Below are 56,947 nucleotides of genomic sequence, written 5' to 3'. Positions count from 1 at the left end.
ACGGCCGGCGCGGGATGCATCGATAGAAACATGCTCGTTCATGATGCTCTCCTCAATCAGCGAAGCGAACGCGGCCGGCGGCGCGGCGGGCCTGCAGCAAGCCGATCACCTTGGCGCGGACAGACGCGGCAAAACGATCCCAGCCGGTCGGGTTGTGGATGATGTCGGCGCGATAGAAGGACGGACAGAGAACAGCCGCCTCCGACACTTCGCCGCAATTTCCGCAACCGACGCAATTGTTGTCGATCGCCGCCACCGGATCGTCCTTCAGTGGATCGTCGGTATGCTTGACCGACAGCGACGGACAGCCGGACAGACGAATGCAGGCGTGATCGCCGGTGCACACATCTTCGTCGACGCCAAAGCGCTCCTTGACCATGCGCTTGCCCTCTTTCACCGCCTTGGCGAACAGAGGCTTGATGCGGCGCTGCTTGTTGAGCATGCATTCCGACGAGGCGACGATGATCTTCGGCCCCTCTTCCTTGGTGGTCAGCGCCTCCTTCAGCGTGTCGCGCATCTTCGTGACGTCATAGGTGTGATCGATCTGGCGCACCCAGGTCGCGCCGACGCCCTTGACGGCGTCGACGATGGAATTCTTGGTCTTGCGGCGCGGATTGTCAGCGCGCGACGACAGAACATCCTGGCCGCCGGTGGCCGCCGAATAGAAATTGTCGACGACGAGAATGACGCCATCCTGCTTGTTGAACACCGCATTGCCGACCGAAGTCGCCAGGCCATTGTGCCAGAAGCCGCCATCGCCCATCACCGAGATCACGCGCTTGTCCGCCTTGACGTTGAAGGCGGAGGCGGCAGCCGGCGACAGCCCGTAGCCCATCGTGGTCGCGCCGATATTGAACGGCGGCAGAATGGAGAAGAGGTGACAGCCGATATCACCGGAGACGTGATGCTGGCCGAGATCTTGCTCCACCAGTTTCATCGCTGCGAAAATCGGTCGCTCGGGACAGCCGATGCAGAAGCCTGGAGGGCGCGGCGGCACCACTTCCGCCAACGCCTTGACGCGCGGATCGGCCAACACCGGGCCGGGATCGGGGATCGGCGGCTGATTGCCGAGCAGATTGCGCTGGTACATTTCGATGAAGGTCTTGAGACCCTTGACCAGCACTGGCGCGGTATATTCCCCGCCCATCGGCAGCACATCTTTTCCGGCGATACGGGTCTGGATATCGCGGCGGCGCAACAGCGTGTTGAGCGACTGCTCGATATATTCGGGCGCGCCCTCCTCCACCATCAGCACGGCCTTCTTGCCGACGCAGAAATCGACGATCTCTTCGTCAACCATCGGATAAGAGACGTTCATCACGTAAAGCGGCACCGAGGATTCGCCATAGACATCGGCAAGCCCGAGCTGCTGCAGCGCCCTGAGCACGCCGTTATAGAGCCCGCCCTGCAGGATGATGCCAATCTCGCCGTGATCAGGACCGAAATATTCGTTGAGCTTCCGCTCGCGGATGAAATTCACCGCCGCCGGCCAGCGCCGCTCCAGCTTTTCCTTCTCATGCACGAAGGATGCCGGCGGCAGCACGATGCGGCTGACATCACGCATCGGTTGCTCCAGCGCCTGGCGCAGCGTATAATCCGGGCGCTTGTTGTCCTTGGCGACAAACTGGCCATGCACGTGACAGCTGCGAATGCCGACCTGGAGCATCACGGGCGTATTGGACGCCTCGGACAGTTCAAAACCCTGTTCGACCATTGCGACGATAGAGGGCAGATTGGGGCGCGGCGTCAGCAGCCAGAGCTGCGACTTCATTGCAAAAGCATGACTGCGCTCCTGCATGATCGAGGAGCCTTCGCCATAGTCTTCGCCGATGATGATCATCGCCCCGCCGGTCACGCCGCCCGAGGACAGGTTGGACAGCGCGTCGGAGGCGACATTGGTGCCGGCGGTGGATTTCCATGTGACGGCGCCGCGCACCGGATACATCACCGAAGCCGACAGCATCGCCGCCGCCGCCGCTTCCGACGCCGAGGTTTCGAAATGGACGCCGAGATCATCCATCACGTCCTTGGCGTCCGCGAGCACATCCATCAGATGCGAGATCGGCGAGCCCTGATAGCCGCCGACATAGGAGACGCCGGACTGTAACAGCGCCTTGGTGATAGCGAGGATGCCCTCGCCGCGAAAGATGTCGCCTTCGCCCAGCTTGAGGTCTTCGACCTCGCGGGCAAACGATCGTTCAGCCATTGTCAGTTCCCCTAGCCTCGTTTCGAGGTCATCGATTAGATATATGCAAAATCATGTTTCTGATTGCAGGTGATTGTCAAGCGGGAAAAATCATCGATGCCAAGAGCCAATATCGCGGCGTCAGAGCACCCCGACGCTGCTTCGTTGCTCATATGCAAATGAATATAAATGACTTTTTCTTCCCAAGCGCAGCGAAAAAAGTCGACCTCAAAAAATCCGCTTGCCAAGCGTCGGAAATTAATTTTAAGATTAAAACATTCCGAGCAAATAATGCCTGCCGTCGGGTGGTTGGATCCGGCGGAACACTGGGGAACAACGGAGCCAATCATGACTGAACTGACACGTCGCCAGACTTTGGGTCTGGGCGCAGCCGCATTCCTGTCCAGCGTTCTGGCCGGCAAATTGCCCGTCCAGGCAGCCGAAGCCGGCACGCTGACCATCGCCTTCAACGTCAACCTGCCGTCCTTCGATCCGACGGTCGGCCCTTCCGCCGTCAATCCGACGATCCAGGCGATCTATCGCTCTGTGTTCGACCAATATGTCGGACAGGCGCCGGACCTGAAATTCCAGCCGGGTCTGCTGACCGCCTGGGGCTGGAACGACGACAAGACCAAACTCTGGATGGACGTCCGCGAAGGCGTCACCTGGCATGACGGCTCGCCGTTCACCGCCGAGGACATCGTCTGGTCCCTCGAACGCGCCGCCAATGAAAAGACCGGCAACCCGATCCAGTTCATCTGGTCCACCGCCGGCAACTACAAGATCGACGGCAACAAGATCACCGCAGATGTGCTGCGCTTCGAGCCGACCTTCTTCATGTGGATGGCCTTCCTGACCGGCTATGTGCTGCCGAAGGCCTATTATGAAAAGGTGGGCGCGGAAGGTTTCGAGAAGAAGCCTGTCGGCACTGGCCCCTATATGGTTGACGCCTATGAAGGCAACGCCTTCCTGCGTCTCAAGGCCAACCCGACCTATTGGGGCGGCAAGCCGGCTTTCGAGACGGTGATCTTCAAGTTCACGCCCGATAGCACCAGCCGCGTCGCCGAAATCGAATCCGGCTCTTCCGACATCACGCTGGAAATCCCCTATGAGGAGTTCGATCGTCTCAAGGCCAAGGAAGGGCTGGCCGGCGTCGCCACGCCGGTCTCCGACATCGGCATGATCTTCCTCAACAATATCGAGGTGATGAACGACAAGAACGTTCGTCTCGCCGCCCATCACGCCATCGACAAGGCGGCGATCGTCAAGCGGTTGTTGCGCGGCTATGGCGTGCCGATCGACACGTTGGAAGCGCCGGAATATTCGGCCTATGATCCGTCGATCAAAGTGCCGTATGACGTCGAACTCGCCAAGAAACTGCTGGCGGATTCAGGCTATTCGACCGACAAGCCGGTCAAGTTCAAGATCCAGAGCACCCGCGGGCTGAAGCCCAAGGATTATGAGATGGTGCAGGCCATCGTCGGCATGTGGCGCAAGGTCGGCATCGAAGCGGAAATCGAAGTCTACGAAATCGCCAAGCATTACGAGCTACGCGCCGCTGACCAGCTCGCCCCCGCCGCCTTCTACAATTGGGGCAATGCGATCGGCGACCCGACCACCTCGACGGGCTTTGCGATGTTCGGCCCCTCGCCGCATTCGGTCTGGAACACCGACGATCTCGACAGCATGATCGTGCCACTCTGGGGCGAAAAAGACGAAGCCAAGCGTATTGCAGGCTGGAAGGCGGTCGATAAATATATCGCCGAACAGGGCTATGTGATCCCACTGCTGCAATATGCCCAGCCCATCGTCTACAAGTCCACGCTGAAGGTCACGCCGAATGTCTCGGGCGCGCTCCAGCCGGTTCTGGTGTCAAAGGCCTGATTGAAGAGGTCCGGGCGGTTAATCCGCCCGGACCTTTTACCCGCTCTTTGGCTCTCGCGCGCGCCGCATGCCGGCCGCGCGCTGCGCCGTCGCGCCTGAGGCTCAAATTTTCATGCCGCTGCTTGTCCTGTCGGTTTTCAACCGCGTCCTCCTCGCCGCCGTCACTCTTCTGGGCGTCGCCGTGGTGGTGTTCGTTCTTCTTCGTGTCGTTCCCGGCGACCCCATCGCCATGATGATTTCTCCCGGCGCAACCCCGGAACAGATCGCGCAACTGCGCGTCAATTACGGCCTCGACGGCTCCATCTTCAGCCAGTTTATCATCTGGTTGAAGGCGACGCTGTCAGGCGATTTCGGAACGTCGATCTCGCTCCGCCGCAATGTGTTGGAATTGCTCGGCGAACGCCTGCCGGCCACGCTTGAGTTGGCCGCCGCCGCCCTCGTCTTCGCGGTCGTCGTCGGCGGCGCCGTGGCGATAGCAGGCGCGCTGGTCCGCCGCACGCTTCTGGAGCCAGTCGTGGACACCGTCAACGGCACAGTGCTGGCCGTGCCGGACTTCATCTGGGCGCTGGCGCTGATCCTGATCTTCGGCGTCTTCTATCCGGTTTTCCCGCTGTCGGGCCGCATGGATCCGAGCGTGGAGACCAATTTCGCCACGCATTTCTATCTGCTCGAAAGCCTGCTGACGCTTAACTTTTCGGCTTTGATCGACATCTCCGCCCATATGATCATGCCGGTTCTGGCTCTCGGCCTGCCCTTGGCTGCGATCATAGCCCGTGTGCTGAAGGAAGCGCTGCTGGAAGCCATGGTGCAGGACTATATCCTGCTCGCCCGCCTCAAGGGAAAATCCACGCTGCGGCTGATCCTGCAGGAGGCGCTGCGCAATGCCGTCGGCCCGACGATCGCCCTGACAGGCGTGCAATTTACTTTTCTCATCGGCGGCACCGTCATCGTCGAGCGCATCTTCGCCTATCCCGGCATCGGCAATATGGCCATTGATGCGGTGATCAATCGCGACCTGCCGCTGATCCAGGGCCTGGTCCTGACCTTCGGCGCGCTGTTCATTCTCATCAATCTCGGCGTCGACCTCTTGGTGGCGGCCTTCAATCCGAGGCTCGCTCATGGCTAAGTCGCTCCGCGCTCTCTTGATGGAGCCGAAGGTCATCTTCGGCGGCGGCTTCATTCTACTTCTGATCGTGCTGGCGCTGTTTGCCCCGTGGATCGCGCCGACGGATCCGCTGGAACAGGATCTGATGCTCGGGACCCTGCCGCCTGCCGGCATGGACGGCGCTGAGCCCGGCTATTGGCTCGGCACCGACGATCTCGGCCGCGATGTGTTGTCCCGCGTCATCCATGGCGCGCGCATCGCTTTGCTTGTCGCCTTTGTCGCCGCCGGTCTTGCCGCCCTTCTCGGCTCGCTGCTCGGACTTCTCGCCGGATGGTATCGCGGTTGGGTCGATCTGGTGATTTCCCGGCTTGTCGATATCTGGATGGCGTTTCCGCCGGTGCTCCTGTCGATCCTGCTGGTCGCCGTGCTGGGATCTGGCGTGCATTCGGTGATCGCAGCCATCGTCATCATCGACTGGACGCGCTTCTGTCGCGTCGTCCGCGCCGAGACGCTGGCGCAGGCGCAACTGGATTATGTCACGGCGGCCCGCACGATTGGCTTCTCGAAGCTGCATATCCTTCTCAAGGAGATCCTGCCGAATGTCGCGCCTGTCATCATCGCGCTGATCAGCCTGGAAATGGGCATTGCGGTGATCGTCGAGGCGATCCTGTCCTTCGTCGGCCTGTCGGTGTCTTCAGATACGCCGACCTGGGGCGCGATGATCGCGCAGGGACGCACCATCATCTATCAGGGCTGGTGGGTGCTGCTCGCCCCGCTCGTCATGCTGTTTCTCACCGTGCTTGCCTTCAATCAACTCGGCGACGGCCTGCGCCGCGCCCTTGACCCGATGATGCGCCGATGACCGATCCGCTTCTCTCCATTACCGGTCTTTCGGCCATCTCCGAGCGCGAAAACGGCGCGCCCATTCTCCGCGACGCCTCGCTCACTCTCGCGCGCGGCGAAGTCCGTGGACTCGTGGGCGAAAGCGGCGCCGGCAAATCCACCATCGCCAAGGCGTTGCTCGGCATTCTGCCCCGCACGGTGCGCATCACCGGCGGCGCGATCCGCTTCGAAGGCCGCGATCTCCTGACGCTGCCGGCGCACGAACTCCGCAAGATCATGGGCAGCGAAATCTCGCTGATCCCGCAGGATCCGCAAACGGCGCTCAATCCGGGCCGGCGCATCGAAGCCCAATTGACCGATGGGCTCAGGATGCGGCGCGGGCTGTCGAGCCGGGAGGCGCATGACCGCGCGGCGACACTTCTGGAGGAAGTGCATATCCGCGACCCCGAGCGGGTGCTTCGCAGCTATCCGCATGAACTCTCCGGCGGCATGCGCCAGCGCGTGCTGATCGCCGACGCCTTTGCGCTCGAACCCAAGCTGGTGATCGCGGATGAGCCGACCACGGCGCTGGATGTGACCGTGCAGAAGCAGATCCTGCGGCTGATCCGATCCATGCAGCAGGCTCATGGCACCGGCGTGATCTTCGTCACCCATGACCTGGGCGTGGTCGCCCAGATCTGCGACAGCGTCACGCTTCTTTACGCCGGAAAAGTCATCGAGCAAGGATCGACCGCCGATGTGCTCTCGGCGCCCCGCCACATCTACACCCAGGCGCTGATTGCCGCTGGGCCCCGCTACGACCGGCCCAATGCGGGGCTGGAGCCGGTACCACAAAGCGTGTTCGAACAACTCCGCGCCGAGATCGGATTAAGCCGATGACCGAAAACCTGCTTGTCGCCCGAGGCATTGAAGTCACTTATGGCGCCGGTCGCGGCCTGTTGCGCAACCCGGGTCATCGCGTGCTGCACGGCGTCGACATCGCCGTGGGACGCGGCGAGACCATCGGCATTGTGGGCGAATCCGGCTCCGGCAAGACCACGTTGGGCCGGGCTTTGCTGCGGCTGGTCGATGTCTCCGCGGGCGAGATCCGTTTCGACGGCGCCGACATCACCCATCTGCCCGACCAGCAGATGCGGCCGTTGCGCCGACGCATGCAGATGATCTTCCAGGATCCGATGGCCTCCCTCAACCCGCGCCATTCTATCCGGCGCATTCTTGTTGAACCGTTGTTGCTGCATGGACTGGCGAGCGATGGCAAACAGGCGGAAAAACTCGTTCTGGAGATTCTTGATCGGGTCACATTGCCCAGGATCGTGTTGGAGCGCAGCCCGCATGAACTGTCCGGCGGCCAGCGCCAGCGCATCGGCATCGCCCGCGCCGCGCTGTTACGGCCCGATTTCGTGCTTGCGGATGAAATCGTCTCCGGCCTCGACGTCTCCACCCAAGCGCAGGTTCTGAATCTGCTCAAGGATCTGTCCCGCGATCTCGGGCTCGCCATGGCCTTCATCAGCCATGACCTGTCGGTGATCCGCGCGATCTGCGACCGGGTCTATGTGATGCGTTTCGGAAAAGTGGTCGAGGAAGGACCCTGTGAGCAGGTCTTCTCTGCACCGCGCACGGCCTATACCCGCGCCCTTCTCGACGCCATTCCGCTTCCGGAAATCGATCCCGACTGGCTCCAGCGCGAAAGCCTGGTCGAAGACGCCTGACCTCCCGGCCGCGCTTTGCGGCCGTCGCATACATCCTTTCCAGCTCACGCCACGCCGGAAACGCGGGTTCCGGCGAAGGGCGACGCCATGCCCGCGATCAGAGGGGAATGAACATGAAGATCAGCATTATCAGCGCAGCTTTACTGTCCTTGCTCGGAGCGACGGCGGCTCAGGCCGACATGATCCCGGGCATGCGCGGCCATGACCATACCGGCGTGACAGTCCCCAATCTCGAACAGGCCGTGGGCTTCTTCTCTGACGTCATCGGCTGTAAGAAGGCCATGTCCTTCGGACCGATCGGCGATGACAAGGGCAAGTTCATGGAGGACGCGCTGGGCGTTGATCCCAAGACCGTCATCAAGCAGATCACCCTGATGCGCTGCGGTTTCGGCTCGAATATCGAACTGTTCGAATACGCCGCGCCCGACCAAAAGGAAATCAAGCAGAAGAACAGCGATATCGGCGCCTTCCACATCGCCTTCTATGTCGATGACGTCGCCGCCGCAAAGGCCTATCTCGACTCCAAGGGGGTTGCGACGCGACTCGGCCCGATCCCGATCTCGGAAGGCCCGGCCGCCGGCCAGACCATCCTCTATTTCCAGGCGCCCTGGGGCCTGCAATTCGAGGCGATCAGCTACCCCAATGGCATGGCTTATGAGAAGACCGCAGAAACCAAGCTCTGGGATCCGAAGAAGCCCGCCGAATAAGAAAAATCAAAGGCGCCGTCTGACCGTGTCGGACGGCGCTTCCCCGAAACGCTGGCGATAGGCGGCAGCGGCGCGTCCGAGATGGCCGAAACCAGCCGCGAAAGCGGCCTCCGCCACCGAACAGGTTTTGTCGCGCGAAAGCAGCGCGGCGCGAAACAGATCGAGCCGCAGGGACAGCAGTCCTTCCGAAAGCGTCACGCCCCGCGCCTTTCGATAGGCGTCCTGGAGAGACCGCAAGGGCGCCCCCGCTGCCTGCGCGATATCAGTCATCGCGATCGCACGTCCTGCATTGGCGGCCATGAAATCCTGGGCGCGCCGCACCGCTATCGGATCAGCCTGCAGCGCCGGGCGGGCAAACACACAGGATACGCTGCTCGGCTGGCTCAAGAGGAGCAACGTGGTGAGGCCGTCGCGCATCAACACCCTGTAAGCATCAGGCATCCCCGCCCCAGCCTCCGCCGCCGCAAGCATCATCTCCGCATGCCGACCGAGCGCCTGTCCGGAAGGACATTCGAGATTGATCCCGGTGTCGAATTGCACGGAACGGCGGGCCTCATGTGTCAGGCACTCGAATTGCGCTTCCAAAGCCTCGCGATCGATCAGCACGATCAGCTTTTCACAGCCGCCGCTCCAGGTCATCCGCGTCGAAAGAGTTGGCGAGAGGATTGAAGCGCGACGTCCAGCCTCCGCCTCGACCGCCAAAGTGCCGCAGCGCACACGCGCCTGCCCGCTGAGCGGAAGCTGGACGAGGTAGAAGCGCTCCAGTTCGCCGGGATCAATCTCCACCTCGGCGCCATAGGAGACGAAGTTGACGGAGTAGCCTGTTTGAACAGCCGAATGATGGCGAGCGTGGAAACCCTCACCGCTGCGGCTGAGCGGGCTCAGGAAATGCGGGCAAAAGATACGGCCCACGGCGTCTCGCGCCTCATCGGCCGAGCGCGTGTCGACGGCGACATATCGGGACAGCGGCGTGTCTGAAGGCGACATGGGCTTTCTCCGGCGCGATCAGCCGGCAGGGCGATAAAATTCAAGTCGCTTGCCGGATCCGGACAATGGTCTGCGCAATCCGGATTGTCGTCAAGACCTGACGGGAGCCATCATCACAATAGTTTAAATTTAAAATTCATCGACGCCGGGAGAGGCGCATGGCGCCGGCCGGGAGGAGGCTTGAAGTCATGGATAAGGACGAATTTCGAAGAGCGATGCGGCAGGTGGCGGGCGCAGTGACGGTGGTGACCGCCTGCACCCCCGATGGAGAATGGCGCGGCGTCACCGCCACAGCCGTCTGCTCGCTGACGGCTGACCCGCCCTCAGTTGTCGCCTGCATCAACCGGGAAACCTGGGTCGGGCAGGTCGCCCCGCTGAGCGGCGCTTTCTGCGTCAACATTCTTTCGCGCGCGCAGCAGAGCGTGGCCGAAACATTCGCCGGGCGCACCGAACTTTCCGCCGGCGACCGTTTCTCGGTCGGCGCCTGGCGGGCGGTTGAGACCGGCGCGCCGGCGCTGGAAGGCGCCATCGCCGCATTCGATTGCGAGCTTGAGCAGGCGGTGGAATTCGCAACCCATGTCATCCTGATCGGCCGTGTCCGTCGCACGCTCATCGAAGACACGAGCGCCGCGCCGCTCGTCTACGTCGCTGGCCAGTTCACCACGACACTGGCGGCTGCGTGACGCCTTTCTGACCATTAATTTCCAGCATCCGCATCAAGAAAAGGGGAACATCATGCGTGGATTGGCAGGACGAACAGCAATTTTGTCGGGCGGGGCGACCTTGATCGGCCGCGCCGTGGCGGCGACCTTGATCGGCTACGGCGCCAAAGTCGTGATCGCCGATATCGATGAAGACGGCGGCAAGGCGGCCGTCGCGGAGCTTGGCGCGCAGGCATATTTCATTCGAACGGACGTCACCAGCGATGCCGATATCGCGGCCCTCGTCACCGGGACGGTGGAACAGACCGGACGCCTCGACTTTCTCGTCAACGTCGCCTGCACCTATCTCGACAATGGCGCAGAGACGAACCGCGCTGATTGGCTGAAGGCGCTCGATATCAACATCGTCGGCTCGGTGATGCTGATGCAGGCGGCGCATCCGCATCTCAAGGCCAACAAGGGCGCGATCGTCAATTTCGGCTCGATTTCCGCCCGTGTCGCACAGACCGGCCGCTGGGTCTATCCGGTGTCGAAAGCCGCCATCCTGCAATTGACGCGCAATCAGGCCATGGATCTGGCGCCCGACGGCATCCGCGTCAACGCTGTCTCTCCCGGCTGGACCTGGAGCAACATCATGGTGCAACTGACCGGCAATGACCGCGCCAAGACCGATGCGGTCGCCGCGCCCTTCCATCTTCTCGGTCGCACAGGCGACGGCGCCGAAGTGGGCGAAGCCGTGGCCTTCCTGCTCTCCGACAATGCCAGCTTCATCACCGGCACCGATATTCGCGTCGACGGCGGCTACACCGCCATGGGTCCTGAGCAGAATGTGCCGGCGATCCCCAAACTCATGGAATGAACGCGCCTGATCATCAATCAAAAAAGAGGGAACTAGACTATGAGCGCATCACGCAAGATCACCATCGTCGGCGGCGGCCAATCCGGCTTGCAGCTCGGCTGCGCCCTGCTGGGCCACGGCTATGAAGTCGATATCATTCAGAACCGCAGCGCCGACGAAATCCGTAACGGCAAAATCCTGTCGAGCCAATGCATGTTCGACGCCGCCTTGCAGAACGAGCGCGACATCGGGCTGAATTTTTGGGACGGGGAGTGCCCGACCGTCGACTCCATCAACTTCTGCGTTCCCGCCCCTGACGGCTCCGGCAAGGCTCTGGATTGGAACGGCAAACTCGACAAGCCTGCGCAAAGCGTCGACCAGCGGGTGAAAATTCCGCGCTGGATGGAGGAGTTTTCGCGACGCGGCGGCAATCTCAGCATTCATGACGCTGGCATCGACGATCTCGAAGCCTATGCCAAAAACTCGGATCTCGTCATCGTCGCCGCCGGCAAGGGCGATATTGCCCGCCTGTTTGAACGCGACCCGGAAAAATCGCCGTTCGACAAGCCGCAGCGGGCGCTGGCGCTGACCTATGTGCATGGCATGCAACCCCGGCCGGATCATTCCGCCGTCAACTTCAACCTTATACCGACCGTCGGCGAGTATTTCGTGTTCCCGGCGCTGACGGCAAGCGGCCCTTGCGAGATCATGGTGTTCGAGGGCATTCCCGGCGGCCCCATGGATTGCTGGAAAGATGTGACATCGCCGGAAGCGCATCTGGCGCGATCGGAATGGGTGCTCGAGACATTTCTGCCCTGGGAGGCTGAGCGCTGCCGGGACATCAGCCTCACTGACGCCAATGGCGTATTGTCCGGCGCTTTTGCACCCACAGTGCGCAAGCCGATTGGTCGCCTGCCATCAGGCGCGCTGGTGCTGGGGATGGCCGATGCGGTCTGCCTCAACGATCCCATCACCGGCCAGGGCTCGAACAACGCGTCGAAGGCGGCGAAAGCCTATCTCGACGCCATTCTCGCGCAGGAAGACCGGCCCTTCGACGCCGCCTTCATGCAAGGCGCTTTCGACAACTATTGGGCCTATGCGCAGTTCGTCGTCGGCTGGACCAATGCGCTGCTGCAGCCGCCTCCGCCGCATGTTCTCAACATCATGGGCTCGGCGCAGGCGTTCCCGGCCCTGGCCAAGCGCATCGCCAACGGCTTCAACGATCCGCGCGATTTCTTCCCCTGGTTCGCGGTTCCGGAAGAGGCAGACGCCTATCTGCAAAAACTCGCTGCCTGACCTGGGTCCATAATCCGAGCCTCAGCCGCCCGCGTAAGTTCCCGAGCGGCTTTCGACCGTTTTACGCCACGATATTTTAATGTTAAAATATCTGCGCAAGGGCGATGTCGCCGCATTGACAGACGCAGTCCGTCAATTTACTTTAATCTTAAAATATCAGAGCAACTTGCTCTCGATGGAGAAGAGGGAACCGATATGCGGATCGTATGTATTGGCGGCGGCCCCGCCGGGCTCTATTTCAGCCTGCTGATGAAGAAATTCGACCCGTCGCATTCCATAACCGTGGTCGAGCGCAACCGCCCCTACGACACATTCGGCTGGGGCGTGGTGTTTTCCGACGCCACCATGCAGGCCATGAAGGTCTGGGATCCGGAAAGCGCCGCCGAAATCCAGGACGCCTTCAATCACTGGGACGACATCGAAGTTCTGTTCAAGGGCACGCGCCAACGCACCACCGGCCACGGCTTTGTCGGCATCGGCCGCAAGAAGCTGCTGAACATCCTGCAGCGCCGCTGCGAAGCGCTCGGCGTCGAACTGAAGTTCGAAACCGACGTCGACAGCGATCTCGACTTCCCAGACGCCGACCTGATCATCGCCTCCGACGGCTTCAATTCCAGAGTCCGCAATCATTATCCCGACGTTTTCCAGCCGGATCTCGTCACGCGGCCGAACCGCTATATCTGGCTCGGCACCAACAAACTCTACGACGCCTTCACCTTCGATTTCCGCAAGACGGACCATGGCTGGTTCCAGGCGCATATTTACAAGTTCGACGACCAGACCTCGACCTTCATCGTCGAGACGACCGAAGAAGCCTATGAGAAACATGGGCTGGGCGCGCTCGACCAGCAGGGCTCGATCGATTTCTGCCAAGACCTGTTCTCCGAGGTGCTGGAAGGCGCCGAACTGATGACCAATGCCCGGCATCTGCGCGGTTCGGCCTGGCTGAACTTCAATCGCCTGATCTGCGGCAAGTGGAGCCATTTCAACGGCAATTCGCATGTCGTGCTGATGGGCGACGCCGCCCATACGGCTCATTTCGCCATCGGTTCGGGCACCAAGCTCGCTATCGACGACGCGATCGAGCTGACCAATCAGTTCAACAAGGCCGGTCACGGCAAGGCGAAGATCCCGGATGTGCTGTCCGCCTATGAGGAGATCCGCCGCGTCGATGTCGCCCGCATCCAGAATGCGGCGCGCAACGCCATGGAATGGTTCGAGGTCGTGGGGCGGCGCTATGCCGACACGCTGGAGCCGGAACAGTTCATGTATTCGATGCTGACCCGTTCGCAGCGCATCAGCCATGAAAATCTGCGCCTTCGCGATAAAAACTGGCTGGAAGGCTATGAGCGCTGGTTCGCCCGCAAGGCCGGCCTCGACGCAACAGCGAACGACCGCTGCCTGCCGCCGATGTTCACGCCCTTCACGGTCCGGAACGTGACGCTGCCGAACCGCGTGGTGATGTCGCCGATGGCGATGTATTCGGCCAAGGACGGCCTGATCAACGATTTCCATCTCGTTCATCTCGGCTCGCGCGCCATGGGCGGCGCCGGCCTCGTCTTCGGCGAAATGACCTGCGTCTCGCCGGATGGCAGGATCACGCCCGGCTGCCTCGGTCTCTGGAACGAGGAGCAGGCGGACGGCTGGAAGCGGCTGGTGGAGTTCGTGCATTTCAACTCGCCTGCCAAAGTAGGCATCCAGATCGGCCATGCCGGCCGCAAGGGAGCGACCAAGCTCGCCTGGGACGGCATCGACCAGCCGCTCGAAGAGGGTTCATGGCCGCTGCTGTCGGCCTCCGCCCTTCCCTATCTCAAGCATAGCCAGACGCCGAAGGCGATGGATCGCGCCGATCTCGACCGGGTGCTGCAGGACCATGTTCGCGCCGCACAACTGGCCGCGACCACCGGCGCCGACTGGCTCGAACTCCATTGCGCGCATGGCTATCTCTTGTCGAGCTTCCTGTCGCCGCTCACCAACCGCCGCACCGACGAATATGGCGGCGATCACGCGGCCCGCGCCCGTTATCCGCTGGACGTGTTCCGCGCCATCCGCGCAGTCTGGCCGCAGGACAAGCCGATTTCGGTGCGCCTGTCCTGCCATGACTGGTTCGACGGCGGCAACACGCCCGAGGACGCCGCGATCTTCGCCGCAATGTTCAAGGAAGCCGGCGCCGACATGATCGACTGCTCGTCGGGTCAGGTCTGGAAGGAAGAAAAGCCCGTTTACGGCCGCCTGTTCCAGACGCCCTTCTCCGACAAGATCCGCAACGAAGTTGGCATCCCCACCATCGCCGTGGGCGCCATTTCGGAAGCCGATCACGCCAATTCGATCATCGCGGCCGGTCGCGCCGATCTCTGCGCTGTCGCCCGTCCGCATCTCGCCGATCCGGCCTGGGCCTTGCACGAGGCCGCTAAGATCGGGCTGCAATCAGTGGCCTGGCCCAAGCAGTATTACTCCAGCAAGGCGCAATATGAGACCAATCTCGTCCGCGCCCAGCAGGCCGGCGGCGGAGCAAAGTAAGCGATGCCGTCTCCGCTTCAAGGACGTCACGCTCTCGTCACCGGCGCCGGCAGCGGCATCGGCGCCGCCATCGCGCGCAGTCTCGTGCAGGCCGGCGCGAGGGTAACGCTGGCAGGCCGTCGCCGGGAGCCGCTGGAAGCGTTGGCGCGCGAACTGCCTGAGGGCGGTTGCCTCGTCCTGTCCGGCTTCGATGTGACCGATACGGCGGCGATTGCGGCGGGGCTGGAGACGGCCCGCGCCGCCTTTGGGCCGGTGAGCATCCTCATCAACAATGCCGGGGAAGCGCCGAGCGCGCCGTTCGAGAAGACGACGCTCGACATGTGGACACATGTTCTCACGGTCGATCTCACCGGCGTCTTCAACGTCACGCAGGCGGCGCTTGCCGATCTCAAGGCGTTCGGCAAGGGCGCGCGCATCGTCAATGTCGCATCGACCGCCGGCCTGACCGGCTATGCCTATGTCTCCGCCTATTGCGCTGCGAAACATGGCGTGGTCGGCCTGACCCGGTCACTGGCGCTGGAGCTCGCCAAGAAGGGCGTGACGGTCAACGCCGTCTGCCCCGGATTTACCGATACGCCGATCATCGCCCGCTCGATCGCCGAAATCGTCGCGAAAACCGGACGGACGGAAGAACAGGCGCTGGCCGAATTCACGAAGTCGAATCCGCAAGGGCGGCTGGTGAAGCCGGAAGAAGTTGCGGACGCGGTTCTCTGGCTGGCGTCGCCGGGCTCAGATGCAATCACAGGCCAGGCGATCGCCATCGCCGGCGGGGAGGTCATGACAGGATGAGCAACGAACAGGCAAGCATGAGCGGCCATCTCCGCCCCTTCCGGGATTATGCCCCCAAGCATTTCCTGTGGTCGGTCGAAGGCGACGGACGGGTGGCGACGCTGACGCTGAACCGGCCGGACAAGAAGAACCCGCTGACTTTCGAAAGCTATGCGGAGCTGCGCGATCTCTTCCGCGATCTCGCTTACGCCTCGGATGTCAGGACGATCGTGCTCAAGGGCGCAGGCGGCAATTTCTCTTCCGGCGGCGATATGTTCGAGATCATCGAACCGCTGACGCGCATGAAAATGCCGGATCTCCTGGCCTTCACCCGCATGACCGGCGATCTCGTCAAAGCGATGAAGAAGTGCCCACAGCAGATCGTGGCGGCCATCGACGGCATCTGCGCCGGCGCAGGCGCGATCCTCGCCATGGCGTCGGACCTCCGGCTTGCGACGCCGGAGGCCAAGACCGCATTTCTGTTCACACGAGTTGGTCTCGCCGGCGCCGATATGGGCGCCTGCGGCATCCTTCCGCGCATCATCGGCCAGGGACGCGCCGCCGAACTGCTCTATACCGGCCGCTTCATGAGCGCCGAGGAAGGCGAACGCTGGGGCTTCTTCAATCGCCTGCATGCCGCCGAAGATCTGGATAAAGCAGCGGCGGATCTCGCGCGTTCGATCGCCGATGGCCCCTGGTTCGCCCATGGCGTCACCAAGACCATGCTAAACCAGGAATGGGCGATGGGCATCGATGAAATGATCGAATCTGAAGCCCAGGCGCAGGCGATCTGCATGGCCACAGGCGATTTCCGCCGCGCCTTCGAAGCCTTCGCCGCCAAACGCAAGCCTGTCTTCGAGGGCAACTGATGTCGACGCTTACAGGCCCCACCCGCGACCATCTCGACTGGCCGTTTTTCGGTCCGGAACATCGCGCCGTCGCTGAACGACTAGATGCGTTCGCCGCGAGCGGCGCGCTCGCGTCTGTCGATCACCACGACACCGACCGCGCCTGCCGCGACCTCGTCAGGCGGCTGGGGGACGCGGGACTTCTTGGCCTCGCCACTGGCGACGCGGGCAAAACCGCGATCGACTCCCGCGCCGTCTGCCTCGCGCGCGAAACGCTGGCCTGGCATGACGGGCTCGCCGATTTCGCCTTCGCCATGCAGGGCCTGGGCACCGGCGCGATCGGTCTCTCGGGATCGGACGAGCTGAAAGCCGCCGTTCTTCCCAAGGTGACCTCCGGCGAATGGATCTCCGCCTTCGCGCTGTCGGAAAAGGAAGCTGGTTCCGATGTCGCCGCCATGGCCTGCGCAGCTCGCGAGGATGGCGACAGCTATGTGCTCGATGGTGAAAAGACCTGGATTTCCAATGGCGGCATCGCCAATGTCTACACCGTCTTCGCCCGCACCGGCGAAGCCCCGGGCACGCGCGGCATCTCGGCTTTTGTGGTCTTTGCCGATGATCCCGGCTTCTCAATCACGGAGCGTATCGATGTGATCGCGCCGCATCCGCTCGCCACCATCCGCTTCGACGGTTGCCGCATACCGGCGTCGCGAAGGCTCGGCGCTCCGGGCGAAGGCTTCAAGATCGCCATGCGCACGCTCGACATTTTCCGCGCCTCAGTTGCCGCCGCTGCCATCGGCTTTGCCCGGCGGGCGCTGGATGAAGCGCTCGCGCATGCCAGGACGAGAAAAATGTTCGGCGCGACCCTCGGCGATCTGCAACTGACCCAGGCTTCGCTAGGTGACATGGCGACCGGCATCGATGCCGCTTCCCTCCTCACCTATCGCGCCGCCTGGCGCCGTGATGTGCAGAAGCTGCCGACCACCAAGGAGGCGGCCATGGCCAAGATGACTGCGACCGAGACCGCGCAAAGTGTGATCGACCGCGCCGTGCAATTGTTCGGGGGGCGCGGCGTCCGGACAGGCGAGATCGTCGAGAGCCTCTACCGGGAAATCCGCGCGCTCAGGATCTATGAGGGCGCGACCGAAGTGCAGAAACTGATCGTGGCGCGCGAACTGATAAAGGCGGGCTGAGCGATGTTCCATTGCACAACGCCGCTACGTTTCGGCGACTGCGATCCGAGCGGCATCGCCTATTATCCGTCTTACCTCCGTCTGCTCGACGGCGCGATCGAGGAGTTCTTCGCGTCGATCGGCGCGCCTCGTCGGCCGATGATCGAAGATCTGAGGATGGGCACGCCAACGGTGAGCCTTAATCTGACCTTCAAGCGACCGGGCTTTCACGGCGACCTGCTGCAATTTGCCATCAAGGTTAGCGGCATCGGCCGCACCTCGCTCGATCTCGACCACACTGTGTCGGCGCGCGGCGACGTTCTGTTCACCGCCAGCCATCGGCTGGTCGCTACATCCCTCGACACCCATTCTTCCTGCCCGTGGCCGGACAACCTCCGCGCCGCGCTGACCCATCATCTGGAGACCGACCATGCACACGATCCTGCAACCTGAAGGCTGGGCCAAGCCCATCGGCTACGCCAACGGCGTCGAGGCGCGCGGACGCATGATCTTCGTCGGCGGCCAGATCGGCTGGAACGGCCAGAACCAGTTCGAAACCGATGATTTCGTCGGTCAGGTGCGCCAGACGCTGGAGAATGTCGTGGCCGTGCTGGCCGAAGCCGGCGCCGAGCCCAAACATATCACTTCGATGACCTGGTACTTCACCGACAAGCAGGAATATCTCAGCAATCTCAAAGGCATCGGTCAGGCCTATCGCGACACGATCGGTCGGCACTACCCCGCCATGGCCGCCATGCAGGTCGTGGCGCTTGTCGAGGATCGCGCCAAGATCGAAATTCAGGCCACCGCCGTCATTCCGGACGCGTGATCATGGTAAGCGCGGCAACAAACCCGGTGAGGACCTATTCGAACTGTGTCAGCGGCGTGGCGCAGGACGGCGTGCTGTTGATCACCCTCGATAACCCTCCCGTCAACGCCGCCTCGCTTGCGATGCGGCAGGGTTTGGCGGCGGGGATCGCCGACGCCGGGAATGACGCTGCTATCAAAGCTGTCGTTTTGACAGGCGCCGGACGGATCTTCGTGGGCGGCGCCGACATTACCGAATTCGACAAACCGCCGGTCGCGCCCATTCTGCCCGATGTCTGCCAGTTGCTCGAAAGTTCATCGAAGCCGGTCATTGCTGCATTGAATGGCGCAGCGCTCGGCGGCGGGCTGGAGATTGCGCTGGCCTGCCAGTATCGCATCGCCGCACTGAGCGCCTCTGTCGCCTTTCCCGAAGTCAAGTTGGGCCTCATCCCCGGCGCGGGCGGCACACAGCGCCTGCCGCGGCTGACGGGTGCAGCCGTCGCCATCGACCTGATCGGTTCGGGCCGAAGCGTCAAAGCGGAAGAAGCGCTGTCGCTGGGCGTCATTGATGACATCGCCGCAAACCCCGTCGCCCATGCTATCGAAGTTGCGTCGGAGGCCGCTGGCGATCGTTTTCGTAAGACCGGGGAGATCACTATTCCCCCCTCTTCCGAGGAAGACATCGCATTTGCAAAGCGCAAAGTCTTGTCGAAAGCCAAAGGCCAGATCGCCCCGGGCGAAGCGGTGACGCTGATCGAAACCGCAGGCCGGACGCCGCTCGCGGATGGTCTTGCCCAGGAACGCGCCGCCTTCCTGAAGCTCAAACAATCGCCGCAATCACAGGCGCTCCGGCATGTGTTTTTCGCCGAACGCGAAGCCGGTAAAATTCCCGGGCTTGATGGCGTGGCGCCACGCAAAATTGAGACGATCGGCGTGGTCGGCGCGGGACTGATGGGATCAGGCATTGCGGTTGCCGCCCTCGATGCCGGCTTTCGCGTCACCGTTGTCGAACAGACCGAGGACGCCGCCAACAAGGGCAGGCTTCGCATCACGGGCATTCTTGACAAGGCGCTTTCTAGCGGGCGCATCGATGCGGCAGCGCATGCTGGGCGGCTCGCTCGTCTCACCGTCGCCAGCAACCTCGCCGCTCTCGCCGACGCTGATCTGGTGATCGAAGCTGTCTTCGACGATCTCGACGTCAAGATCGATCTCTTCAAGAGGCTCGACGGAGTGGTGCGCGACGACGCCATTCTGGCCACCAACACCTCTTATCTCGATCCCGATGTCATCGCCGCCGCAACTGCCCGCCCGGAGCGCGTGCTCGGAATGCACTTCTTTTCGCCAGCGCATATCATGCGGCTGATTGAAGTGGTGCACTGCGCAAAATCAGCCCCCGAGATCGTCGCCACCGGCTTCGCCGTCGCCAAGGCGATGCGCAAGCTGCCGATCTATTCGGGCGTCACCGAGGGCTTTATCGGCAACCGCATCTTCTCCGCCTATCGCCGCGAGGCCGAATATCTGGTGGAAGACGGCGCAGAGCCGCATGAGATCGACAGCGCGATCGAAGCCTTCGGCATGGCTATGGGACCTTTCGCCATTTCCGATCTCGCCGGGCTTGAAATAGCCTGGGCGCGGCGCAAGCGACAGGCGGCGACGCGCGATCCCGGCGAACGCTATGTCGAAATCGCAGACAGACTCTGCGAGGCCGGCCGTTTCGGCCAGAAGAACGGCCTGGGCTGGTATAAATATGTCGACGGCAAACGCATGGTGGATGCCGATGTGACCACGCTCATCGCCGAGCTGCGCGCATCCAAAAACATCGTTCCGCAGCCCTTTTCACAACAGGACATCCTGGATCGACTGTTGAGAGCTATGGCGGAAGAGGGCCAGCGTCTTCTGGACTCCGGCGTGGCGCTCAGAGCGAGCGATATCGATCTGGTGCTCGTCAACGGCTATGGATTTCCGGCCCATACAGGCGGTCCGATGTATATCGCACGCCGCTGATTGCAGCCGCGCCGAAGACGCTCTCAGGTCGCCAAGGCGTCCTTCAGCGTCATCGCCGCCACCTCGCGTAGATCGAGATCCGCCTCGATATGATCGATGTGATGCAGCATCAGATCGCAGGCGCGGTCCGCATCGCCACGCTCCATGGCGTCCAGGAGATCGCGATGTTCGCTATGGCCGCAGCGGGACACGCCGGTGCGGCCGTAAAGCGCGATCACCAGCGACGAACGGGCCACCAGTTCATCCATGAATTTTTCGAGAATGGCGTTGCCGGAATGCCGGGCAATCTTGAGATGAAAATCGCCTGACGCCTTGATTTCGGCGCGCCGCGCCGCTGGCCCGCGTTCATTCATGAACCGGTCTTCGAGCGTCAGATGATCGCGGAGATCATCGATATCCGCTTTCGAGATCCGAACTGTTGCCGCGCGCACGATGCCCGGCTCGATGAGACGGCGGGTGTCGAACACCTGGCGGGCTTCCTCTGGCGTCGGGTTGGAGACGAAAGCGCCACGATTGCGCTCTATTCGCACCAATCCCTCATAAGCCAGCATCTGCAGCGCCGAGCGCACCACCGTCCGGCTGACATCGAACAACCCGCCGACCTCGGCTTCCGCAAGCTTGGAGCCTGGTCCCAGACGGCGATCGATGATCGCATCGCGCAGGCTGTCGCGGATCGACTGGGCGCGATCCTCCTGGTTCTGGTCGAGCAAAAGGTTCTTGTCGATGAGATTCATAGCGCTTCTTCCGTGCAGATTCGTTGTATCGCGGAATGAGGCTTTGTGGAACCGGCAATCGCATCCAGACGCAGAAGATATTGCATACAATAATATACAAACATTGAGAACAATCGCACAAATAATGCGCAGCACATTTGTCGCAATGATGAAAACAACGGCGAAGACCGCCGCAATCCGGAGAATAGAGCCTGACTCCTAGGCGTTTTCGAACTGGCACGCGGCATGCATCATATGTTGCGACGCGAAAAGGAGCGCCGCATGAGCAAAGCCGCAGACATCGACATCGCCGCCGTCTCCAAGATTTACGACCAAACGACCGCCGTGCATGCGATCAGCCTCAAGATCCCCGCTGGTTCCTATTGCTGCCTTCTCGGCCCTTCCGGCTGCGGCAAGACATCCACGCTGCGCATGATTGCCGGCCATGAGACCATTTCAAGCGGCGATATTCTGCTCGGCAACACATTAATCACCGAACTGCCGCCGGCCAAGCGCGGCACAGCGATGATGTTCCAGTCCTATGCGCTGTTCCCACATCTCGATCTCGTCGACAACGTCGCCTTCAGCCTGAAGATGAAGGGCCTCGACAAGGATGTCCGGCGGTCGAAGGCGCTCGAAATGCTGAAGCTGATGCAACTCGAAGCCTATGCCAACCGACGACCGGCGCAACTGTCCGGCGGCCAGCAACAGCGCGTGGCGCTGGCGCGCGCGCTCATTACAGATCCGGAAGTGCTGCTGCTTGATGAGCCACTGTCCGCGCTCGACCCCTTCCTCAAGATCCGTATGCGGGCGGAACTGAAGAAACTGCAGACCTCGCTGGGCATCACTTTCGTACATGTGACGCATAGCCAGGAAGAGGCCATGGCGCTCGCCGACATCGTCGTGGTGATGAATGACGGCCGTATCGAGCAGGCGGCCGCGCCGCGCGTGGTGTTCGAGCAGCCGGCCACCGCCTTCGTGGCCCGCTTCATGGGCGACCACAATGTCGTCACGGGCCGTGTCGCCTCGGTTTCCGACAGTGGGCTGACGCTCGACGTGGCAGGTGGCGGCCAATTCGCGGCCTCGGGCGGAAACCCGGTGGCGGGCGAAGCAATCGATATCGCCATCCGCACCGACCGCGTGATGATCGGCGAGACATCGCTGCCCGGCTTCGGTTTCAACGGCGTGGTGACCAACATCGAATATCGCGGCTCGACCGTGAAGCTGTCGCTGGCCGGCGCCGGCGTGGACGACTTCACCGCCATCCTGAGCGATGCCGACTTCTTCAGCCGGACGATCTCCGTCGGGGACGCCCTGCCGCTGATGTGGAATCCTGGGGACGTCATCGTCCTCGGCAAAGTGGAAAAGTAACGACAACAAACCTCAGAGGAGACTGCGCATGACCACTGAATCGACCATTCCTGCCAAGACCGGCGTCACCAGACGCTCCTTGCTCAAGACCGGCGCCGCCGCCGTTGGCGCTGCCGCTGGCGCGGGCGTCATCACCGGTTTTCCGATGATCTGGGCGCAGAACCCGATCACGCTCCGCCAGTTCGGCACCGGCGTCTCCAACATCAACGCCATCGCCGAGCAGTGCAAGAAGGACCTTGGCATCACGCTTGAGATGACGGCGACCGATTCCGACGCCGCCGCCCAGCGCGCGGTCACCCAGCCGAACTCCTACGACATCGCCGATATCGAATACTGGATCCTCAAGAAGGTCTATCCGACCGGCGTGATCCAGCCGATGGAAACCAAGAAGCTGAAATATTACGACAAGGTCGTGCCACTGTTCAAAACCGGCAAGCTTCTGCCCGACAGCGTGATCGCCCAGGGCACCGCGCCGCACACTGTCGGTTATGTCGAAGCCAAGGACGCCAAGACTTTCGCCAAGGGCGAAACCGAATTCTTCACCATGATGCCCACCATCTACAACGCCGACACGCTGGGCATCCGCCCTGACCTCGTCGGTCGCGAGATCACCACATGGGCCGACATCATGGATCCCGCCTTCAAGGGCAAGACCTCGATCCTCAACATTCCCTCGATCGGCATCATGGACGCCGCCATGATCTGCGAAGCCATGGGCGTGATCAAATATGCCGACAAGGGCAACATGACCAAGGCGGAGATCGACACCACCATCGATTTCCTGATCAAGGCCAAGCAGGCCGGCCAGTTCCGCGCCTTCTGGAAGAGCTTCGACGAGTCGGTCAACCTGATGGCCTCGGGCGAAGTCGTCATCCAGTCCATGTGGTCGCCGGCCGTCGCCGCCGTCCGCTCCAAGGGCATCGCCTGCAAATACCAGCCGCTCAAGGAAGGCTACCGCTCGTGGGGCGGCGGCCTCGGCCTCGCCGCGCATCTCGAAGGCGCGCAGCTCGACGCCGCCTATGAATATATCAACTGGTACACCTCCGGCTGGGTCGGCGGCTATCTCAACCGTCAGGGCTACTATTCGGCCTGCATGGACACCGCCAAGGGCTTCATGTCCGAAGACGAGTGGGGCTACTGGATCGAAGGCAAGCCGGCCAAGGGCGAGATCATGTCGCCGGAAGGCAAGGTCATGGAGAAGGCCGGCGCAGTACGCGATGGCGGCTCCTTCGAAGAGCGCATGGGCAAGGTCGCCTGCTGGAACTCCGTCATGGACGAGGACCGCTACATGGTTCGCCGCTGGAACGAGTTCATCGCGGCGTAATCAACGCGAGGGGCGGAGCACCGCCCCTCATCCGGCTGCCGCCACTTTCTCCCCGCTTGCGGGGAGAAGGGCGATCGGTGCGCCGTCATCGCCACATCCTCCTTCTCCCCGCGCGCGGGGAGAAGGTCCCGGCAGGGGGATGAGGGGCAAACGCTTCCTCCAAGACTCCCTGAAGATGCAATTTATTCGGGGAGACAGCCATGACCACAGTCAGATTGATTGGCGTGAGCGACAAGCCTTCAGAGCGCGCCTTCCGGCTGCCCGCATGGCTGCCGCCCTATCTGCAAGCGGCTCCCCTGACCTTGATCCTAGCCGCGTTCCTGCTCGCGCCGATCCTGCTGATCGCGGTGGTCAGCTTCTGGGATTACGACTTCGCCCAGATGTATCCCGATTTCGTCACGTTCAACTACACCGAAACGCTCGGCTCCTGGGTGACGTGGAAGACCTATCTCAACACGCTGAAATTTGCCGCGATCGTCTGGGTCATCACCCTCGTCATCGGCTTCTGGGTCGCCTATTTCCTCGCCTTCCATATCCGGTCGAGCGCCATGCAGACGGTGTTGTTTCTCGTCTGCACGGTGCCGTTCCTGACATCGAACATCATCCGCATGATCTCCTGGATTCCGGTGCTGGGCCGCAACGGACTGATCAACCAGGCTCTGGTCGGGGCGGGCATCGTGCCGCAACCGATCGAATGGCTGCTTTATTCCGATTTCGCCGTGGTGCTGGCCATGGTGCATCTCTATACGCTGTTCATGGTCACGCCCATCTTCAACACGCTGACCCGGATCGACAAATCGCTGGTGGAAGCCGCCCGCGACGCCGGCGCCTCAAGCTGGCAGATCCTCACCAATGTCATCATACCCTTGGCGAAACCCGGCATGGCGATCGGCACGATTTTCGTGGTCACGCTGGTGATGGCGGATTTCTCGACGGTGCAGGTTATGTCGGGCGGACAGAGCGCCTCGGTGGCGCTGATGATGAAGAACCAGATGTCGCTGCTGCAATATCCGGCCGCCGCCGCCAACGCCGTCGTGCTGCTGATCCTGGTGCTGCTGATGGTGGCCGCCATTCTCCGCGTCGTCGATATCCGCAAGGAGCTCTGAGCCATGCATCGAGAAAAACGCTCCCGCGAATTCTACATGCTCGCGATCTTTTTCGCGCTCTTCGTGCTGTTTCTCTATGGGCCGATGTCCGCCATCCTCATCCTCGCTTTTCAGGGACCGAATGGCGGCCTGACATTCCCGCTCAATGGCGTGTCGGTGCACTGGTTCGTCAATTTGTTCGAGAAGCAGGCGGTGGGCGATTTCGGCGGCTCGTTCCGGCGCTCGCTCTTCCTCGGCCTGATGGTGATGGTCGTGACGGTGCTGGTGTCGCTGCTGGCCGGCCTCGCCTTCCGCCGCAAGTTCATTGGCGCCACGCCGCTGTTCTATCTCTCGGTGGCGAGCCTCGTCGTCCCCTCGATCATCATCTCGCTCGGCATCGGCGTGCTGTTCTCACAGCTCGGCCTGCAGCCGGCCTGGTATTCCTCGGGCTTCGGCGCGCATCTCACCTGGACGCTGCCCTTCGGCGTGCTGATCATGTTTGCGGTGTTCAACCGCTTCTCGCCGGCCTATGAAGAAGCCGCCCGCGATCTGGGCGCCAATTCCTGGCAGACCTTCTATCACGTGGTATTGCCGATGATTGCGCCAAGCCTTGTTGGCGTCGGCCTGTTCGGCTTCTCGCTCTCCTATGACGAATTCGCCCGTACGCTGATGACATCGGGCACCTACAACACGCTGCCGCTCGAAATCTATGGCATGACCACCAATGTCACGACCCCCGTGCTCTATGCGCTCGGAGCGGTCACCACCTTTTTCTCCTTCCTGGTCATATCCGTGACGATCGGGGCGATCATGCTGATCAATCGCAGACGGATGCGCGCGTGACCCGGATACTTCTGATCAATCCCAATACGACGAAGACGATGACGGCCACGGCGGCGGACGCAGCAAGCCGGGTGAAGAATGATAGCACCGAGATTGTTGCGATCACCTCGTCCATGGGGCCTGTGTCGATCGAAGGCTATTATGACGAAGCTTTCGCGGTGCCCGGATTGCTGTTGGAGCTTGCCAAAGGCGAAAAAGCCGGGGCCGACGCCGCCATTATCGCCTGTTTCGACGATACCGGCCTCGACGCCGCCCGGGCGCTTGCCAGCATCCCCATCATCGGCATCTGCGAGGCGGCGCTTGCCTCAACCGCCTTCATAGCCCAGCGTTTCACCATCGTCACCACCATGGAGCGATCGCGGCTGCCGCTGGAGGGGCTGGTTCATCGCTACGGCATGGCCGGACGCTGCAAAGTCCGAGCTGCCGATATCCCCGTCCTTTCACTTGAAGACCCCCAGTCCAACGCCCGCGACCGGTTGCGCAATGAAATCGCCACCGCGCTCCGCGACGACAAGGCCGAGGCTATCGTGCTCGGCTGCGCGGGCATGGCGGATCTCGTGGAGCAACTCAGACATGAATTCGGCGTCCCCATTATCGATGGCGTCGCCGCTGCCGTGAAGCAGGCGGAAGCTCTGGTCGCCCTGGGCCTCAAGACAGCCAAGCGCGGCGCCTACGCGACGCCGGTCAACAAACCCTATGCCGGCCTGCTGGAAGATTTCTCGCCATCCCGGATTGCCGCGCTTTAAACCCGCTCACCGCTCGATGAAACCGGATTGCCGAAACGGCAATCCGGCCGGCGGCTGCCTGTAGACTCTCCCCTCCCCAATCCAGACATCGTGCCTCGGCAGTGCTTTTTGCGTGTCGCGTGGAATCGCGATTGACAAACATCTCGCGACTTTATTTTATACAGGTGTGAACAGGTTCATAGAACAGGTAGATAGCAGATTCGTATGAAGAGAGCTTTATCACCGGGCGCGCCCAAGCCGACGCAGATCGCCAATGTGCTGGAACAGGAGATTCTGTCCGGAAAACTGGGCTTCGGCGAGCGTTTGCAAAGCGAAAACCAACTGGTGCAACGTTTTTCGGTGAGCCGCAACACCTTGCGAAAAGGCCTGGAAGAGCTGAACAACCGCGGACTGATCACCACAAAAGTGGGTATCGGCTCTTTCGTGACCTTCGAAGGCAAGACGATCAACGACGCCGCTGGCTGGTCGCGCGCGCTCGCCGATGTCGGCGCGGAAACCACCACCCGCGTGCTGCGCATCGAGGTGCTTGAGGACAAGGCGCTGGCGGCCGAGATCGGCGCCGAGCGCGACCTCTTCATCGCCATCGACCGTCTTCGCTGCCTGGTGGTGGGCGACACCCCCATTTCGCTGGAGCGCAGCCGTCTGCCGCTTCTTCCCGAGCTGGAATCGCTGCCGATCCGTGGCCTGACCGCCGGCTCACTCCGGGAAACCATGCATGAGGCGGGACTGGTTCCCGCCAAGGGCGAGGAATGGGCCGACATCGAAATGCTGTCGGAGGAAGACTCCGAACTGCTCAAAAACGCGCCTGGCTCCGCCTTTCTGAGGACGCGCCGGCTCAGCCGCGACGAAGACGGCAGGCCGATCGAATATGTCGTCAGCCTGCTGCACCCCGCCTATTTCGCCTTGCATCTGGAGTTCTAACGCATGCCGCTTTCGAAGACAGAGATGATGGATCGCGCCCGCGCAGCGCTGATCGGCGGCGCGCTTGGCGATGCGATGGGCATGCCGACCCAACTGCTGTCGGCGGATCAGATCGCGGCCCGATACGGGCATGTCGAGGATTTCGTCGCGCCTGATGCCGATCATCCTGTCTCGAAGGGGCTTGAGGCCGGCGCGATCACCGACGACACGGAGCAGACGCTGCTGCTCGCCAAAGTGCTGCTGGCCTCACCCGCCGGTTTCGATCACCACGCCTGGATCGAGGCGCTGGTCGCCTGGGAAGACGACATCCGCCGGCGCGGCGGTTATGATCTCCTGGGGCCTTCGACCAAGCGCGCCATCGAGGCGATCCGCAATGGCATGACGCCTGAACAGGCCGGCCGTTACGGCGACACCAATGGGGCGGCGATGCGCATCGCTCCGGTCGGGATCATGACGCCGCCCTCCTCCGACCTCATCGCCCGGGTAGCTGAAACCTGCCGGGCCACGCACAACACCTCGATCGCCATTTCTGCCGCTTCCGCCGTCGCCATGGTGATCAGTTCAGGTCTCCAGGGCATGGGCTGGCGCGACGCCGTTGCACATGCGGCGGACGCCGCAAGAGCTGGCGCGGATCAGGGCGTCTGGATCGCCGGCGGCCAGCTCGCCGCCCGCATCGAACTGGCGCTGGATCTCGCGGGCAAAGCCGCCACGCAAAGCGATGTCGCCAGGCTCTTTGCGCTGCTTGGCTCGAGCGTCGCCTCGCAGGAATCCGTGCCTGCCGCTTTCGCGGCGCTCGCGCTCGCCGATGGCGATTGCTGGAAGGCGGCGGTTATCGCCGCCAATCTCGGCGGAGATACCGACACGATTGGCGCGATCGCCTGCTCCATGGCCGGCGCATGCTCTGGCATGCAGCCCCTGCCGCAGGACAAGATCGCGAAACTGCGCGGCATCGATCTCGGCGACGTCGATCATCTGGTCGAGGCGCTGGTGACCATGCGGATGGCCGGAGGCGGCGATGGCTGAGCCTCGGCTTGTTCATTTCGGCAGCGCCGTCATCGATTTCATCTATCGGCTGGATCGGCTGCCTCGGCCGGGCGAAGACCTGATCGCCTCGTCTTACTTCTCCATGCCGGGCGGCGGTTTCAACATGATGGCGGCGGCAAAGCGGAGCGGTCTTGCCACCGCTTTCGCCGGCCGGATCGGCGATGGGCCCGCTGGCGCCATACTGCACAAAGCATTCCGCGACGAAGACATCGACGTGCTGACGCCGCTCTATCAAGGCGAAGACACCGGCGTCTGCATCGTGATGGTGACGGATGACGCCGAGCGCACATTCGTTTCCTATCCCGGCGCCGAGAGCCGCTTGTCTGCCGACGACCTGCTTGCGCTTGAACTTCAGCCGACAGATTGGCTGTTCACTTCGGGATACACGCTTCTCTACCCGCAATCCGGCGGGGAGCAGACACGGTTCCTGTCCGAGGTCGATCCAGCGCTGAATTTCGTCTTCGATCCCACCGGCATCGTCGCGGATATTCCCCGCGAGCGGCTGGATGTGGCGCTGTCGCGGGCCGATTGGTTGAGCTGCAATCGCGACGAAGCATCGGTGATGATCGGCGACGATCTTGAGCCAGGCGATCTCGCGGGCGCTCTTTTGGAACGGCTCTGTCCCCGCGCCGTGGGCGTGGTGCTGCGCCTCGGCGCATCCGGCGCGATCCTCGCCATGCGTGGCGCCAAGCCCAAGACAATACCTGCATTCGAGGTGGCCGCCGTCGACACGACCGGCGCAGGCGATTGCCACCTCGGCGCATTCGTCGCCGCACTCTCCCGCGGCGACGTTCCGGAAAGGGCGGTGGAATACGCCAATGCCGCCGCCGCCCTTTCCACACTCAAACACGGCGGCGCGACTGCGCCTGACCACAAGGACGTTGATCTTTTCCTGAACCGCGCGGGGAAGCGTGATCAATGAAAAAACCGGGAACGACGCGCGTTGCGACTGAGAGGAGAATGCCATGAAACTATTCGCCAAACTGGCGGCGACCGCCATGCTTGCCGTGCTATCGCAGACCGCGTTTGCCGGCGATGTCCACGTGCTGAACTGGAAAGGCTACGGCGCCGACGAGCCCTGGGCCATCGAGGCTTTTGAAAAGGCCACCGGCCACAAGGTCATCAACGACTTCTTCAATTCCGAGCAGGAAATGCTCACCAAGCTGCGCACCAATCCGGGTCTCTACGACGTGGTGATGATCAACGCAGCCTTCAACGACCAAGCCTTCAAGGAAGGATTGATCGAGCCCATCGACATCTCCAAGATCGGCAATTACGCCGATCTCGGCGCAGAAAAGGCCAGGTCGCCGATGCTCAATCATGACGCCAAGGTTTATGGCGTTCCCTGGGTCTGGGGACTGACCTCGATCGCCGTCAACGACAAGGCCTTCGACAAGACGCCGACCTCCATCCAGGTGATGTGGGATCCGGCGCATAAGGGTCGCGTCGTGCTGCGTGACGACGCGCTCGAAGCCATCCAGTTCGGCGCGATCGCCAGCGGCCAGAACATCAACGACATCAAGGATCTCGACGCCGCCAAGGCCAAGCTCGCCTCGCTGATGCCCCAGATCCGCACCTTCTGGAGCGCCGAAAACGACTGGAACCAGATGGTCGCCGCCAACCAGATCAATGTCGGCACCTATTGGAGCGGCTCGGCCGGTCGCGCCAAGAAGAACTTCAAGCTGCCGGTAACCTTCGTCGTGCCGGAAGAAGGCGCAGTCGGCTGGCTCGACGCCTTCTCGATCCCGAAGGGTTCGAAAAATGTCGAAGGCGCCGAAGCCTTCATCAACTACATGATCGATCCCGCCTTCTATGTGGAGTGGGACAACAAGGTCGGCGCGCCGGTGTCCGCCAACACCAAGGCGGTCGCAGGCCTTCCGGCAGACGCCTTCAACCGCACCGTCATGGGTGATCCGGCTGTTGCGGCCCGCATCCAGTTCCAGGCGCCGGTGTCTGACGCCGACCGTGAAAAGTACCTCCAGCTCTGGCAGGAACTGAAGGTCAACGTGAAATGACAGTGGGACAGACGGGAACAGCTGTGGCGTCGTCAGCCCTCGGGGGCGGCAATGGACGCATCTCCGATGGCGCGAAGGCGGCGCCGCTGCTCGCTCCCGCCTATCTCTGGCTGACAGTGGCAATTTTTCTGCCGCTGTCGGCGATGATCTTCTTCAGCTTCGTCACCGACCTGCCGCTGTCCGGCAAGCCATGGACGCTGACGCTCGCCAACTACGCCGCCTTCTTCTCGACCGGCATTTACGCGACGCTGCTGCTCGCCTCGCTGAGGCTGGCGCTGGAAGTGACCTTCTGGTGCCTTGTCCTCGGCTTCCCCACTGCTTTCGTGTTGGCGAAAGTGCTTAAGGGGCGCAGCCGCGAGATGATCTTCCTGCTCGTCATCCTGCCCTTCTGGAGCAACGGGTTGGTCCGCATCTTCTCCTGGGCAATGGTGCTCAGAAGCGGCGGCATTCTCGACACCTGGCTCAACGCCATCCTGCCCTTCGAGATCAATATCGATCTCATGTATTCCTATCCCGCCGTCATCATCGGGCTGGTGCATTCCTATGTGCCCTATATCGTGCTGACCTGCTATCTCAGCCTGCAAGCGATCGATGACAGCCTGATCGAGGCTGCGCGGTCGCTCGGCGCTTCGCGCTTCACAATTCTCCGTCGGCTCATCCTGCCATTGTCCATGCCGGGCGTGGTGGCGGGCGCCGTGCTGGTGTTCGTGCCGGTGATCGGCTCCTTCATGGAGCCGCGCATTCTCGGCGGCCGCACCGGCACTTTCTATGGAACGGTGATCGAGGACCAGTTCGTGGCGGTGTTCAACTGGCCGCTGGGCGCGGCGCTGTCCTTCATTCTGCTCGGGCTCGTGCTGATCATCCTGGCGCTGGCGTCGCCGGTGATGCGGAGGGCGTCATGACCGCAACCACACGGTTTCTCAATGCGCTTGGCCGGCTTTATGTCGGTGTGCTGCTCGCCTTTCTCTATCTGCCAATCGTGATCATGGCGTTGATGTCCTTCAACGCCTCGCCCTTCTACATGCTGCCGATCGAGTGGTCGACGACATGGTATGAGGCGCTGTGGCAGGACGATCAGTTGATCTCGGCTGCGCTCAACAGTTTGAAAATCGCGGCCCTGACCACAGTGATCTCGACCGCACTCGGCACGGCGGCGTCTCTGGCGCTGTTCCGCTACGAGTTCGCCGGCAAGAAAATCCTGCAGGCGCTGTTGCTGCCGCCGATCGCCATTCCCTGGCTGATCACCGGCACCGCCATGCTGATCTTCTTCTTCGGCGTCGGCATCGGCCGCGGGTTGCATGCTATCATTCTCGGCCATGTCGCGCTTGCGCTGCCTTATGTGATCATCGTGGTGAATGCGCGTCTCAAGACGTTTCCCCGGGAGCTTGAGGAAGCCGCCCGCTCGCTCGGCGCAAATCAATGGCAGGTGACGCGCCGCGTCACCCTCCCCTGGATCGCGCCTGGGGTCATCGCGGGCGGCCTCTTCGCTTTCGCTGTGTCTTTCGACCAGTTCGTCGTTTCCTATTTCCTGGCGACGCCGGGCGAGACGACCCTGCCCGTCGAAATCTACGCCGCCATCCGCAAGGGCTTCACGCCCGAAATCAACGCCGTGTCGACGCTGATCATCGTCATGTCCATGGGCGTGATGCTGTTCACCGCCCGGTTCTACAAATTCGGAGGAAATGACTGATGGCCAGCGTGGAAGTCAGCAATCTGTCGCGCAGCTTCGGCATTTACAAGGCGCTCGACGATGTCTCGATCCGTTTCGAGGATGGCGGTTTCTATGCGCTGCTCGGCCCTTCCGGTAGCGGCAAGACCACGCTCTTGCGCATGATCGGCGGCTTCGATTATCCCGATCAGGGCCGCATCGCCATGAACGGCGAAAGCGTCGAGCGCGTGCCTCTGGAAAAGCGCAATATCGGCATGGTGTTTCAAAGCTATGCGCTGTTTCCCAACATGACCGTATTCGACAATGTCGCTTTCGGGCTGGAAATCCGCGGCGTGTCGCGGCAGGAGATCAAGAAGCGCGTCGGCGAAGCACTGGACCTGGTGCAACTGTCGGCGCTCGGTCATCGCAAGCCCAATCAGCTCTCGGGCGGCCAGCGTCAGCGCGTGGCGCTCGCCCGCGCCATCGTCATAAAGCCGCGCGTGCTGCTGCTTGACGAGCCGCTCGGCGCGCTCGACAAATCACTGCGGCTGGACATGCAGGTGGAGCTGAAACGTATCCAGCGCGAAATCGGCATCACCACCATCTTCGTGACCCATGACCAGGAAGAGGCGCTGACGATGAGCGACCGCATCGGCATTCTGAGCGGCGGCCGGGTCATCGAGGAAGGCGCGCCCGCCGACATCTATCACCGGCCCAACACGCTGTTTGCCGCCACCTTCCTGGGAGAGGCCAACATTTTCGAGGGACGATGGTCCGAAGGCGCGGTCGAGCTTCAGGATGGCGTCAAAATCCTGGCCGCTGCCGACGCCAAGACCGGACCGAACGGCGCCGCCGCGCATTGTCTGGTCCGCCCCGAACGGATCGCCATCAGCGCCCCGACCAATCCGACATCAGGGGAAATGAACCGACTGACGGGACGGCTCACGCGTCGTCTCTTCTCCGGTCACTGGACGACCTTGTTTATCCAGCGTGGCGAGCAGGAGATCCGCGTCGGCCTTCCGAGTTCGGCGCGGATGGAGATCGCGGAAGGCGATGAGGTGATGCTGTCCTGGGCCAAGGAGCATACGATTGGACTGGCGGCCTGAGACAGCCGGATTGTCTGCCTTTGGTAAAGGGCTCAGGCCCGCTTGAGCACCGAGCGGTTCGCCAGCATCAGCACAATGATCGTCATGACATAAGGCAGCGCCGAAAAAGCTTCGGTCGGCAGTCCCGCAAGCCCGCTTTGCGCCCTGAGCCCGAGACTGTCGAAAAAGGCGAAGATAAGCGCGCCGATCAGCGCCCCAAGCGGCGTCCAGCGGCCGACGATCACGATCGCCAGCGCGATATAGCCGCGGCCATTGGTGAGCCCGTCATTATAAGAGCCGAGAACGGCAAGCGTGATCGCCGCACCCGCCAGCCCCATGAACGCGCCGCCAAGCGTGATGGCGATGTAGCGGACGCGATCGACATTGACGCCGCGCATTTCCGCCGCCGCGCGGTCTTCTCCGACCGCCGTCAGGATCAGGCCTAGGCGGGTTCGGTTGAGGAGATAGATGGCGACGATCAGCACCAGGATCATCGCGTAAGTCAGCGCGTTCTGCCGAAACAGGATCGAGCCGATAAAGGGAATATCCGCAAGTCCGGGAATGGTGATCATCGGCACCAGCGGCACGAAGATCGCCGTTTGCCCCGAGGGTTGCCAGAGCTGGAACACATAGGATGTGAGCCCCGCCCCGATCAGCGAGATCGCGATGCCGATGACGATCTGGTCCGCATTGAAGCGGATCACCGAAACGGCGAGCAACAGGCCATACAAGGCGCCGACGAGGCAGGCTCCGGCAAGGCCCGCGCCCCAGCCTGCGAAATAGGCGAAGACCAGAGCGGCGAAAGCGCCGGCGGTCATGACGCCGTCGATGCCGAGATTGATGGCGCCGGCCTTTTCGGTGATCATTTCGCCGAGCGCCGCAATAAACAACGGCGTCGCCAGCCTGAGCATACCGCCAAGCACGATTTCCCAGAAGACCGGATCGGACCAATCCATCTCACGCCCCTCCCGTTTTACGCCGGAAAGCGAGCGCGACGATCAACAGCGTCAGCCCCTCGACCACGACGGCGATGGTGGCCGGAACCGAGGTTCCCATCTGCATACCCTGCGCGCCTGTCGACAAGGCGGCGAAGCCGAAGGCAGCCGCGAGAATACCGAGTGGATTGAGCCCGCCGAGAATGGCCACGAGAATGCCGGAAAATCCCAGGCCGCCGTCCACGCTCGGATAGAGCGTATGCGTGACGCCTGCGACCTGCGCCCAGCCTGCCAGGCCAGCCCCGGCGCCGGCGATGATGAACACCGACAGCGTCGCCCGTGATGAAGAGAGGCCGAGCCGAGCGGCAAGCTTGGGATGAGTGGAAAACAGGCTGTAGACCAGACCGGAGCGCGACCGGCCCCACCACCAGAGCGCTGTAGCGAGGATCGGGACCAGAATGAGCCCCCAATGCAGCCGCGTTCCTTCAATGAGCGTCGGAATGAGCGAGGCATCTGGCAGCGGATCGCTACGCGGCGTCGCCGTCTGGGCTGTGGCGGCAAGCGGCCCCTTCAACAGCCAGAGCAGCCCGAAGCCGGCGATGTAATTCAGAAGCAACGTCGACAGGATCTCGTTGACGCCGAAACGGAGCCGCAAGAGCGCCGGGATCAGGGCGAAGAGAACGCCACCCAGCATGCCGCCAAAGCAGCCGATGACCAGAAGCGCCAGCGGCGATCCGCCGGCGGAGGCCTGTAGAAGCGCCGTCGACAGCGCCGCGCCCATGACCAACTGCCCCTGGCTGCCGATGGTGAAGATCCCGGCGCGCAGAGCGGGCGCGACGCTCAGGCCGACCAGCGCCAAAGGAATAGCCGTCACCAAAGTTTCGGCAAAGAGATAGGTTTCGCCGAAAGCGCCATAAATCAGGGCCTTGAGCGCGGCGACGGGATCTGCGCCTGCCGCAAACACCAGAGCGGCGGTCAAAGCAATCAGCGCGCCGACCACTCCGAAAATCCGCAAGACCTGCGCCGAGCCGAATGCGCCCATGGCCGCCTTCACTGATAAAGCCCCGGCTCGGGTTGCCAGCCGGTGAGCACATGCCGACCGATCTCGGCCTGCTTCCAGGCGACGGGATCATGCAGCGACAACACCCGGATGTTGCGCCAATGCCGGTCGAAGCCATTGCTGCGCGCCACCGACCGCGTGCCCATCAGCGTATAGATTTCCGAGGCTGCGGCGAGCGACGCCTTATGCGCCGTCACCTTGGCGGCATAGACGGGAATGGCGAGCTCCGTGCGGTCGATCTCGCCGCGCTCATAGGCGTCCAGAAGATCCGCTGCATTCTGCATCAGCGTATAGGCGGCCACGAGATCGGCGACGAGATCGCCCGTCTTACTGCGGGTTAGAAGATCATCGGCGGCGTTATCGACACCGGCGGAAGGCCAGGGGCGGCTTTTTGTGGCCACGAAGCCGGCCGCCTCGCGCAGCGCCGCGACTGCCGAGCCGATCATGATGGCGCAGAAGCCGACCTGATAACGCAGCGAGGCATGCGGCGGTGAAAACTGGCCGGGGATCGTGGCGTTCCAGTCGGGATCCGTCTTCACATTGTCGAAGGTGATCGTGCCGGAATCGGTGGCCCGCTGGCCGATCGGGTCCCAGTCGCGATGGATGGCGACGCCCGGAGTCGTGGGCGGGATCAGGTTGAGCTGCATGCCCGCGAGCGGGTTTTCCGCAATGCCTGGCGCCTCAGGATTATAGGCCCAGGTGGCGATGTAATCGGCTTCGGCGGCAGCGGTGGTGTAGATCTTCTTGCCGGTGACGGTAAAGCCGCCGTCGGGGCGCGGCATGGCGGTCGTGGTCATGGGATCATCCACCTTGCGGCCCGACTCCGCCACGGCCAGACCGATGATCGCGCTGTCGTCGATGATGGCGCGGGCCAGTCTCGGCTTCAGCGCCGGCGGGCAATAGGTCAGGATTTCCCTGATGATCTCGTCATGCACCTTGTAGAGCTGGGCGACCGAGGAATCTGCCAACGCCAGCCGCAACTGCGCCTCCATTGAGGCCCGATGGGAGAATCCCAGTCCTCCGAGTTCTTTCGGCAGCACGCTCTTGAGAAAGCCGCTGCGCTTCAGCACTGCCATGGATTGGGTCGGATAGCGACCGATACGATCATTTTCAGCTGCGAGCGGAGCAATCTCTGTTTCGGCTATGTTGCTCAGCGTCGACAGCGCCTCGGTCTCTTCGGATGACAACCCGGCGGGAGGAAAAGCTGCGCCGAGTAGCGGCGGAAGTTTGGCGGTCATGGTCATTCTCCGGGGATCGCCACAGCCTCGAACCGGCCGGGATCCATCATCTTGTGAACGTCATGGGCGTGGCTCGGGCAGCGGCAGCAGACAAGGCCGCCCTGAAGACCTAGCACGAGGTCGGTGAAGCTCTGCGTCTTCGTTTCCACCAATCCGCGTTCGGTGAGGCCGAGATCCGGCACGCCGACGAGACCGATGAAGGACATGATCAGGAACGGCGCGTGCATGGTGCAGCCGATCGTCTTCGCCGCCTCATCGCAGAGCAGCGAGAGGTCGCGCACGGTCTCCCAGGGCTGATCGCTCATGCAGCCGGCCACCGGTAGGGGCACAGCGCTCAGGATCTTGCCATCGGCGACGACGACATATCCGCCGCCGATCGCCTTGATGGCATGGGCGGCGAAGGCGAGCTCTTCATCGCTGACGCCCACCATCACCAGGTTCTGGTTCTCGCAATTGGTCGTGGCAGCGATGGCGCCGCGTTTCAGGCCGAAACCCTTGACGAAACCGACGCCGACATTGTCGGTGGCGTGGTGGCGGTCGACGATGGCGACTTTCAGGACATCGCGCTCGGTGTCGCAGACCAGCCTGCCGTCGACCACGTCGAGTTCGGCGTGGAAGGCGCGCTTGAAATAGCCGTCATACATTTCCATCGCCTGCACCCAGGCTTTGGGGCCTGCAGCTTCTGTCGTGAAGAAACCGGCGTTGATATCCGGATGCAGATGGATGGTGTCGCGAGTGAAAGGGGGCACCGGATCGGTGTTCTCGAACAGCGGTTTGCCGTCCCGCGCCACCACATTGCCGTCCACCATCACCAATGTTGGCCGCGCCTCGGCGAGATCAGGCACGAGCTGCAGATCGGCGATCTTGTTGGGGGTGATGGAGCCGATGAGATGGTCGATGCGGTAATAGGAGGCGGCGTTCAGCGTCGCCATCCGCCAGGCCTTCAGCGGCTCGACGCCGCATTCGATCGCCTTGCGCACATGATGATCGATATGGCCCTGCCGATCCAGATCCTCCACCAGCTTGTCGTCGGCGCAGAAGGAAATGTGATGCAGGCCATCCTTGAGCGCGGGAATGTCGGCGAAGACCTCAGGTGTATTGTCGTTCATGCTGCCGGCCATCACGGTCAGCATCGCGCCGAGCCGCAGCCTCTCGACCACGTCCTTGGTCTTGTGGGCGTTGTGATCGTCGGAGATGCCGCCGGCGAGATAGGCCCAGAGCGGCTCGTTTTCCAGAAGCGCGGTGTGACCGGTGATGCGCTTGCCGGCAGCGATCGCCGCGACCTGCTTGCGCGCCGAGGATTCGTCGAGATTGAAGGGGTTGGATTCGCCGAGTGTGGCGGCGTCCGGCCGCTGGACGCGATAGGCGATCTGCTCGGTGGTCAGATGCGCGCCGCCGAGCTCCAGTTCCGGCGCCTGCGGCACCTTGTGCGACACCTGGCGCAGGATACGGAGCGGCGTGGTGGTCGTCCCCATGAAATCGAGCCCGTCCTCGCCCAGCACATTGGCGATGCAGTTGGCGTCGGCGAGCACCGTCGTCGTGCCGCGCGGCACCGAGAGACGGGCGAGTTCGCCAGGAACTAGCTTGGTGTATTCGATATGCAGATGCACATCGATGAAGGTCGGGGCGACGAAATAGCCGGTCGCGTCGATGATGTCATCACAATCGAAATAACCGACCGGCGTCACCGCCGCGATATGGCGCCCCGAGATCACCACGTCGCGCTCCAGGATCTCGCCGATATGCAGGGCCAGCACCTTGCCGCCGCGAATGATGCGGTCCGGCTTCTCGCGCCCGGCGGCGACGAAGCGCATGCGCATCAATTCTTCAACGCTGGGCGCCCAGGCGGCGCCGGTGGCGGGAAAGGCGATCTTGTCGGTCATGCAGGCGTCTCCTGAGCGGGCAATCCCGCCATGGCCCGGCCGATGGCGGTCATATCCACCGGGCCGGAAAGATCGAATTCAGCAACCAACCGCCCATGCGTCAAGACGACGAGGCGGTGTCCTATCTCAAGCAGTTCATCGAGATCAGCAGACAACACAACCACAGCCGCACCCTCTCCCGCAGATCTAACAAGCGCGCCGCGAATGCCCGCGCTGGCGGCGAGATCGAGCCCTTGCGTCGGTCCATGCACGACGATGACGCCGGGCTTTTCCGCCAGTTCGCGGCCGACGAGCAGCTTCTGCTGGTTGCCTCCCGACAGGCCGCCCGCCTGGGCTTCGGGATTGGGCGGACGCACGTCGAAGGCTTCGATGATTTCTAGACCCCGCGCCCGCTCAGCGGCGCGCCGCCGCGTTCCAAAGCGACGAAAGGTCTTGCCGGCCATAGCGAACAGGCTGGCGTTTTCAGCAATCGTCAGATCGGCGGCGACGCCATCGGCGCGATTTTCCGGGATGAAGGCGAGATCGGCATTTGCGGTGCGCACGGCGTCGCCGCTGACCTCGACGCCATCGACTTCGACCGAACCCCGTATAGCGCGCAGACCGGCCAGCGCCTCCGCAAGAGCCGGCTGGCTCGCTCCCGCCACGCCGGCGATGGCGAGGATCTCGCCCTGCCTGATCGAAAAGGATAACCCTTCCAACACGACCGTTTCCCCCTCCTTGACGGAGAGATCGGTCACCTTCAGCCTCGCCCATGTGCTCTGACTGGTCGTTTTTTCCTTTGCGGATCGGTCCCGGTCGCCGACCATCAGGCGAGCGATATCCTCGCCGGCGAGGCCGCCAACTTGGCCATCGAGCACCACCCTGCCCGCCCGGAGAACCGTGATCCGGTCCGCGCCGCGCATGACTTCGGTGATCCGGTGGGTGACCAGGCCGATCGAGGTTCCGGAGGCGGCAAGCTTACGAATTGCAGCGACAAGCCGATCAATCTCGATGGGGCCAAGCGCTGACGTCGGCTCATCGAGCAGCAGCACCCGCGCGCCATCGGCAAGTGCGGCGATGATCTCGCCCATTTGCCGCTCGGCGAGACTAAGGCGTCCGACCGGCGCGTCGAGATCCAGAGACATGTCCATCAGGCTGGCTGCTTCCGCCAGCTCCGCACTCGCCGCCTTGCGGTCAAGCCGCAGGCCGGTTTTCGCCAGCAGATGGTTTTCAGTGATGGACAGGCTTTTGAGAAACGACAGCGACTGCGGCACAAAGCCGATACCGGCCTCGATGGCGCGCCGGCGAGACCAGTTGGTCACGGCCCCGCCATCGAGATTGAAAGCGCCTGTATCCATCGGCAGTATCCCAGCGATGATCTTGGCGAGGGTGGATTTTCCCGCACCGTTCTCGCCGACAATGGCCGTCACTTCCCCCTGCCTGAGGGCGATCGACGCATCCTCAAGCGCCCGGAGCGATCCGAAGCTCTTATTGACGCCCGAAAGGGAAATGAGGGCCTGCGTCACGCTTGAGATACCTTTTACTCGAAGAAGTTCGGCAAGGTCTTCTTGCCGGAGGCGAGATCGGCGATCAGCGCCTCGACTTGGCTGTCGAGATCGGCGGGCAGGCTTTCGCCGAGCGCATTGACCTTGGTCATGATCAGGCCCTTGTTGCCGATGCCGGAGACGAAGAACTTCTTGCCGAAGCTGCCGGCCTTGATGTCGTCGACATAGGCCTTGTAGGTCGGATGCATATCGAGCACGACCGAGACGATATTGACCTTTGCGGCAAAGCCGCCCGCCTCGCCGGTGACGCCGATGGTGAGAGCCCCTTCCTGGGAGGCGGCTGCCGCCACGCCATTGCCGATGCCGTCGCCCGAGGTCCAGACGAGTTTTGCGCCCTGGGCGACCATGCCGCGCGTGACTTCGGCCGCCTTCTGCGCGTCGTCGAAGGAGCCAGTATAGGCTTCGATCACTTTGGCGTCGGGCTTGCCTTCCTTGAGGCCGGCCTTGAAGCCGTTGTGGGAGGCTTTCACGAAGCCGAGTTCCGGCCCGCCGACCATGCCGAAAGTGGAGACGCCGCCAAGCTTGCCGGCGATGAAGCCGCCGAGATAGCCTTGCTGACCGAAATCATAGGTCCAGCCATCGACATTGCCGAGAAGTCGCCCCGCGAGATCCGGACCGCCTGAGGCCGCAAAATGCACTTTCGGGAAATCAGGAGCGATCTTCAGGATCGGCTCCGACAATTCGATGCCATGGCCGATGATCAGGTCGTAGCCCATGGCCGCATATTGACGGATCACCGGCTCGGATTTGGAGGGATCGGCCATTTCCTCGCGCAACTCGAAGGTGATTTCGCCATCCGTGGCGAGCTTTTCCGCCGCTTCGCGGGCCACCTGGTTGAACGAACCGTCATTGGCATGGCCCGGCACAAGCAGAGCGACCTTGAGAGGAGCGGCATAGGCGCCGGTGACAGTGGAGGCGAGAAGGACGGCCGCGAGGCCGAGGCGGCGAAGCATGTTCATGGGGCGTTTTCCTTGTTGGTGTCTGGGAGGACGCGGAGTGTCACGGGATCGAGGCTCGGACCATCGAACTTGCCGCTAAAGCGGTTCTTCTGGGCGATGGCAGCGCCGCTTGCGAGATCGAAGCAGGGATCAAGAATGGGCTTGTCGACGCCGAGCGTTTCGGCAGGCAGGCAGAGAACGCGACGGGCGCCATAGGCTTCGGCGCGGGCGACGCCGGACAGCGTCCCGCGTCGCGCGGCCGACAGCAAGGCTGCGGTGGACAGAAAGCCGGCGGGCCGAGCAGCGCCGTCGCAGGACATGCCCGGCGGGCATACGAGATGCCGCATGTCGCCTTGGCTATCGACCGCGATCGTCTCCCGCGACCGCTCCATCCAAGCTGGCGCGCCGCCCAGGATCGACACGACGTCGCCATCCCGGCGGATTTCCACCGCCGCCACATAGGTCGGCTCGACTTTCGAGCCCTGAACCAGGAATTGTGTCGGCAGGTTGTTCACCCAGGCGGCGACGTCGACCTCTTCGGCATGGGCCGAAGACGCGAGCGCGATTGTCAGGGCGAACGCCAGACCGGTCACCATGCGGCGAGATCCCCCAGCAGTTTCGTCTTCAACTCTTCGGGCGCGAAGGAGGCCTTGATCGAGGTCGCGGCGACGCCTCGCACCGTTTCCCGGTCCCAGCCAAAGGGCTCTGCGGTGCGGGCATATTCGGTCGGAAGATCGAGCCGCAACAGTGCGGGATCGTCGGTGTTGATCGAGACGGGCACGCCAGCGCGCCGCAAGCGGTCGATCGGATGCTCGCCCATGTCCTTATACAGTCCGAGCGTCAGGTTCGAGGTCGGGCAGACACCGAGCGCGATCTGGCGGTCGGCGAGAATGCCGACGAGTTCGTCATCCTCGATCGCGCGAACGCCATGGTCGATGCGATCGGCGCCGAGCAGAAAAATCGCATCCCGCACGCCTTCGGCCCCGCTCGATTCCCCGGCATGGGCCGTACGCTTCAACCCGCCACGACCGGCAAGCTGGAAGGCCTCGGCGAATTTCGGTCCGGTGCGCCCCGCCGCCGCTTCATTGCCATCCACCGAGAGCGCCACGACGCGCGGATGCTTGATCCGCAGCAGCTCTTCCACGATATCGACGGCTTCAGAGGCCGTTTGCTGGCGGAGGAGGGAAATACAAAGCCCGACATTCGGCAGGCCGTCCTGTTCGGCGGCGGATAAGCCGGCGTCCAGGCCATCAATCAATCCGGCGAGATTGCCTTTCCAGCCCGACCAATGCGTGGGATTGACGATCAGATCGGCATAGCCGACGCCTGAGGCGGCCATGCGTTCGGCGAAGGCATAGGCGGATTTGGCGAGCTGGTCGCGGCTTCTAGACAAGCCGCAAATGAAATCGAGAAATTCCAGAAAATCGGCAAGGCCATTGAAATCGAGCAGGCGCTCCTCGGAGCGCGGCAGAGCCACGCCGTTCTCCCGCGCCAGTTCCACGATCGTCTCCGTCCCGAAGCAACCCTCGAGATGAATGTGGATCTCAGCCTTAGGCAGCGAGAGAAAGTCGATGGAGTTCATGCCGTTCCGCCTTATTGACAGGCGTCAGACTTCCACCCCTTTCGCAACCGCACAAGAACTGTTTTCCGCATGAAGCGTTCGAATTTTTGCAACACTAACGCGGCATCGCCAAAGGTTGACGCGCAAGCTGAATCGAATCGAGCGAGGTTCGGACGATGTCGATCATCGCCTGCGCCGCCGGCGGCGGACGTCGATTGGACGGTGTGGCGATCACCAGCGTCTCCTCCTCCAACTTCCGATCCTCGATCGGCAGGAATGCAAGTTCACCCCGCGCCACTTCCGAATGGACGTCGAAGATGGACAGGATCGCCACGCTCTGGCCGATCCGCAGCATCGACTTCATCAGCGTGATGGAATTGGTGGTCACTGCCGCGGAAAGATCGACATGCGCTTCCTGGAACGCGGCTTCGATAAATTTGCGAATACCGATGGAGCGGTCTGGCAGGATGAAGCCGTGGCGCAGGCAATCGGCCAACCGCGTCGCGCGGCTGGTGGCCAACGGATGATTGGCCGCCATAACCAGCCCCGGCCGCGCCCGCAGGCTATAGACGATATCGGCCTGAAGTCGGGTCGGCGGGTTGAAAATCAGCGCCATGTCAATCTCCTTGGCAGTGAGACGGCGCAGGAGATCGTCGCCGCCGCCGATGACCACCTCCGTCTCAACCAAGGGCATCTCCGCCTGTAGCGCCTTGATCGCATCTGGCAGGAAGGCGGCGGCGAAGCATTCCATCGCCCCGATCGAGATCGAGCCGCGACGTTGCCCCTTGAGATCGCGCAACTGGCCCGCCGCGATGTCCTGCTCCCGGCGCCAGCGCCTGATATCGGCCAGCAGCCGCTCGCCGGCGGCGGTTGGTCTTACCCCGCGCGGCAACCGTTCTAGCAAGGGCAGACCGACATCCTCCTCCAGATTGAGGATCTGCCGGTTGATGGCGGAAGCTGACATATTAAGGTTTTCGGCGGCGCGACGGAAGGAGCCGGCGCGGGCGACGGCATCGAGAAGGACGGCGGAAGACGAGATCAGTTGCATGGGAAGATCGCCAGTGTTGCGTTTTTTCGAACGATAGAATCGAAAAACGACGCTTGTCATTCGTTTTCTCATCGCGCAACCTTTCGGCGCAATCACAGGGGACAGCATCATGACGGCATTGCCGGGACTCGATCACGAGCATTTTCTCCGGCTGAGCTTTCAGGTGGCGCGGCGGGCGCAGGAATGCGGCAATCATCCGTTCGGCGCGATCCTCGTCGGGCCGGATGGCGCCGTGCTGATGGAGCAGGAGAACGCCTACCAGCCGACCCGCGACATGACGGGGCATGCCGAGCGCGTGCTGATGACGCGGGCTTCACAGACCTATCCGGTCGAATTTCTGCGCGATTGCACCATGTACACGTCAGCCGAACCCTGCGCCATGTGCGCCGGCGCTGCCTATTGGGCCGGCATCGGCCGCGTCGTCTATGGCTTGAGCGAAAACCAACTCAAGGAGATCACCGGCAATCACCCGGAAAATCCCACGCTTGATCTGCCCTGCCATGTGGTGTTTGAGGCCGGCCAACGGCGCGTCGAGGTGATTGGCCCGATGTTGATTGAAGAGGCGGCATCGTTGCATCAGGGCGTCTGGGGTTAGCGACATAGGGACGTCCGGAAAAATTCTCAATCAGGAAAAGTTGTCGTTCTTCATCGCTTGGTTGCCGAGTAGTTTGACGAGCCAGTCGACGAAGACGCGGACCTTGTTGCTCAAATGCCGGTTGGACGGATAAACGATATAGAGCGGCAGAAGCTCGCATGACCAATCCGTGAGAACAGGGATCAGCCGTCCATCGCTGAGTTCTTCCCGGATCATAAAATGCGGCAGTTGCGCCACGCCGAGACCGGCGAGCGCTGCGGCGACATAGCTGCGCGCGTCATTCAGCGAAAGAAGATACCGTCCCGTCACCTCGATCGTCTCACCATTGCGTGTAAATTCGAACGGAAGCGTACGGTTGGTCTGGGCGCGGAAATAATTGACGCAATAATGAAGCGTTTCAAGCTCGGCGGGTGACTGTGGAACACCGTACTTGTCGAGGTAAGCAGGCGCCGCGCAGGTCAAGATGGAAATCTCCGACACGCGACGGGCAATTAGCGATTGATCACTCGGGGCGCCGGCCCTGAGCGCGCAATCAACGTTTTCCGCAAGATAGTCGACAGTTCTGTCACCCACGCCAAGATCGAGGCGGATATCGGGATAGGCTTTGGCGAAGTCGCAAAGCGCCGGAATGACGATCCAGTCGGCAAAAGCGCCCGCCATCTCGACCCTCAGCCTCCCGCTCGGGCTGGTCGTGGAGTTGGAAAGGCTTCTATCCAATTCATCGACTTCCGAGATGATTCGGACGGCGCGTTCGTAATAGAGCGCTCCATCAGTGGTGACGACGACGCGCCGTGTTGTGCGATTGAGCAATTGGGTGCGCAAATGCGCTTCCAGTCCCTGGATGAGATTGGTGACGGTCGCCTTGGGCATGCGGAGCGCGTCGGAAGCGCGGGTGAAATTCCCGGTTTCCACCACACGGATGAATGCGCGCATCGCCGAGAGCTGATCCATGGCGTCTGTCTTTCCGGTCTCGGTCGTTTGTGCAACGCGATATTATTCGAATTTTCGAACAGTGATGGCAGAATTCCGGAACTTGTTCAACCATTCAAACCAATCTACATTAAAGCCACAAAAGACGAGCACATTGGGTCCGGGGCGTGATAATGCAGCAGCATGAAAGCGAAGACGATGCCAGTGGACGTGAAAGACATGGTGCTCGACAAGGTGGCCATCGGCCCCGTGTCGGCGCGGATCTATCAGGGCGCAGAGTTCAGCAAGGGGCCGCCGGTTCTTCTGTATTTCGGAGCCGGCTCCTTTCTCGGATCGCAGATCCAGAACAATGCGGCGGCGGAATGTCTGGCTAGCGTCGGCGCGATCGTTGTCGTGCCGGATTATCTCGCCCCTCTTGGCGGGGTGTTTCCCAAGCCGCTGGAGGTTGGCTTTTCGATATTTTCCTATCTCGCCAAGAAACGGGCGGGATTGGGCGACCGGAAGTCTCTGTTGCTGATCGGCGGCGAGGAGGCCGGAGGTAATATCGCCGCGGCCGTGGCGTTCAAGGCGCGGGATCATCTGGCGCGGGAACTGGATGGACAGGTTCTGCTGTCGCCCATGCTGGACCCCTTCATGGGCTCCGCATCGATGCGTGAGGCCGACTCGGTGGGTATGCGGGATCGGTGGGCGGAGGGCTGGAGCCACTATCTGAGCGCAGGAGTCTGCCATCCATACGCAGCCCCCTGTCTCTGCTCGCGCATGACCGGCGTCGCGCCGACGCTTCTGGCGACATCGGATGATGACCCGTTGCGCGAGGAGGCTATGGGTTATGCGGAGCGCCTGAAGCAAGCGGGCAATCACGTTCGCCAACATCTGCATCCCGCCGGAGCAGGTTGGCCTGAACTCTACGGCGGACTATCCGGCCACGCGCCATCGTGGGCGGAGAGCCTTCGCCAGCATTTCGCGGACTTCGTTCACGAACTTGGCGCCGGCTGATTGACGATGAAACTCTACTGAGCCCGGGGCCTCCTCCCGGGATCGCAAGGAGAAATCCATGACAACGAACAGCAAGCGCTGGGCCCTCGCGGGCGCCGGCCTGGGACTGGCTGCGTCTTTGGCGGCCGCGACATTTTTCTTCGAGCTGCCCAGCGGGACCGCCGCCGCCGCTTCCTCGACGCCTGCGGCGCCGCCGGCCGTTCCGGTGACCGTCGCGGTCGTCGAAGGCAAGAGCATCACGGCGTGGGAAGAGTTTTCCGGGCGGCTGGAAGCCGTCGAACGCGTGCAAATCCGTCCACGCGTCTCCGGGGTCATTCAGTCCGTCGCCTTCCGTGAAGGCGCGCTCGTGAAAGCCGGCGACCTGCTTTTCACCCTCGATCCGGCGCCCTATGAAGCCGCTGTCGCCCAGGCCGAGGGGCAAGTCGCCTCCGCCCAGGCGCGCGTAAGCCTCGCCCAGCTACAACTGGATCGCGGCCGCAAGCTCACCGAAAATAAGGCTATTTCGCAAAGCGATCTCGACGAGCGACAAAATGCGCTCACCGAGACCGAGGCAGGCCTCCGCACAGCCGAGGCAGCGCTACGGACAGTCTCGCTCAATCTCGGCTACACCAAAGTTCGCGCCCCCGTATCGGGCCGTGTCGGCAAGGTGGAAATCACCGTCGGCAACCTTGTGGAAGCCGGCGCCACATCTTCGGCGCTGACGACGCTGGTCTCCATCGATCCGATTTATGCGAGCTTCAATGTCAGCGAGGAAACGGTGACCCGGGCGTTGGCCGAGCTTCCCGCTCCGGCCGCAGCATCGCCAGCCCTCGACCAGATCCCGGTAGAAATTGGCACGATCGCCGACAAGGGCACCCCGATCAAGGGACGCCTGCAATTGATCGACAATCAGGTCGACAGTTCGAGCGGCACGATCGCAGTGCGCGCTGTGTTCGACAATCCGGGCGGCCGCTTGATCCCGGGCCAGTTCGTGAAAGTGCGCATGGGCCAGCCGAAGGCCGAAAAGAAGATCCTGGTCAGTGAACGCGCCATCGGCACGGATCAGGACAAAAAATTCGTCTTCGTCGTCGAAGCCGACAACACGGTGGGCTACCGCCAGGTCACGCTCGGCTCGGCGTCCGAAGGCATGCGTATCGTCGAAAATGGCTTGCGCATCGGAGACCGGATCGTCGTCAACGGTCTGCAGCGCATAAGACCTGGTGTCGTGGTCGCTCCTGAGGTCGAAAAGACCGCAGCGCTCGCGACCAATGAGACTGTCTCCACGCCGCAGCAATAGCCGCATCAGCCTCCCGCCTGACCCAGGGTCGGGAGGCGCTTCCATCGTCGTAGACTCCCTGTTCGGCGCGTCGCGCGACCGAGGCGGACTGCTGCGCCCTATATTTTCGTTGAAGAGGGTTCCTCCATGAACATCTCCCGATTTTTCGTCGACCGCCCGGTATTTGCCGGTGTGCTGTCGGTCCTGATCGTGGTCGCCGGCCTTTTGGGCATGAGGGCGCTGCCGATCTCCGAATATCCCGACGTGGTTCCGCCGTCCATCGTCGTTCGCGCCACCTATCCGGGGGCCAATCCCAAGGTCATCGCGGAAACGGTGGCGACGCCGCTGGAAGAACAGATCAACGGCGTCGACGGCATGCTGTATATGTCCAGCCAGGCGACTTCGGACGGCGTCATGACGCTGACCGTCACCTTCAAGCTCGGAACCGACCCGGACAAGGCTCAGCAACTGGTGCAGAACCGGGTGTCGCAGGCCGAGCCGCGCCTGCCGGAAGAAGTCAAGAATATTGGCGTCACGACGGCAAAGAGTTCTCCCGACCTTATGATGGTCGTCAATCTCATTTCGCCCGACAATCGCTATGACATCACCTATCTGCGCAATTATGGCGTGCTGAACATCAAGGACCGCCTCGCCCGCATCCAGGGCGTGGGCCAGGTGCAGATCTTTGGTTCGGGCGATTATTCCATGCGCGTCTGGATCGACCCGCAGAAAGCCGCCGAGCACGGTCTCGCGGCCAGCGACATTACCAGCGCCATCCGTCAACAGAATGTGCAGGCCGCCGCAGGCGTCATCGGCGCTTCACCCAATCTTCCGGGCATTGACGTGCAGCTGAACGTCAATGCGCAGGGCCGCCTGCAGACGCCGGAGGAATTCGGCGACATCATCGTCAAGAGCGGCGAAGCAGGTCAGATCACCCGCCTGCGCGATGTCGCAAGAGTAGAGCTGGGCGCAGCCGACTATTCCCTGCGTTCTCTGCTGGACGGCAAGGCCGCCGTCGCTATTCCCGTCTTCCAGGCTCCCGGCTCCAACGCCATCACCATCTCCGACGAGGTCGTCAAGACCATGAACGAGTTGCAGGTGGCGATGCCGGAAGGCGTGAAATACGAAATCGTCTATGACACGACCAAATTCGTGCGCAGTTCGATCGAGAAAGTCGTCGATACGCTTCTCGAAGCCATTGCGCTTGTGGTGCTCGTCGTCATCCTGTTCCTGCAGACTTGGCGCGCCTCGATCATTCCGCTGATCGCGGTGCCGGTGTCGATCATCGGCACATTCGGGGTCATGTACGCCTTCGGCTTCTCCATCAATGCGCTCAGCCTGTTCGGCCTGGTGCTTGCCATCGGCATCGTTGTCGATGACGCGATCGTCGTGGTTGAAAATGTCGAACGCAACATTGAGAATGGTCTGTCCCCGCGCCAGGCGACCTATCGCGCCATGAAGGAAGTGTCGGGCCCGATCATCGCCATTGCCCTGGTTCTGGTCGCGGTGTTTGTGCCGCTCGCCTTCATCACCGGCCTGTCGGGCCAGTTCTACCGCCAGTTCGCGCTCACCATCGCCATCTCGACGGTGATATCGGCCATTAATTCGCTGACCTTGTCGCCCGCGCTCGCAGCGCTCTTGCTGAAGGGTCACGATGCGCCGAAGGACTGGCTGACGCGCGGCATGGACTTTCTATTCGGCTGGTTCTTCCGGGGCTTCAACCGCGCCTTCGGCGCAAGTTCCAGCGGCTATGGGCGAAGCGTGGGCGGCCTTCTTTCCCGCAAGAGCCTGGTCATGCTCGTCTATCTGGCGTTGGTCGGCGCGACTTACGGTCTGTTCAATTCCGTACCGGGCGGCTTCGTGCCGGCGCAGGACAAGCAGTATCTGATCGGCTTTGCGCAATTGCCCGACGCCGCAACGCTCAACCGCACTGAAGACGTGATCAAGCGCATGAGCGACATCGCGCTGGCCGAGCCGGGCGTCGAACACGCCATCGCCTTTCCCGGTCTGTCGATCAACGGCTTCACCAATTCCTCCAATGCCGGCATTGTCTTCGTGACGCTCAAGGATTTCGACGAACGCCGGACGCCGGATCTTTCGGGCGGCGCGATCGCCATGAAACTGAACCAAAAGTTCGGCGCGATCCAGGACGCCTTCATCGCCATGTTCCCGCCGCCGCCGGTGCAGGGGCTTGGCACGACGGGCGGCTTCAAGCTGCAGCTCGAAGATCGCGCCGGTCTCGGCTATCAGGCGCTCGACGAGGCCACCAAGGCCTTCCTCGGCAAGGCCTATCAGACGCCTGAGCTGGCTGGCCTGTTCTCAAGCTATCAGATCAATGTGCCGCAGTTGTTTGCCGATATCGACCGCACCAAGGCCCAGCAATTGGGCGTGTCGGTGACGGATGTGTTTGAGACGCTGCAGATTTATCTCGGCTCGCTCTATGTCAACGACTTCAACGCATTCGGTCGCACCTACAGCGTCCGCGCCCAGGCGGACGCCAAATTCCGCGCCACGGCTGAGGATATCGGCCAGCTCAAGGTGCGCTCGGCGTCGGGCGAAATGATCCCGCTCTCGGCGCTGCTCAGGGTCGACGCCACCACCGGCCCGGAGCGGACCAACCGCTATAACGGCTTTCTCGCCGCAGACATCAATGGCGGCGCGGCGCCCGGCTATTCCTCCGGGCAGGCCCAAGCGGCCGTCGAAAAAATCGCCGCCGAGGTCCTGCCCAAGGGCGTCAGCTTCGAATGGACGGATCTGACCTATCAGCAGATCCTCGCCGGAAGTTCTGGGGTGCTAGTGTTTCCGCTCGCGCTGCTTCTGGTCTATCTCGTTCTGGCGGCGCAATATGAAAGCCTGACGCTGCCGCTGGCGATCATTATGATCGTACCGATGGGCGTGTTGGCCGCCTTGGCAGGCGTTTGGCTCACGGGCGGAGACAACAATATCTTCACCCAGATCGGTCTGATCGTGCTGGTGGGGCTATCGGCAAAGAACGCCATCCTGATCGTCGAATTCGCCCGCGAACTGGAATTCGAAGGCCGCACCCCTGTGCAAGCGGCCATTGAATCCAGCCGTCTTCGCCTGCGCCCGATCCTGATGACGTCGATGGCCTTCATCATGGGAGTGGTCCCGCTGGTGATCTCCACCGGCGCCGGCGCCGAGATGCGCGCCGCCATGGGCGTTGCGGTGTTTTCGGGCATGATCGGCGTCACCTTCTTCGGCATCTTCATGACGCCGGTATTCTACGTGCTGGCGCGTCGCATCACAGGCAACAAGGCGCTGACACAGCACACGGACCAGAAGCTGGCGCAGAATGTCGAGGCGGTCGACGCGGAGATGTCTGGATCGGCGCATTCCTCGCATGGCAAGCCCCAGTCGCTCTTGCCCGCTGCGTGAGGCGGCCTACGTTTCAAGCGCCTCAAACTGAGTAGAAAAACAGGAGCCGGACGCCTCGACGCCCGGCTCCTTTGCAATTTTGAGCTGAAGCCCTCGGGCCAGTGAACGCGATCTCAGCGCCAAGTGATTATGCCGGATGGTGCAGGATGCTCAGTCCGCCATCAACGGTCAGGCAGGCGCCGGTCATGAAACGGCATTCGTCCGATATCATGAACACCGCGGCCATGGCGATTTCCTCGGTCTCCGCGATGCGTCCGCCGGGATGCAGTTTCATCGTCTCGGCCTTGGCGGCTTCGGGATCCGGAAAACTGTTCCAGTAATCGATCACCTTCTGGGTCGCCACATAGCCCGGCGCCAGCGCATTCACCCGCACCTGGCGTGGCGCATATTCGATGGCGAGCGACTTGGTGAGCCCTATCAGCGCATGCTTTGCGAGCGGATAGGGAAATGTGTGCGGGATGATGGTGAAGGCGTGCGTGGAGGCGATGTTGAGGATAGCGCCCCCTCCTGCCACAAGCATATCCGGCAGCACCGCCCGGCAACAGTTCCAGGCGCCCTTGAGATTGACGTCGAAGCAGCGCGACCAGTCTTCGTCTGTGGAGGCCAGCGGCTCAGAAAAGACATTGACCCCGGCATTGTTGACCAGCGCGTTGATCGGCCCGATCTCCTCTTTCGCCTGCTCCACGGCATGGGCGATCGCAGCCGTGTCGGTAATGTCGGCGACATCGCTCGTCACCCGCGCGCCTCGCGCCCGCAGCGTCTCCACCGAAGCAGCCAGCAGATCGCCGTCACGGTCGATCAGCAGCAGCGCCGCGCCTTCCCGCATAGCCGCCTCGGCGATGGCGAGGCCAATACCCTGGGCGGCGCCGGTGATCATGATCCGCTTGCCGGTCAACCTGTCAGCCAAGATCGTCTCTCCTGAAATCTATCGTCACGTTCGATTGCATCGCCTCTCCCGGCTCCAACAGCCGCAGGCCGCCGAATTCAGGCTGATGATGCCCGTTCGGCAAATGCGTCATCGTCTCCCAACAGAAGAAGCCCGCCTCCGGGCTGGGAGCATAGAGCATGGCGACGCTATGATCTCTAGCCGTCATCATGGCGGAGACGCCACGCTCAGGCCAGTGGATCCGGGCCACGCCATCCCAGCCATCGAAGGCGTTGTTGAGGAAGCGGTCGGGAAGATATGCGCCCACTCGGGGATCGAGATCGGCAGGCGGCGCGGTTCGCGCATCCGGCAAATGTCCCGCCCGCTCCGTCCAATAGCCCGAAACCTGCGCCTTGATGCGCAGGTCCGGCGTGCGGAGAAAAAACGGATGTTGTCCGAGACCGAACGGCAAAGCCTCCTCGCCTTGGTTTCGCACGGACAGGGACAGCGACAGGCGGGCGCCGGTGACAGATAGGGTCTGTTCGGCGGAATAGACGTAGGGCGTCCCATCGCTGGGAAGTTGCCGCAGTGACAGCGTGATCCGGTCGCCTTCCATCTCTCGAACAGCCCAGGTCCCCATCCAGCCATCACCGTGAAGATAAAGCGGATCGCTGCTGTTCGGGGTGAAACGGTAGGTCTTGCCAAGGCGCTCGAACTGGTTGAATTCGACGCGATTGCCGAAGGGAACAAGCGGAAAGCAGCTCAGATCCGCCTTCACCCCGCCGACCGGCGGCATGATCTCCAAACCGTCAAACCGCACTGCGCCTAGCCCGCCTCCCTGCAACGAGACCGAGGTCTCGATCCTGTCGGAAGCGAGCCTGAGCAGCGCCGTCGTCACTTCTGCCGGCCTGCCGCCGACATGCGAAGATTGTCGAGCAGCACCGCGATGAGCAGGATCAGGCCACGTACGAGATACTGGTAGAAGGCCTGGATATTCAGCAGGTTCATGACGTTTTCGGCAATGCCCATAATCATCACGCCGATGAAGACGCCCGTCATCGTCGCCCGTCCGCCGGCCAGCGAGACGCCGCCGAGCACGCAGGCGGAGATGACCGACAGCTCCAACCCGGTCGCAGCATTCGGCTGGCCCGAGGTGATGCGCGAGGCGAGCAGCACGCCCGCCACGCTGCAAACCAGGCCCTGCAGCGCAAAGATCCAGATGCGCATGCGCACGACATTGACGCCCGCCAGTCGCGACGCCTCGGGATTGCCGCCGATCGCCAGCGTGTTCTTGCCGAAGACGGTGCGGTTGAGCAGGAAGCCGAAGACGATGAAGAACAGCGCCATGACCCAGATCGGCGTGGGGATAGTGAGGAAGCGCGACAGCGCCAGCTGGTAGAAGGCGGGGTCATTGATGCCGACGGCGCGGCCATCCGAGGCGATCAGAGCGAGACCGCGCACGATCTGCATGGTGGCGAGCGTGGTGATCAGCGCATTGATACGGAAGCGGGCGATGACCACGCCATTGACCGCTCCCACGGCGAAACCGCAGAGGATGGCGGCGGCGACGCCGATCAGGATCGAGCCGGAGGCGTTCGAGGCCATGACCGCCACCATGCCCGAAAAGGCCACGATCGAGCCAACCGACAGGTCGAAATCACGCGACGCCAGGCAGAACATCATGGTGCAGGCGACGATGCCGATGGTGACGACGGATTGCAGCAGGCCCAGCACATTGCGCTCGGTCAGGAAGTTCGGCACCGTGAGCGAGACGATGACGAAGGCGAGCGCGAAGATCACGAGCAGGCCCTGTTCGCCGAGCAGGATTTTCTTCAAAGCGGACATTGGTCTTTCCATCAAGAATGAGCGGCCTTTACGACTGCCTCATCGGGCAGCGCAGCGGCGAGAATGGTTTTTTCGTCGAACTGGTCGCGGGTGAATTCAGCGGACTTTTCGCCGCCGCACATCACGATGATGCGATCGGCAATGCCCATGATCTCCGGCAATTCGCTGGAAATGGCGATGATCGCCATGCCGTCCGACGCGAGGCCATAGAGGATGTCGTAGATCTCCGCCTTGGCGCCGACATCGATGCCGCGCGTCGGCTCGTCGATGATCAGCGCCTTGACGCCCTGTTCGGACAGCCAGCGGCCGAGAATGACCTTCTGCTGGTTGCCGCCCGAGAGATTGACGATGTCCTGTCGGCGCGAGGGCGTGCGGATGCGCAGCGTCTGGATGAAGCGGTCGGCGAGGTCCGCCTCCTGCTTCGGCTTGATGACTCCGAGCGGCGAGAAATGCCGGCGGGACGAGATGGAAATATTCTCCTCCACCGACCGCCCGTGAATGATGCCGTCATGTTTGCGGTCTTCCGGGCAGAACACCATACCCGCCCGGATGGAGGCGCCGGGACTGTCGGGCGTGATCGTCACGCCGTCAAGACTGACGCGGCCGGACGAGCGTTGATCCGCGCCATAGACCAGACGCGCCATTTCAGACCGACCAGCCCCGATAAGGCCGAAAAAGCCGAGAATCTCACCTCGCCGCACCGAAAAACTGATGGGATGGCGCAGGCGCGCGCCCGAGAGGGCCTCGACCTTCAGCCTGTCATTACCAAGCGGACGGCCTCGCCAGCCCCAGATATTGCTGATCTCGCGGCCGACCATCTCGCTGATGATCTGGTCGCGGCTCACGCCGTCGAGGGTGGGATGATGGGCGGCGAGCTTGCCGTCGCGCAGCACGGTCATGCCGTCGCAGAGCCGGAAGATCTCGTCGAGCCGGTGGGAGACATAGAGAATGACCGCGCCAGCCGCCCGGAGGCGGTCGATCAGCGCAAACAGGATTTCGCTTTCACGCGAGGAGAGCGACGAGGTCGGCTCATCCAACGCGATTACGCGCGCTTTCACCATGACGGCCTTGGCGATTTCCACCATCTGGCGTTCGCCGATCGACAGCGAACCCACCTTGCGGTCGGGATCGATGTCGACGCCCATCTCGCCGAGCCGCGCCTTCACCGTCTCGCGCATCGTCTTGCGGTCGATGACGCCGAAGCGGCCGGGAAAGCGGCCGAGCCAGAGATTTTCCGCCACCGTCATGTCAGGCGCGAGCTGGAGCTCCTGATGGATGACCACCACGCCGGCCGCAAAGGCGTCGCTGACAGAGCGGTAGACCTGCTCGCGGCCGTCAATGTTGATCACGCCCGCGTCAGCGGACTGATCACCCGAGAGAAGGCGGATCAGCGTCGATTTACCGGCGCCGTTCTCACCCATAAGCCCATGCACCACGCCCCGGCGAACGCCGAACGATACGTCCGACAGGGCCCGCACGCCCGGATAGGTTTTAGTCAGTCCGGAAAATTCCAGATAATCGGCCATGCGCCTCGTCCCCCAGAAAACCCCGGCGAAGGTCGCCGGGGCCGTAAGATCGCGTTTCGGGTTTGACCCGAGGCTGATTACTCGATGCCGAGGTCCTTGCGGACGACCTGGTAATTGTCGCGCAGCGCGAGCTGGCCGGCGGTCAGCGTCAGCTTTTCCGGCTCTTTGCCATTGGCGATCCACTCATACATGTTCATCGCCGTCTCGTAACCATGGCGCTTCGGCGAGATGATCACGGTGCCAAAGAAGCCGGTGGCCTCAGGCTTCTTGAACTCGTTGATGGCGGAATCCGCGCCGCCAATGCCGATGCCGATGAAGTTGTCGGCGGTCACGCCGACCGATTCCGCAGCGCGCACCGCGCCCAGCACCGCCTCGTCATTGAGGCCGACCGCGATCCACTTCTTGATATTGGCGTTCTTGTTGAGCACCACGGTTGCGGCGTTCAGCGCGGCTTCGGTGTCAGTCTTGGCCTGCGGCGCGTTGAAGATATTGGCTTCCGGGAAACCATTGGCCTTCAGCACCGAAAGCGCGCCCTCGACGCGATCCACCGCAGTCGGCAGTTGGTCGTAGGACACGCGGATTGCGCCGACATCCTTCAGGTCCCAGCCACGCTTCTTCATTTCGTCGACGATCGCCTGACCGACGGCTTCGCCGATCTTGGTGGCGGAAATGCCCATATGCGGCACGTCTTCGAGCGGCGCGCCGGAGGCGTCGACCAGACGGTCGTCAACCGTCATGACCTTGAGATTGTTGGCAGCAGCCTTGGCGACGATGCCCGGGCCAAGCTTGACGTCAGGCGTGCAGATGATGAAGCCCTGAGCGCCCTGGGCGCCGAGATTGTCGATCGCCGACTGGACCTTTTCGCCGTCTTCAGCGCCGATCTTGACGACGGTGAAGCCTTTTTCCTTGCCGGCCTGGTCAGCGAATTTCCATTCGTCCTGGAACCAGGGCTCTTCCGGCTGCTTGACGATGAAGCCGATCTTCACGTCCTCGGCAAATGCCGAGACGGCGCCGGTTACGGCCATGGCGCCGGCGAGCAGTATCGTGGTCAGAATACGCATGAAGTCCTCCCTTGTGATGTCACTGCCTCTCCCGCAGTCATCCTTTTGTAGAATGAATCATCATATCCGTCAATTCATGTTGTATGATGAATGCAGACGTTTATAATGCGACCCTGATGGAGACGGGTTGACGAGATGGCGCACGCCGCGCATTTCTCGTGATCTGGGGGAGACGAATGTGGAAATGATCGAGGAAATGCCGCCAGTGTCAGAGGCTGGCCCGCGCCGACCCAGGGTGAGAGAAAGCGTCGTCGGGGCGATTGCGCGGGACATTTGTTCCGAAATTTACCCCGAGGGAACATTCCTGCCGCGCGAAAACGATCTCTGCGAGCGTTACGGCGTCAGCCGCACTGTGATCCGCGAGGCGATCAAAGCGCTCGAATCGCTCAGGCTGGTGCGCAGCCGCTCGAAGGTCGGCACCGTCGTCTGCCCCAAGACCGAGTGGAACATCCTTGATCCGCGCGTGCTCGACTGGATCGGGCCGGAAATCTTCGAATCGGACCTGCTCTCCTGCATTCTCGAGGCGCGCCGCGCCATTGAGCCGGCCGCCGCCGACATGGCCGCCGCCCGCGCCAGCATGCAGGACATTGCCGAACTCGAACGCGCCTGGCGCGACATGCGCGACAGCGAAGGCGATCTCGAAGCCTTCACCGAAGCCGACGCCCGCTTCCATGTCTGCCTGCTCAAGGCCAGCGGCAACCGCGTCTTCCTGCAGATGGCCGGGATCATCGAAGCCGCGCTCCGCTTTTCGCTGCATGCCTCCAACGAAGCGGTCGAGCGGCATGACGAGGCGATCGACATCCATTTCGAACTCGTGGAGGCGTTGAGGCTGAGGGATCGCGCCGCCGCCGCCGACTGTTCCAGGCGGATGCTGGACATCGCGGAGCGCGACCTAACTGCCGCCGTCAAGCGCCGCAAGAGCTGATCCCAAACAAATGAAAATCGTGGCCGGGCCACATCAACAGAGACTGCAACGATGAAAATCACCAAGCTGACCACCTATATCGTGCCGCCGCGCTGGTGCTTCCTGAAGATCGAGACCGATGAGTGCGTCACCGGCTGGGGCGAACCCGTGGTCGAGGGCCGCGCGCTGACGGTGGAGGCCGCCGTGCATGAGCTGGCCGACTACCTGATCGGCAAGGAC

Annotated in this window: 53 protein-coding genes and 1 pseudogene (1 of these 54 cut by a window edge); 35 read left to right on the top strand and 19 right to left on the bottom strand. The window is 62.4% G+C overall.

The window, feature by feature from the left end; translation table 11 throughout:
- Together M2360_RS13915 and M2360_RS13910 are read right to left on the bottom strand one after the other, a co-directional pair.
- A protein-coding gene (locus M2360_RS13915) for an indolepyruvate oxidoreductase subunit beta family protein (RefSeq protein WP_280775786.1) crosses the window boundary here: on the bottom strand, window positions 1-42 show its start. Its footprint begins 1,518 nt before the window's first position; only the first 42 of its 1,560 coding nucleotides appear in the window; the start codon lies at window positions 40-42; its stop codon lies off the left edge, out of view.
- Between the two features lie 10 nt (window positions 43-52).
- On the bottom strand, window positions 53-2,206 hold the full coding sequence (locus M2360_RS13910; protein ID WP_280775785.1) for an indolepyruvate ferredoxin oxidoreductase subunit alpha: 2,154 nt from the start codon (window positions 2,204-2,206) through the stop codon (window positions 53-55).
- A gap of 53 nt (window positions 2,207-2,259) precedes the next feature.
- Here M2360_RS13910 and M2360_RS13905 point away from each other — a divergent pair, with 53 nt between their 5' ends.
- The 7 genes from M2360_RS13905 to M2360_RS13875 all read left to right on the top strand — a co-directional run bounded on the left by M2360_RS13905 (window position 2,260) and on the right by M2360_RS13875 (window position 8,433).
- Entirely contained in the window at window positions 2,260-2,541 is a 282-nt protein-coding gene (locus tag M2360_RS13905; RefSeq protein ID WP_280775784.1) for a hypothetical protein, read from the top strand.
- Window positions 2,534-4,069 carry an ABC transporter substrate-binding protein gene (locus M2360_RS13900; RefSeq protein ID WP_280775783.1) on the top strand — a complete coding sequence of 512 codons (1,536 nt, stop codon included), beginning with the start codon at window positions 2,534-2,536 and terminating at the stop codon, window positions 4,067-4,069. Before M2360_RS13905 ends, M2360_RS13900 begins: the two co-directional genes overlap by 8 nt.
- A 112-nt stretch (window positions 4,070-4,181) precedes the next feature.
- Window positions 4,182-5,195, top strand: coding sequence for an ABC transporter permease (locus tag M2360_RS13895; RefSeq protein WP_280775782.1), 1,014 nt, complete (start codon window positions 4,182-4,184; stop codon window positions 5,193-5,195).
- Window positions 5,188-6,036, top strand: a complete 849-nt coding sequence (locus M2360_RS13890) for an ABC transporter permease (protein ID WP_280775781.1) — start codon at window positions 5,188-5,190, stop codon at window positions 6,034-6,036. Before M2360_RS13895 ends, M2360_RS13890 begins: the two co-directional genes overlap by 8 nt.
- A complete protein-coding gene (locus M2360_RS13885) occupies window positions 6,033-6,896 on the top strand; it encodes an ABC transporter ATP-binding protein (protein WP_280775780.1) in 864 nt (287 codons plus the stop codon). The genes M2360_RS13890 and M2360_RS13885 overlap by 4 nt, the downstream gene beginning before the upstream one ends.
- Complete coding sequence (locus tag M2360_RS13880) at window positions 6,893-7,726, top strand: ATP-binding cassette domain-containing protein (RefSeq protein ID WP_280775779.1); 834 nt, start codon at window positions 6,893-6,895, stop codon at window positions 7,724-7,726. The genes M2360_RS13885 and M2360_RS13880 overlap by 4 nt, the downstream gene beginning before the upstream one ends.
- A gap of 113 nt (window positions 7,727-7,839) precedes the next feature.
- A complete protein-coding gene (locus M2360_RS13875; protein ID WP_280775778.1) occupies window positions 7,840-8,433 on the top strand; it encodes a VOC family protein in 594 nt (197 codons plus the stop codon).
- Window positions 8,434-8,439: 6 nt separating this feature from the next.
- Here the strand turns inward: M2360_RS13875 and M2360_RS13870 are convergent, their stop codons facing one another.
- The gene (locus tag M2360_RS13870; RefSeq protein ID WP_280775776.1) at window positions 8,440-9,420 is read right to left on the bottom strand and encodes a helix-turn-helix domain-containing protein; all 981 of its coding nucleotides are present in this window, start codon (window positions 9,418-9,420) and stop codon (window positions 8,440-8,442) included.
- A 188-nt stretch (window positions 9,421-9,608) separates the two neighbouring features.
- Between M2360_RS13870 and M2360_RS13865 the strand changes: the two genes are divergently transcribed.
- From M2360_RS13865 to M2360_RS13820, 10 genes are all read left to right on the top strand, one after another.
- Complete coding sequence (locus M2360_RS13865; protein ID WP_280775775.1) at window positions 9,609-10,103, top strand: flavin reductase family protein; 495 nt, start codon at window positions 9,609-9,611, stop codon at window positions 10,101-10,103.
- 52 nt (window positions 10,104-10,155) lie between these two features.
- Window positions 10,156-10,941, top strand: coding sequence for an SDR family oxidoreductase (locus M2360_RS13860; RefSeq protein ID WP_280775774.1), 786 nt, complete (start codon window positions 10,156-10,158; stop codon window positions 10,939-10,941).
- 39 nt (window positions 10,942-10,980) lie between these two features.
- Complete coding sequence (locus tag M2360_RS13855) at window positions 10,981-12,216, top strand: styrene monooxygenase/indole monooxygenase family protein (RefSeq protein ID WP_280775773.1); 1,236 nt, start codon at window positions 10,981-10,983, stop codon at window positions 12,214-12,216.
- Between the two features lie 195 nt (window positions 12,217-12,411).
- Window positions 12,412-14,736: a bifunctional salicylyl-CoA 5-hydroxylase/oxidoreductase gene (locus tag M2360_RS13850; RefSeq protein WP_280775772.1), complete on the top strand. Its 2,325-nt coding sequence runs from the start codon at window positions 12,412-12,414 to the stop codon at window positions 14,734-14,736.
- Between the two features lie 3 nt (window positions 14,737-14,739).
- Window positions 14,740-15,525, top strand: a complete 786-nt coding sequence (locus tag M2360_RS13845; protein ID WP_280775770.1) for an SDR family NAD(P)-dependent oxidoreductase — start codon at window positions 14,740-14,742, stop codon at window positions 15,523-15,525.
- A complete protein-coding gene (locus tag M2360_RS13840; protein WP_280775769.1) occupies window positions 15,522-16,373 on the top strand; it encodes an enoyl-CoA hydratase family protein in 852 nt (283 codons plus the stop codon). The genes M2360_RS13845 and M2360_RS13840 overlap by 4 nt, the downstream gene beginning before the upstream one ends.
- Window positions 16,373-17,542 carry an acyl-CoA dehydrogenase family protein gene (locus M2360_RS13835; RefSeq protein ID WP_280775767.1) on the top strand — a complete coding sequence of 390 codons (1,170 nt, stop codon included), beginning with the start codon at window positions 16,373-16,375 and terminating at the stop codon, window positions 17,540-17,542. The genes M2360_RS13840 and M2360_RS13835 overlap by 1 nt, the downstream gene beginning before the upstream one ends.
- A gap of 3 nt (window positions 17,543-17,545) precedes the next feature.
- Window positions 17,546-17,974, top strand: a complete 429-nt coding sequence (locus M2360_RS13830) for a thioesterase family protein (protein WP_280775766.1) — start codon at window positions 17,546-17,548, stop codon at window positions 17,972-17,974.
- The gene (locus M2360_RS13825) at window positions 17,952-18,350 is read left to right on the top strand and encodes a RidA family protein (RefSeq protein ID WP_280775765.1); all 399 of its coding nucleotides are present in this window, start codon (window positions 17,952-17,954) and stop codon (window positions 18,348-18,350) included. Before M2360_RS13830 ends, M2360_RS13825 begins: the two co-directional genes overlap by 23 nt.
- Window positions 18,351-18,352: 2 nt before the next feature.
- The gene (locus M2360_RS13820; RefSeq protein WP_280775764.1) at window positions 18,353-20,332 is read left to right on the top strand and encodes a 3-hydroxyacyl-CoA dehydrogenase NAD-binding domain-containing protein; all 1,980 of its coding nucleotides are present in this window, start codon (window positions 18,353-18,355) and stop codon (window positions 20,330-20,332) included.
- A gap of 23 nt (window positions 20,333-20,355) precedes the next feature.
- Here M2360_RS13820 and M2360_RS13815 read toward each other — a convergent pair whose 3' ends face one another.
- On the bottom strand, window positions 20,356-21,066 hold the full coding sequence (locus M2360_RS13815) for a GntR family transcriptional regulator (protein ID WP_280775763.1): 711 nt from the start codon (window positions 21,064-21,066) through the stop codon (window positions 20,356-20,358).
- A gap of 261 nt (window positions 21,067-21,327) precedes the next feature.
- On the opposite strand from M2360_RS13815, the gene M2360_RS26780 reads away from it, so the two are divergent.
- From M2360_RS26780 to M2360_RS13750, 12 genes are all read left to right on the top strand, one after another.
- Complete coding sequence (locus tag M2360_RS26780) at window positions 21,328-22,416, top strand: ABC transporter ATP-binding protein (protein ID WP_348529551.1); 1,089 nt, start codon at window positions 21,328-21,330, stop codon at window positions 22,414-22,416.
- A gap of 28 nt (window positions 22,417-22,444) precedes the next feature.
- Window positions 22,445-23,740 (top strand): PotD/PotF family extracellular solute-binding protein, encoded by a 1,296-nt coding sequence (locus M2360_RS13800; RefSeq protein WP_280775762.1) that lies wholly within the window; start codon window positions 22,445-22,447, stop codon window positions 23,738-23,740.
- Between the two features lie 200 nt (window positions 23,741-23,940).
- Entirely contained in the window at window positions 23,941-24,846 is a 906-nt protein-coding gene (locus M2360_RS13795) for an ABC transporter permease (RefSeq protein WP_280775761.1), read from the top strand.
- A gap of 3 nt (window positions 24,847-24,849) precedes the next feature.
- On the top strand, window positions 24,850-25,668 hold the full coding sequence (locus M2360_RS13790; RefSeq protein ID WP_280775759.1) for an ABC transporter permease: 819 nt from the start codon (window positions 24,850-24,852) through the stop codon (window positions 25,666-25,668).
- Entirely contained in the window at window positions 25,665-26,414 is a 750-nt protein-coding gene (locus M2360_RS13785) for an aspartate/glutamate racemase family protein (RefSeq protein ID WP_280775758.1), read from the top strand. Before M2360_RS13790 ends, M2360_RS13785 begins: the two co-directional genes overlap by 4 nt.
- A 204-nt stretch (window positions 26,415-26,618) precedes the next feature.
- Window positions 26,619-27,335: a GntR family transcriptional regulator gene (locus tag M2360_RS13780; protein ID WP_280775757.1), complete on the top strand. Its 717-nt coding sequence runs from the start codon at window positions 26,619-26,621 to the stop codon at window positions 27,333-27,335.
- Between the two features lie 3 nt (window positions 27,336-27,338).
- Window positions 27,339-28,358: an ADP-ribosylglycohydrolase family protein gene (locus tag M2360_RS13775; RefSeq protein ID WP_280775756.1), complete on the top strand. Its 1,020-nt coding sequence runs from the start codon at window positions 27,339-27,341 to the stop codon at window positions 28,356-28,358.
- Window positions 28,351-29,301: a PfkB family carbohydrate kinase gene (locus M2360_RS13770; protein WP_280775755.1), complete on the top strand. Its 951-nt coding sequence runs from the start codon at window positions 28,351-28,353 to the stop codon at window positions 29,299-29,301. The genes M2360_RS13775 and M2360_RS13770 overlap by 8 nt, the downstream gene beginning before the upstream one ends.
- A gap of 43 nt (window positions 29,302-29,344) precedes the next feature.
- Window positions 29,345-30,394, top strand: coding sequence for an extracellular solute-binding protein (locus tag M2360_RS13765; RefSeq protein ID WP_280775754.1), 1,050 nt, complete (start codon window positions 29,345-29,347; stop codon window positions 30,392-30,394).
- A gap of 143 nt (window positions 30,395-30,537) precedes the next feature.
- Window positions 30,538-31,296, top strand: a complete 759-nt coding sequence (locus M2360_RS13760) for an ABC transporter permease (RefSeq protein ID WP_280775951.1) — start codon at window positions 30,538-30,540, stop codon at window positions 31,294-31,296.
- Complete coding sequence (locus M2360_RS13755; protein ID WP_280775753.1) at window positions 31,293-32,084, top strand: ABC transporter permease; 792 nt, start codon at window positions 31,293-31,295, stop codon at window positions 32,082-32,084. Before M2360_RS13760 ends, M2360_RS13755 begins: the two co-directional genes overlap by 4 nt.
- The gene (locus M2360_RS13750) at window positions 32,084-33,148 is read left to right on the top strand and encodes an ABC transporter ATP-binding protein (RefSeq protein WP_280775752.1); all 1,065 of its coding nucleotides are present in this window, start codon (window positions 32,084-32,086) and stop codon (window positions 33,146-33,148) included. The genes M2360_RS13755 and M2360_RS13750 overlap by 1 nt, the downstream gene beginning before the upstream one ends.
- A 32-nt stretch (window positions 33,149-33,180) precedes the next feature.
- Here M2360_RS13750 and M2360_RS13745 read toward each other — a convergent pair whose 3' ends face one another.
- From M2360_RS13745 to M2360_RS13705, 9 genes are all read right to left on the bottom strand, one after another.
- On the bottom strand, window positions 33,181-34,083 hold the full coding sequence (locus M2360_RS13745; RefSeq protein WP_280775750.1) for an ABC transporter permease: 903 nt from the start codon (window positions 34,081-34,083) through the stop codon (window positions 33,181-33,183).
- Window position 34,084: 1 nt separating this feature from the next.
- Complete coding sequence (locus tag M2360_RS13740) at window positions 34,085-35,104, bottom strand: ABC transporter permease (protein WP_280775748.1); 1,020 nt, start codon at window positions 35,102-35,104, stop codon at window positions 34,085-34,087.
- A gap of 8 nt (window positions 35,105-35,112) precedes the next feature.
- Entirely contained in the window at window positions 35,113-36,360 is a 1,248-nt protein-coding gene (locus M2360_RS13735; RefSeq protein ID WP_280775746.1) for an acyl-CoA dehydrogenase family protein, read from the bottom strand.
- Window positions 36,361-36,362: 2 nt separating this feature from the next.
- Window positions 36,363-38,243: an adenine deaminase C-terminal domain-containing protein gene (locus M2360_RS13730; protein ID WP_280775744.1), complete on the bottom strand. Its 1,881-nt coding sequence runs from the start codon at window positions 38,241-38,243 to the stop codon at window positions 36,363-36,365.
- Window positions 38,240-39,748, bottom strand: a complete 1,509-nt coding sequence (locus M2360_RS13725; RefSeq protein WP_280775743.1) for an ATP-binding cassette domain-containing protein — start codon at window positions 39,746-39,748, stop codon at window positions 38,240-38,242. Before M2360_RS13725 ends, M2360_RS13730 begins: the two co-directional genes overlap by 4 nt.
- Window positions 39,749-39,762: 14 nt before the next feature.
- On the bottom strand, window positions 39,763-40,746 hold the full coding sequence (locus tag M2360_RS13720) for a BMP family protein (protein ID WP_280775742.1): 984 nt from the start codon (window positions 40,744-40,746) through the stop codon (window positions 39,763-39,765).
- Entirely contained in the window at window positions 40,743-41,321 is a 579-nt protein-coding gene (locus M2360_RS13715; protein ID WP_280775741.1) for a hypothetical protein, read from the bottom strand. The genes M2360_RS13720 and M2360_RS13715 overlap by 4 nt, the downstream gene beginning before the upstream one ends.
- Window positions 41,315-42,307 carry an adenosine deaminase gene (gene add / locus M2360_RS13710; RefSeq protein WP_280775740.1) on the bottom strand — a complete coding sequence of 331 codons (993 nt, stop codon included), beginning with the start codon at window positions 42,305-42,307 and terminating at the stop codon, window positions 41,315-41,317. Before add ends, M2360_RS13715 begins: the two co-directional genes overlap by 7 nt.
- Before the next feature lie 94 nt (window positions 42,308-42,401).
- Window positions 42,402-43,394, bottom strand: a complete 993-nt coding sequence (locus M2360_RS13705) for a LysR family transcriptional regulator (protein WP_280775739.1) — start codon at window positions 43,392-43,394, stop codon at window positions 42,402-42,404.
- A 49-nt stretch (window positions 43,395-43,443) separates the two neighbouring features.
- On the opposite strand from M2360_RS13705, the gene M2360_RS13700 reads away from it, so the two are divergent.
- Window positions 43,444-43,929, top strand: coding sequence for a nucleoside deaminase (locus tag M2360_RS13700; RefSeq protein WP_280775738.1), 486 nt, complete (start codon window positions 43,444-43,446; stop codon window positions 43,927-43,929).
- Between the two features lie 30 nt (window positions 43,930-43,959).
- Here the strand turns inward: M2360_RS13700 and M2360_RS13695 are convergent, their stop codons facing one another.
- Window positions 43,960-44,880 carry a LysR family transcriptional regulator gene (locus tag M2360_RS13695; protein ID WP_280775737.1) on the bottom strand — a complete coding sequence of 307 codons (921 nt, stop codon included), beginning with the start codon at window positions 44,878-44,880 and terminating at the stop codon, window positions 43,960-43,962.
- A gap of 177 nt (window positions 44,881-45,057) precedes the next feature.
- Between M2360_RS13695 and M2360_RS13690 the strand changes: the two genes are divergently transcribed.
- The 3 genes from M2360_RS13690 to M2360_RS13680 all read left to right on the top strand — a co-directional run bounded on the left by M2360_RS13690 (window position 45,058) and on the right by M2360_RS13680 (window position 50,506).
- Entirely contained in the window at window positions 45,058-45,855 is a 798-nt protein-coding gene (locus M2360_RS13690) for an alpha/beta hydrolase (protein WP_280775949.1), read from the top strand.
- 58 nt (window positions 45,856-45,913) lie between these two features.
- Window positions 45,914-47,131, top strand: coding sequence for an efflux RND transporter periplasmic adaptor subunit (locus M2360_RS13685; RefSeq protein WP_280775736.1), 1,218 nt, complete (start codon window positions 45,914-45,916; stop codon window positions 47,129-47,131).
- Window positions 47,132-47,257: 126 nt separating this feature from the next.
- Window positions 47,258-50,506: an efflux RND transporter permease subunit gene (locus M2360_RS13680; RefSeq protein WP_280775735.1), complete on the top strand. Its 3,249-nt coding sequence runs from the start codon at window positions 47,258-47,260 to the stop codon at window positions 50,504-50,506.
- A gap of 127 nt (window positions 50,507-50,633) precedes the next feature.
- On the opposite strand, the gene M2360_RS13675 is transcribed toward M2360_RS13680, so the two are convergent.
- From M2360_RS13675 to M2360_RS13655, 5 genes are all read right to left on the bottom strand, one after another.
- Window positions 50,634-51,413 carry an SDR family oxidoreductase gene (locus M2360_RS13675; RefSeq protein WP_280775734.1) on the bottom strand — a complete coding sequence of 260 codons (780 nt, stop codon included), beginning with the start codon at window positions 51,411-51,413 and terminating at the stop codon, window positions 50,634-50,636.
- Complete coding sequence (locus M2360_RS13670; protein WP_280775733.1) at window positions 51,406-52,269, bottom strand: aldose 1-epimerase; 864 nt, start codon at window positions 52,267-52,269, stop codon at window positions 51,406-51,408. The genes M2360_RS13675 and M2360_RS13670 overlap by 8 nt, the downstream gene beginning before the upstream one ends.
- On the bottom strand, window positions 52,266-53,216 hold the full coding sequence (gene araH, locus M2360_RS13665; protein WP_280775732.1) for an L-arabinose ABC transporter permease AraH: 951 nt from the start codon (window positions 53,214-53,216) through the stop codon (window positions 52,266-52,268). Before araH ends, M2360_RS13670 begins: the two co-directional genes overlap by 4 nt.
- 11 nt (window positions 53,217-53,227) lie before the next feature.
- Window positions 53,228-54,742 (bottom strand): L-arabinose ABC transporter ATP-binding protein AraG, encoded by a 1,515-nt coding sequence (gene araG, locus M2360_RS13660; RefSeq protein WP_280775731.1) that lies wholly within the window; start codon window positions 54,740-54,742, stop codon window positions 53,228-53,230.
- Window positions 54,743-54,819: 77 nt separating this feature from the next.
- Window positions 54,820-55,803, bottom strand: a complete 984-nt coding sequence (locus M2360_RS13655) for an arabinose ABC transporter substrate-binding protein (RefSeq protein WP_280775730.1) — start codon at window positions 55,801-55,803, stop codon at window positions 54,820-54,822.
- A 184-nt stretch (window positions 55,804-55,987) separates the two neighbouring features.
- On the opposite strand from M2360_RS13655, the gene M2360_RS13650 reads away from it, so the two are divergent.
- Window positions 55,988-56,728, top strand: a complete 741-nt coding sequence (locus M2360_RS13650) for a FadR/GntR family transcriptional regulator (protein ID WP_280775948.1) — start codon at window positions 55,988-55,990, stop codon at window positions 56,726-56,728.
- 51 nt (window positions 56,729-56,779) lie between these two features.
- Window positions 56,780-56,947 (top strand): annotated as a pseudogene (locus tag M2360_RS13645) (D-galactonate dehydratase); the annotation flags it as partial.

This window comes from Rhizobium sp. SG_E_25_P2 (assembly GCF_029892285.1).
GTDB lineage: Bacteria > Pseudomonadota > Alphaproteobacteria > Rhizobiales > Rhizobiaceae > Rhizobium_E.
Note: the sequence above shows the minus strand (reverse complement) of the source record. Positions and strands in the feature narration are given on the sequence as shown.

Bases quoted from the DNA above. Each gene is read 5' to 3' on its own strand.
- M2360_RS13770 (WP_280775755.1), top strand. From the start codon at position 28,351: ATGGCTGAGCCTCGGCTTGTTCATTTCGGCAGCGCCGTCATCGATTTC.
- M2360_RS13765 (WP_280775754.1), top strand. From the start codon at position 29,345: ATGAAACTATTCGCCAAACTGGCGGCGACCGCCATGCTTGCCGTGCTA.
- M2360_RS13655 (WP_280775730.1), bottom strand. From the start codon at position 55,803: ATGCGTATTCTGACCACGATACTGCTCGCCGGCGCCATGGCCGTAACC.
- M2360_RS13705 (WP_280775739.1), bottom strand. From the start codon at position 43,394: ATGACAAGCGTCGTTTTTCGATTCTATCGTTCGAAAAAACGCAACACT.
- M2360_RS13855 (WP_280775773.1), top strand. From the start codon at position 10,981: ATGAGCGCATCACGCAAGATCACCATCGTCGGCGGCGGCCAATCCGGC.
- M2360_RS13815 (WP_280775763.1), bottom strand. From the start codon at position 21,066: ATGAATCTCATCGACAAGAACCTTTTGCTCGACCAGAACCAGGAGGAT.
- M2360_RS13720 (WP_280775742.1), bottom strand. From the start codon at position 40,746: ATGAACATGCTTCGCCGCCTCGGCCTCGCGGCCGTCCTTCTCGCCTCC.
- M2360_RS13895 (WP_280775782.1), top strand. From the start codon at position 4,182: ATGCCGCTGCTTGTCCTGTCGGTTTTCAACCGCGTCCTCCTCGCCGCC.
- M2360_RS13825 (WP_280775765.1), top strand. From the start codon at position 17,952: ATGCACACGATCCTGCAACCTGAAGGCTGGGCCAAGCCCATCGGCTAC.
- M2360_RS13910 (WP_280775785.1), bottom strand. From the start codon at position 2,206: ATGGCTGAACGATCGTTTGCCCGCGAGGTCGAAGACCTCAAGCTGGGC.
- M2360_RS13900 (WP_280775783.1), top strand. From the start codon at position 2,534: ATGACTGAACTGACACGTCGCCAGACTTTGGGTCTGGGCGCAGCCGCA.
- araH (WP_280775732.1), bottom strand. From the start codon at position 53,216: ATGTCCGCTTTGAAGAAAATCCTGCTCGGCGAACAGGGCCTGCTCGTG.
- M2360_RS13650 (WP_280775948.1), top strand. From the start codon at position 55,988: ATGATCGAGGAAATGCCGCCAGTGTCAGAGGCTGGCCCGCGCCGACCC.
- add (WP_280775740.1), bottom strand. From the start codon at position 42,307: ATGAACTCCATCGACTTTCTCTCGCTGCCTAAGGCTGAGATCCACATT.
- M2360_RS13715 (WP_280775741.1), bottom strand. From the start codon at position 41,321: ATGGTGACCGGTCTGGCGTTCGCCCTGACAATCGCGCTCGCGTCTTCG.
- M2360_RS13735 (WP_280775746.1), bottom strand. From the start codon at position 36,360: ATGACCGCCAAACTTCCGCCGCTACTCGGCGCAGCTTTTCCTCCCGCC.
- M2360_RS13775 (WP_280775756.1), top strand. From the start codon at position 27,339: ATGCCGCTTTCGAAGACAGAGATGATGGATCGCGCCCGCGCAGCGCTG.
- M2360_RS13740 (WP_280775748.1), bottom strand. From the start codon at position 35,104: ATGGGCGCATTCGGCTCGGCGCAGGTCTTGCGGATTTTCGGAGTGGTC.
- M2360_RS13820 (WP_280775764.1), top strand. From the start codon at position 18,353: ATGGTAAGCGCGGCAACAAACCCGGTGAGGACCTATTCGAACTGTGTC.
- M2360_RS13860 (WP_280775774.1), top strand. From the start codon at position 10,156: ATGCGTGGATTGGCAGGACGAACAGCAATTTTGTCGGGCGGGGCGACC.
- M2360_RS13890 (WP_280775781.1), top strand. From the start codon at position 5,188: ATGGCTAAGTCGCTCCGCGCTCTCTTGATGGAGCCGAAGGTCATCTTC.
- M2360_RS13885 (WP_280775780.1), top strand. From the start codon at position 6,033: ATGACCGATCCGCTTCTCTCCATTACCGGTCTTTCGGCCATCTCCGAG.
- M2360_RS13795 (WP_280775761.1), top strand. From the start codon at position 23,941: ATGACCACAGTCAGATTGATTGGCGTGAGCGACAAGCCTTCAGAGCGC.
- M2360_RS13730 (WP_280775744.1), bottom strand. From the start codon at position 38,243: ATGACCGACAAGATCGCCTTTCCCGCCACCGGCGCCGCCTGGGCGCCC.
- M2360_RS26780 (WP_348529551.1), top strand. From the start codon at position 21,328: ATGAGCAAAGCCGCAGACATCGACATCGCCGCCGTCTCCAAGATTTAC.
- M2360_RS13790 (WP_280775759.1), top strand. From the start codon at position 24,850: ATGCATCGAGAAAAACGCTCCCGCGAATTCTACATGCTCGCGATCTTT.
- M2360_RS13760 (WP_280775951.1), top strand. From the start codon at position 30,538: ATGATCTTCTTCAGCTTCGTCACCGACCTGCCGCTGTCCGGCAAGCCA.
- M2360_RS13680 (WP_280775735.1), top strand. From the start codon at position 47,258: ATGAACATCTCCCGATTTTTCGTCGACCGCCCGGTATTTGCCGGTGTG.
- M2360_RS13695 (WP_280775737.1), bottom strand. From the start codon at position 44,880: ATGGATCAGCTCTCGGCGATGCGCGCATTCATCCGTGTGGTGGAAACC.
- M2360_RS13880 (WP_280775779.1), top strand. From the start codon at position 6,893: ATGACCGAAAACCTGCTTGTCGCCCGAGGCATTGAAGTCACTTATGGC.
- araG (WP_280775731.1), bottom strand. From the start codon at position 54,742: ATGGCCGATTATCTGGAATTTTCCGGACTGACTAAAACCTATCCGGGC.
- M2360_RS13700 (WP_280775738.1), top strand. From the start codon at position 43,444: ATGACGGCATTGCCGGGACTCGATCACGAGCATTTTCTCCGGCTGAGC.
- M2360_RS13755 (WP_280775753.1), top strand. From the start codon at position 31,293: ATGACCGCAACCACACGGTTTCTCAATGCGCTTGGCCGGCTTTATGTC.
- M2360_RS13870 (WP_280775776.1), bottom strand. From the start codon at position 9,420: ATGTCGCCTTCAGACACGCCGCTGTCCCGATATGTCGCCGTCGACACG.
- M2360_RS13800 (WP_280775762.1), top strand. From the start codon at position 22,445: ATGACCACTGAATCGACCATTCCTGCCAAGACCGGCGTCACCAGACGC.
- M2360_RS13835 (WP_280775767.1), top strand. From the start codon at position 16,373: ATGTCGACGCTTACAGGCCCCACCCGCGACCATCTCGACTGGCCGTTT.
- M2360_RS13750 (WP_280775752.1), top strand. From the start codon at position 32,084: ATGGCCAGCGTGGAAGTCAGCAATCTGTCGCGCAGCTTCGGCATTTAC.
- M2360_RS13865 (WP_280775775.1), top strand. From the start codon at position 9,609: ATGGATAAGGACGAATTTCGAAGAGCGATGCGGCAGGTGGCGGGCGCA.
- M2360_RS13780 (WP_280775757.1), top strand. From the start codon at position 26,619: ATGAAGAGAGCTTTATCACCGGGCGCGCCCAAGCCGACGCAGATCGCC.
- M2360_RS13905 (WP_280775784.1), top strand. From the start codon at position 2,260: ATGTTTCTGATTGCAGGTGATTGTCAAGCGGGAAAAATCATCGATGCC.
- M2360_RS13875 (WP_280775778.1), top strand. From the start codon at position 7,840: ATGAAGATCAGCATTATCAGCGCAGCTTTACTGTCCTTGCTCGGAGCG.
- M2360_RS13850 (WP_280775772.1), top strand. From the start codon at position 12,412: ATGCGGATCGTATGTATTGGCGGCGGCCCCGCCGGGCTCTATTTCAGC.
- M2360_RS13840 (WP_280775769.1), top strand. From the start codon at position 15,522: ATGAGCAACGAACAGGCAAGCATGAGCGGCCATCTCCGCCCCTTCCGG.
- M2360_RS13690 (WP_280775949.1), top strand. From the start codon at position 45,058: ATGCCAGTGGACGTGAAAGACATGGTGCTCGACAAGGTGGCCATCGGC.
- M2360_RS13845 (WP_280775770.1), top strand. From the start codon at position 14,740: ATGCCGTCTCCGCTTCAAGGACGTCACGCTCTCGTCACCGGCGCCGGC.
- M2360_RS13745 (WP_280775750.1), bottom strand. From the start codon at position 34,083: ATGGATTGGTCCGATCCGGTCTTCTGGGAAATCGTGCTTGGCGGTATG.
- M2360_RS13685 (WP_280775736.1), top strand. From the start codon at position 45,914: ATGACAACGAACAGCAAGCGCTGGGCCCTCGCGGGCGCCGGCCTGGGA.
- M2360_RS13830 (WP_280775766.1), top strand. From the start codon at position 17,546: ATGTTCCATTGCACAACGCCGCTACGTTTCGGCGACTGCGATCCGAGC.